The sequence below is a fragment of the Metabacillus sp. Hm71 genome, from assembly GCF_051842955.2.
Lineage (GTDB): Bacteria > Bacillota > Bacilli > Bacillales > Bacillaceae > Metabacillus.
Genome location: NZ_CM200278.1, coordinates 5,994,136 through 6,051,806, shown reverse-complemented (window position 1 = coordinate 6,051,806; position 57,671 = coordinate 5,994,136). Strand labels below are relative to the sequence as shown.

Annotated in this window: 49 protein-coding genes (2 of these 49 only partly in view); 33 read left to right on the top strand and 16 right to left on the bottom strand. The window is 38.8% G+C overall.

Annotated elements, in window-relative coordinates; genetic code table 11:
- The 3 genes from ACSVDH_RS29395 to yxzF all read left to right on the top strand — a co-directional run.
- Positions 1–199 carry the final stretch of an ABC transporter ATP-binding protein gene (locus tag ACSVDH_RS29395; protein WP_439252415.1) on the top strand. 1,550 nt of this gene lie to the left of the window's left edge, so only the last 199 of its 1,749 coding nucleotides appear in the window; its start codon lies beyond the left edge, outside the window; its stop codon occupies positions 197–199.
- A gap of 1 nt (position 200) precedes the next feature.
- The gene (locus ACSVDH_RS29390) at positions 201–2,234 is read left to right on the top strand and encodes an ABC transporter ATP-binding protein (protein WP_439252416.1); all 2,034 of its coding nucleotides are present in this window, start codon (positions 201–203) and stop codon (positions 2,232–2,234) included.
- Between the two features lie 92 nt (positions 2,235–2,326).
- Positions 2,327–2,422, top strand: coding sequence for a small protein YxzF (yxzF, locus tag ACSVDH_RS29385; protein WP_518617452.1), 96 nt, complete (start codon positions 2,327–2,329; stop codon positions 2,420–2,422).
- A gap of 157 nt (positions 2,423–2,579) precedes the next feature.
- Here yxzF and ACSVDH_RS29380 read toward each other — a convergent pair whose 3' ends face one another.
- Together ACSVDH_RS29380 and ACSVDH_RS29375 are read right to left on the bottom strand one after the other, a co-directional pair.
- Positions 2,580–3,866, bottom strand: a complete 1,287-nt coding sequence (locus tag ACSVDH_RS29380) for an MFS transporter (protein WP_439252417.1) — start codon at positions 3,864–3,866, stop codon at positions 2,580–2,582.
- A gap of 83 nt (positions 3,867–3,949) precedes the next feature.
- Positions 3,950–4,453, bottom strand: a complete 504-nt coding sequence (locus ACSVDH_RS29375) for a GNAT family N-acetyltransferase (protein WP_439252418.1) — start codon at positions 4,451–4,453, stop codon at positions 3,950–3,952.
- Between the two features lie 475 nt (positions 4,454–4,928).
- Here ACSVDH_RS29375 and ACSVDH_RS29370 point away from each other — a divergent pair, with 475 nt between their 5' ends.
- The 12 genes from ACSVDH_RS29370 (at position 4,929) to ACSVDH_RS29315 (ending at position 19,782) form a co-directional block, all read left to right on the top strand.
- Positions 4,929–5,222, top strand: a complete 294-nt coding sequence (locus tag ACSVDH_RS29370; RefSeq protein ID WP_299091303.1) for a WXG100 family type VII secretion target — start codon at positions 4,929–4,931, stop codon at positions 5,220–5,222.
- A 65-nt stretch (positions 5,223–5,287) separates the two neighbouring features.
- A complete protein-coding gene (gene yukD, locus ACSVDH_RS29365; RefSeq protein ID WP_299091301.1) occupies positions 5,288–5,527 on the top strand; it encodes an ESX secretion system protein YukD in 240 nt (79 codons plus the stop codon).
- Positions 5,528–5,541: 14 nt separating this feature from the next.
- A complete protein-coding gene (gene essB / locus ACSVDH_RS29360; protein ID WP_439252419.1) occupies positions 5,542–6,876 on the top strand; it encodes a type VII secretion protein EssB in 1,335 nt (444 codons plus the stop codon).
- Positions 6,877–6,945: 69 nt separating this feature from the next.
- A complete protein-coding gene (gene essC, locus ACSVDH_RS29355) occupies positions 6,946–11,421 on the top strand; it encodes a type VII secretion protein EssC (protein WP_439252420.1) in 4,476 nt (1,491 codons plus the stop codon).
- Positions 11,418–14,474, top strand: coding sequence for a type VII secretion protein EsaA (gene esaA, locus ACSVDH_RS29350; protein WP_439252421.1), 3,057 nt, complete (start codon positions 11,418–11,420; stop codon positions 14,472–14,474). The genes essC and esaA overlap by 4 nt, the downstream gene beginning before the upstream one ends.
- A complete protein-coding gene (essA, locus tag ACSVDH_RS29345; protein WP_439252422.1) occupies positions 14,464–14,982 on the top strand; it encodes a type VII secretion protein EssA in 519 nt (172 codons plus the stop codon). Before esaA ends, essA begins: the two co-directional genes overlap by 11 nt.
- Positions 14,983–14,987: 5 nt before the next feature.
- The gene (locus tag ACSVDH_RS29340) at positions 14,988–15,416 is read left to right on the top strand and encodes a YwqH-like family protein (RefSeq protein WP_439252423.1); all 429 of its coding nucleotides are present in this window, start codon (positions 14,988–14,990) and stop codon (positions 15,414–15,416) included.
- Complete coding sequence (locus ACSVDH_RS29335) at positions 15,416–15,682, top strand: YwqI/YxiC family protein (protein WP_439252424.1); 267 nt, start codon at positions 15,416–15,418, stop codon at positions 15,680–15,682. Before ACSVDH_RS29340 ends, ACSVDH_RS29335 begins: the two co-directional genes overlap by 1 nt.
- Before the next feature lie 133 nt (positions 15,683–15,815).
- Positions 15,816–17,966 (top strand): ribonuclease YeeF family protein, encoded by a 2,151-nt coding sequence (locus ACSVDH_RS29330; protein WP_439252425.1) that lies wholly within the window; start codon positions 15,816–15,818, stop codon positions 17,964–17,966.
- A gap of 21 nt (positions 17,967–17,987) precedes the next feature.
- Positions 17,988–18,374 (top strand): UCP033725 family protein, encoded by a 387-nt coding sequence (locus ACSVDH_RS29325; RefSeq protein ID WP_439252426.1) that lies wholly within the window; start codon positions 17,988–17,990, stop codon positions 18,372–18,374.
- A 385-nt stretch (positions 18,375–18,759) separates the two neighbouring features.
- Positions 18,760–19,146 carry a UCP033725 family protein gene (locus ACSVDH_RS29320; protein ID WP_439252427.1) on the top strand — a complete coding sequence of 129 codons (387 nt, stop codon included), beginning with the start codon at positions 18,760–18,762 and terminating at the stop codon, positions 19,144–19,146.
- 174 nt (positions 19,147–19,320) lie between these two features.
- Positions 19,321–19,782, top strand: coding sequence for a hypothetical protein (locus tag ACSVDH_RS29315; protein WP_439252428.1), 462 nt, complete (start codon positions 19,321–19,323; stop codon positions 19,780–19,782).
- A 214-nt stretch (positions 19,783–19,996) separates the two neighbouring features.
- On the opposite strand, the gene ACSVDH_RS29310 is transcribed toward ACSVDH_RS29315, so the two are convergent.
- Both ACSVDH_RS29310 and ACSVDH_RS29305 read right to left on the bottom strand, forming a co-directional pair.
- Positions 19,997–21,535 (bottom strand): sodium:solute symporter family protein, encoded by a 1,539-nt coding sequence (locus tag ACSVDH_RS29310; protein WP_439252429.1) that lies wholly within the window; start codon positions 21,533–21,535, stop codon positions 19,997–19,999.
- 118 nt (positions 21,536–21,653) lie between these two features.
- On the bottom strand, positions 21,654–22,523 hold the full coding sequence (locus ACSVDH_RS29305) for an N-acetylneuraminate lyase (RefSeq protein ID WP_439252430.1): 870 nt from the start codon (positions 22,521–22,523) through the stop codon (positions 21,654–21,656).
- A 179-nt stretch (positions 22,524–22,702) separates the two neighbouring features.
- On the opposite strand from ACSVDH_RS29305, the gene ACSVDH_RS29300 reads away from it, so the two are divergent.
- From ACSVDH_RS29300 to ACSVDH_RS29285, 4 genes are read left to right on the top strand one after another with little or no spacing between them, the layout of a single operon-like run.
- The gene (locus ACSVDH_RS29300) at positions 22,703–23,395 is read left to right on the top strand and encodes a FadR/GntR family transcriptional regulator (RefSeq protein ID WP_439252431.1); all 693 of its coding nucleotides are present in this window, start codon (positions 22,703–22,705) and stop codon (positions 23,393–23,395) included.
- A 1-nt stretch (position 23,396) separates the two neighbouring features.
- Positions 23,397–24,068, top strand: coding sequence for a FadR/GntR family transcriptional regulator (locus ACSVDH_RS29295; protein ID WP_439252432.1), 672 nt, complete (start codon positions 23,397–23,399; stop codon positions 24,066–24,068).
- Between the two features lie 9 nt (positions 24,069–24,077).
- Positions 24,078–24,950: an ROK family protein gene (locus ACSVDH_RS29290; protein ID WP_439252433.1), complete on the top strand. Its 873-nt coding sequence runs from the start codon at positions 24,078–24,080 to the stop codon at positions 24,948–24,950.
- A 3-nt stretch (positions 24,951–24,953) separates the two neighbouring features.
- Complete coding sequence (locus tag ACSVDH_RS29285) at positions 24,954–25,643, top strand: N-acetylmannosamine-6-phosphate 2-epimerase (RefSeq protein WP_439252434.1); 690 nt, start codon at positions 24,954–24,956, stop codon at positions 25,641–25,643.
- Positions 25,644–25,791: 148 nt separating this feature from the next.
- On the opposite strand, the gene pepT is transcribed toward ACSVDH_RS29285, so the two are convergent.
- The 5 genes from pepT to treP form a co-directional block, all read right to left on the bottom strand.
- Entirely contained in the window at positions 25,792–27,030 is a 1,239-nt protein-coding gene (gene pepT, locus ACSVDH_RS29280; RefSeq protein WP_439252435.1) for a peptidase T, read from the bottom strand.
- Between the two features lie 226 nt (positions 27,031–27,256).
- The gene (locus ACSVDH_RS29275) at positions 27,257–27,826 is read right to left on the bottom strand and encodes a CBO0543 family protein (RefSeq protein ID WP_439252436.1); all 570 of its coding nucleotides are present in this window, start codon (positions 27,824–27,826) and stop codon (positions 27,257–27,259) included.
- Positions 27,827–28,051: 225 nt separating this feature from the next.
- Entirely contained in the window at positions 28,052–28,768 is a 717-nt protein-coding gene (gene treR, locus ACSVDH_RS29270) for a trehalose operon repressor (protein WP_439252437.1), read from the bottom strand.
- Between the two features lie 59 nt (positions 28,769–28,827).
- Positions 28,828–30,516, bottom strand: a complete 1,689-nt coding sequence (gene treC, locus ACSVDH_RS29265; protein WP_439252438.1) for an alpha,alpha-phosphotrehalase — start codon at positions 30,514–30,516, stop codon at positions 28,828–28,830.
- Between the two features lie 147 nt (positions 30,517–30,663).
- Positions 30,664–32,070: a PTS system trehalose-specific EIIBC component gene (gene treP, locus ACSVDH_RS29260; RefSeq protein ID WP_439252439.1), complete on the bottom strand. Its 1,407-nt coding sequence runs from the start codon at positions 32,068–32,070 to the stop codon at positions 30,664–30,666.
- A gap of 327 nt (positions 32,071–32,397) precedes the next feature.
- On the opposite strand from treP, the gene ACSVDH_RS29255 reads away from it, so the two are divergent.
- The gene (locus ACSVDH_RS29255; protein WP_439252440.1) at positions 32,398–33,534 is read left to right on the top strand and encodes a YecA family protein; all 1,137 of its coding nucleotides are present in this window, start codon (positions 32,398–32,400) and stop codon (positions 33,532–33,534) included.
- A gap of 232 nt (positions 33,535–33,766) precedes the next feature.
- Here ACSVDH_RS29255 and ade read toward each other — a convergent pair whose 3' ends face one another.
- Positions 33,767–35,491 carry an adenine deaminase gene (ade, locus tag ACSVDH_RS29250; RefSeq protein WP_439252441.1) on the bottom strand — a complete coding sequence of 575 codons (1,725 nt, stop codon included), beginning with the start codon at positions 35,489–35,491 and terminating at the stop codon, positions 33,767–33,769.
- A gap of 151 nt (positions 35,492–35,642) precedes the next feature.
- The gene (locus ACSVDH_RS29245) at positions 35,643–36,578 is read right to left on the bottom strand and encodes a DMT family transporter (RefSeq protein WP_439252442.1); all 936 of its coding nucleotides are present in this window, start codon (positions 36,576–36,578) and stop codon (positions 35,643–35,645) included.
- Between the two features lie 214 nt (positions 36,579–36,792).
- Here ACSVDH_RS29245 and ACSVDH_RS29240 point away from each other — a divergent pair, with 214 nt between their 5' ends.
- From ACSVDH_RS29240 to ACSVDH_RS29220, 5 genes are all read left to right on the top strand, one after another.
- Positions 36,793–37,548: a threonine/serine exporter family protein gene (locus ACSVDH_RS29240; protein WP_439252443.1), complete on the top strand. Its 756-nt coding sequence runs from the start codon at positions 36,793–36,795 to the stop codon at positions 37,546–37,548.
- Positions 37,549–37,590: 42 nt separating this feature from the next.
- Entirely contained in the window at positions 37,591–38,046 is a 456-nt protein-coding gene (locus tag ACSVDH_RS29235; RefSeq protein WP_299091254.1) for a threonine/serine exporter family protein, read from the top strand.
- 49 nt (positions 38,047–38,095) lie between these two features.
- Positions 38,096–38,995, top strand: coding sequence for a formyltetrahydrofolate deformylase (gene purU, locus ACSVDH_RS29230; RefSeq protein WP_439252444.1), 900 nt, complete (start codon positions 38,096–38,098; stop codon positions 38,993–38,995).
- Between the two features lie 161 nt (positions 38,996–39,156).
- Positions 39,157–39,981 carry a uroporphyrinogen-III synthase gene (locus ACSVDH_RS29225; protein ID WP_439252445.1) on the top strand — a complete coding sequence of 275 codons (825 nt, stop codon included), beginning with the start codon at positions 39,157–39,159 and terminating at the stop codon, positions 39,979–39,981.
- A 292-nt stretch (positions 39,982–40,273) separates the two neighbouring features.
- Positions 40,274–41,257, top strand: coding sequence for an aldo/keto reductase (locus tag ACSVDH_RS29220; protein WP_439252446.1), 984 nt, complete (start codon positions 40,274–40,276; stop codon positions 41,255–41,257).
- Positions 41,258–41,483: 226 nt separating this feature from the next.
- Here ACSVDH_RS29220 and ACSVDH_RS29215 read toward each other — a convergent pair whose 3' ends face one another.
- The 3 genes from ACSVDH_RS29215 to ACSVDH_RS29205 all read right to left on the bottom strand — a co-directional run bounded on the left by ACSVDH_RS29215 (position 41,484) and on the right by ACSVDH_RS29205 (position 44,582).
- The gene (locus ACSVDH_RS29215) at positions 41,484–42,683 is read right to left on the bottom strand and encodes an MFS transporter (protein WP_439252447.1); all 1,200 of its coding nucleotides are present in this window, start codon (positions 42,681–42,683) and stop codon (positions 41,484–41,486) included.
- Between the two features lie 6 nt (positions 42,684–42,689).
- On the bottom strand, positions 42,690–43,067 hold the full coding sequence (locus ACSVDH_RS29210; RefSeq protein WP_299091316.1) for a MarR family winged helix-turn-helix transcriptional regulator: 378 nt from the start codon (positions 43,065–43,067) through the stop codon (positions 42,690–42,692).
- Between the two features lie 309 nt (positions 43,068–43,376).
- Complete coding sequence (locus tag ACSVDH_RS29205; protein WP_439252448.1) at positions 43,377–44,582, bottom strand: nitrate/nitrite transporter; 1,206 nt, start codon at positions 44,580–44,582, stop codon at positions 43,377–43,379.
- Between the two features lie 279 nt (positions 44,583–44,861).
- Here ACSVDH_RS29205 and nirB (ACSVDH_RS29200) point away from each other — a divergent pair, with 279 nt between their 5' ends.
- From nirB (ACSVDH_RS29200) to cobA, 5 genes are all read left to right on the top strand, one after another.
- A complete protein-coding gene (gene nirB / locus ACSVDH_RS29200; protein ID WP_439252449.1) occupies positions 44,862–47,207 on the top strand; it encodes a nitrite reductase large subunit NirB in 2,346 nt (781 codons plus the stop codon).
- Between the two features lie 45 nt (positions 47,208–47,252).
- The gene (nasC, locus tag ACSVDH_RS29195) at positions 47,253–49,385 is read left to right on the top strand and encodes an assimilatory nitrate reductase catalytic subunit NasC (protein ID WP_439252450.1); all 2,133 of its coding nucleotides are present in this window, start codon (positions 47,253–47,255) and stop codon (positions 49,383–49,385) included.
- A 184-nt stretch (positions 49,386–49,569) separates the two neighbouring features.
- The gene (gene nirB / locus ACSVDH_RS29190) at positions 49,570–51,981 is read left to right on the top strand and encodes a nitrite reductase large subunit NirB (RefSeq protein ID WP_299091242.1); all 2,412 of its coding nucleotides are present in this window, start codon (positions 49,570–49,572) and stop codon (positions 51,979–51,981) included.
- A gap of 87 nt (positions 51,982–52,068) precedes the next feature.
- On the top strand, positions 52,069–52,392 hold the full coding sequence (gene nirD / locus ACSVDH_RS29185; protein ID WP_439252451.1) for a nitrite reductase small subunit NirD: 324 nt from the start codon (positions 52,069–52,071) through the stop codon (positions 52,390–52,392).
- Between the two features lie 288 nt (positions 52,393–52,680).
- Positions 52,681–54,159, top strand: a complete 1,479-nt coding sequence (cobA, locus tag ACSVDH_RS29180) for a uroporphyrinogen-III C-methyltransferase (protein WP_439252452.1) — start codon at positions 52,681–52,683, stop codon at positions 54,157–54,159.
- Between the two features lie 155 nt (positions 54,160–54,314).
- Here the strand turns inward: cobA and ACSVDH_RS29175 are convergent, their stop codons facing one another.
- Both ACSVDH_RS29175 and ACSVDH_RS29170 read right to left on the bottom strand, forming a co-directional pair.
- Positions 54,315–54,464 (bottom strand): hypothetical protein, encoded by a 150-nt coding sequence (locus tag ACSVDH_RS29175; RefSeq protein WP_439252453.1) that lies wholly within the window; start codon positions 54,462–54,464, stop codon positions 54,315–54,317.
- A gap of 180 nt (positions 54,465–54,644) precedes the next feature.
- A complete protein-coding gene (locus ACSVDH_RS29170; protein WP_439252454.1) occupies positions 54,645–55,292 on the bottom strand; it encodes a GntR family transcriptional regulator in 648 nt (215 codons plus the stop codon).
- Between the two features lie 281 nt (positions 55,293–55,573).
- Here ACSVDH_RS29170 and ACSVDH_RS29165 point away from each other — a divergent pair, with 281 nt between their 5' ends.
- The 3 genes from ACSVDH_RS29165 to ACSVDH_RS29155 form a co-directional block, all read left to right on the top strand.
- The gene (locus ACSVDH_RS29165; RefSeq protein ID WP_439252455.1) at positions 55,574–56,554 is read left to right on the top strand and encodes a metallophosphoesterase family protein; all 981 of its coding nucleotides are present in this window, start codon (positions 55,574–55,576) and stop codon (positions 56,552–56,554) included.
- Positions 56,555–56,559: 5 nt separating this feature from the next.
- Positions 56,560–57,348, top strand: a complete 789-nt coding sequence (locus ACSVDH_RS29160; RefSeq protein ID WP_439252456.1) for a tyrosine-protein phosphatase — start codon at positions 56,560–56,562, stop codon at positions 57,346–57,348.
- A gap of 76 nt (positions 57,349–57,424) precedes the next feature.
- On the top strand, positions 57,425–57,671 hold the 5' end (the start) of the coding sequence (locus ACSVDH_RS29155) for a metallophosphoesterase family protein (RefSeq protein ID WP_439252457.1). It continues 575 nt past the right edge of the window; 247 of the gene's 822 nt are visible here — the first part of the coding sequence; its start codon is at positions 57,425–57,427; its stop codon lies off the right edge, out of view.

Genomic DNA, 57,671 nt, shown 5'->3' with positions numbered 1-57,671 from the left:
TCGTAAAGAGAGAGCTGGAAAAACAACCTTTATTAGTGCACACCGTTTATCAGCCGTTCAGCATGCTGATTGGATTATTGTCATGGATGAAGGGAGAATCGTGGAAGAGGGCACACATGAACAGCTCCTTAAGCAAGGGAAATGGTATAAAGAGCAATTTGATCGGCAACAGGCTGATTCCTATGGAGAGGTGAGTTAAAATGAAACAAAAAACAACAGGAAGACGCCTTTTCAACTACGCCCTTCTTTACAAAAAAACAATTTTGATTGCATTGGCGATGTTGGCTCTAGCTGTTACAGCCGAGCTAACAGGACCATTTATCGCAAAAAGAGTGATCGATCACCACATGATGGGAATTGAAAGCCCATGGGTGGAAGTAAAAGAAAAGGATGAACAAACCGTTCTTTATCATGAGCGGTATTACAAAAGAAGCAGCAATATAACCGATGAAACGGCTGTAGGCGATGCCAAGCTGCAGATTGTTCAAGTCGGCAGGTCCTTCTATGTTACGGAAGAGCATCTTAGCTTTGATGGAGAAAGGTCAATAAATGGCAATGAATTAACCATCGTTAAAGGTAATGAGCAAGCCAGCTATGAAGTGGACAGATTAAGCCAGCAAGAATTAATGGCTTTCTATCAACCAGAAATTCGTCCGATTATTCTGTTGCTTGGCTTTTATGTCGGTCTGCTTTTGGTTGCAGCATTTTTCCAATATGGAAAATCGTTAATGCTCCAAAAAGCTGCAAATCGCATTATCCAGAAGATGAGAACAGATGTATTTGAGCATATTCAGCGAGTGCCCATCAACTATTTTGATAATAGGCCCGCTGGGAAAATTGTTTCACGTGTAACAAATGATACCGAAGCAATTAGGGAGCTTTATGTAAAAGTACTTGCGACTTTTTTCACTAGCGGCATTTATTTGACAGGTATTTTTATTGCGTTGTTTTTCCTTGATACAAAGCTTGCCCTCATCACTTTGCTATTGGTACCGATTATTTTCGTTTGGACGCTGCTCTATCGAAAGGTAGCTTCTAAATATAATCACTTAATTCGAACAAGAATCAGTGATATAAATGGAATCATCAATGAATCGATTCAAGGAATGCCAATTATTCGAGCATTTCGACGCAAAGAACAAACGACAAAGGAATTTGAACAATTAAACGAGGAGCATTTTGTTTATCAAAATAAATTGCTCAGTTTAAATGCATTAACTTCGCATAATTTAGTTAATGTTCTTAGAAATGCCACCTTTGTTGTGCTCATTTGGTATTTCGGAGGGCAATCGATTAGCGCAGCAGGAATTGTATCAATTGGTATGCTTTATGCCTTTGTTGACTATCTTAATCGTTTATTCCAGCCGGTAACGGATATTGTTAATCAGCTGGCACAGCTAGAGCAAGCGAGGGTTGCGGCTGAGCGAGTATTTGAGCTTTTAGATGAAAAAGGTGTCCCTGTTGATGAGGGGAAACTTCCAAGATATGAAGGAAATGTTCGATTTGATCAGGTATCCTTTTCCTATGATGGTGAGCATGATGTTTTGAAAAATATCACCTTTGCGGCGAAAAAGGGTGAAACGGTTGCTTTAGTAGGGCATACCGGTTCAGGAAAAAGCTCTATTATTAACCTGTTATTTCGTTATTATGATATTGATCGCGGAACGATTACGATTGATGGTAAAGATACGAGTAAACTGCCGCGTCAGCAGCTTAGAAAGCATATGGGGATTGTGCTTCAAGATCCGTTCTTGTTTACAGGGACCATTGCTTCAAATGTAAGCTTGGATAATCCTGAAATTGCTAAAGAACAGGTCATAAAGGCGCTTAAGGATGTAGGAGCTGACCGGTTTATTGAAAAGCTTCCGAACAAATATGATGAGCCTGTACTTGAAAAAGGCAGCACCTTATCAGCCGGAGAGCGGCAGCTTATTTCCTTTGCGCGGGCGTTAGCATATGACCCGGCTATTCTCATTTTAGATGAAGCAACAGCCAATATTGATACCGAAACAGAAGCTTTGATTCAAGAGGCCTTGAAGATTGTCAAAGAGGGCAGAACAACGTTTATTATTGCCCACCGTCTTTCAACGATTCGCAGTGCAGATCAAATCCTTGTATTAGATCACGGTGAAATTGTTGAAAGAGGACGTCATGAGGAGCTGCTGAATCAAAGAGGAAAATACTATCAAATGTATCAGCTGCAGAAAGGGAAAGAAGTTTCAAGGGTTGGATGATTAAGATAGAGTCGTGATAAATAAACCGTTCAATAATGTTTACCTTCCAGCAAATTCGGGAAAGTTTATTAAAAAAGCGGGAGGTAACGTTTATGAAAAGAGCGTTTAAAAATGTCATGAAATGGGCTCCTATCATTTATCCAATTGTCAAAAAGTTTATAAACAAACGGAAGGCTAAACGAATTTAAATTTTCGTGCGGAAAGATAAGTAAAGTTATGATGCCGAAAGGAGCCAGGTAAAAGTGAACTGGCTCCTTCATTATTAAAAGGAATGTATAAAATTTTAAGCTAGTTTTAGTGTCTAGCTCCAGGCGTCTTGCGCTTTTCTTATGAAAGCTTCAAGATTCATGACTTATAAGGTGTTTCTTCAATCGAAATAGGCAAGGCTGTCTGTGGTTCAGGTACACGAGAGAGAATAAGAAAACCAATAATAAATAAAATTACTAAACTGAATACACCGCTATTTGTATCTCCAGTAAGCTGTGCAGTTATCCCTACTAAAAGCGGCCCCATAATTGATGCAAATTTGCCAAAGATTGTATAAAAGCCAAAGAATTCGTTTGCATTTTCCTTTGGAACCAGCTTTGCGAAATAAGATCTGCTCAATGCTTGGATTCCTCCTTGAGAGGTGGCTACCAGCATAGCTAAAATCCAAAAGTCTAAAGTTGTCTTCAGAAAATACGCATATATGCAAACGATCATATAGATGATAATGCCAACATACAGCATTTTCTTCCCTGTGAATTTCTCAGCCAGCCGGCCATAAAGAATAGAAAATGGTGCGGCAACAACCTGTGTAACGAATAATATGATCAATAGATTTGTAGAGCTGATTCCCAAATCCGAACCATAAGCTGTGGACATCGTAATAATCGTTCCAACTCCATCAATATAGAAAAAATAAGACAGCAGGAATAAAAATAGTGCCCGATATTTGCGAATTTCGGTGAACGTTTTTCCTAAACGTCGGAAGCTGTTTGCAATTGGGCTTGGCTCACGTGCAATAAAATATCGTTGATGGACATTTTTTAATAGAGGGATGGTAAATCCTGCCCACCATAGAGCCGTTATGATGAAGGCGATTTCACTTGCAGTAGTAGTAGAAACAGGAATGACCTTGCTTTGCGCCAATATAATAATCGCAATGCTTATTATAAACGGAATCGTGCTGCCGATATACCCAAAGCTGAAGCCGCGAGCTGACACACGGTTCATTCGTTCATCTGAGGCAACATCAACTAAAAATGCGTCATAAAACACATTGGCACCAGCTGAACCAATTGCTGCGATTGTATAACAGATAAGCAAAAGCAACCACTGGTTACTTGGAATAAAGGCCAATAAACCCGTAAAGATCACACCTAAAGCCACGAAGAATGTAAAAAATCGCTTCTTAAATCCTTGATAATCGGCAATGGTACCTAAAATTGGACCAAGCATCGCTAAAATAAAAGTTGCGATGGCAATCGTATAGCCTAAATAGGCGGTAGAATCTGCAGAACTGATCCCTGCATTTGTCGCCGCTGCTTTATAAAATAATGGAAATACGGCTGTTGTAATAATAATCGAATAGGCAGAGCTTGCCCAATCATAAAAAATCCAGCTATTTTCCTCCTTCGTGAAACGCCTCATTCATAACCCCTCCTAAAGTCACCGGTTCCTTATATTTTACAAGAAAAATAGCCTATATGACCGAAAATTAAAAAAATTAACACTTAGTTTACATTATTACTATTCCATTCTTCATATACACGGTCTTCCACATTTTTTTCTTCTACTAATTCCATTTCCATCACCGTTGAAACGTCACGAAAGCCAAATTGTTCATATAAACGTTTTGCAGGATTGCCGCTAAAAACATTTAGGAGGATTTTTTTATAATCTTGACCTCTTAAGTCATCAAGGGCTGCTTGCATAAGCTTTTTGCCAATTCCTAATTGTCTAAACGGGGGAAAAACATAAAGAGATGCAATTGATCCAGTCTTAACAGTATTTAATGGATTAAAGTCAGGACCTATTAGAATCCAGCCTAAAAGCATTTTATCTTTAAGTGCAACAAGGTAATAAGAGCCGTTATTTAAAAGTGGAATAAAGGCGTGAAAGCCATTTTCGCTGTTTTGCACAAAGCCCATTGAACTTTCATTCATCACATTTACTGTTAATTTTAATAGTTCGTTTGACTCCATCACGGTTGCCTTTCTAATGATCGATCTAGACAATTTCATCACCTTTTCGAAGGATTTTAGCATTATAAACATATTGTATGGAGCAATTAGGTAAAACGTGTAAGGTGCTACTTATCGGCATTAATATGAACGGGTTTGTATAGCAAAGGAGAACTTGGGTTTATATACCTACTTTTTTAAAACTCCTTCTGATTTTTAGGGTTCAAACGACTCATAAACATTTCTTGATAATTATGCAATTTTTCCTGTGTACAAATCTATTAGATAGGGAAAAAGTTCCCTTTTTCGTGACAATTTTTGTTTTATTCTATATTTATTTGGGTAAATATGTTATTGGTATAATATAGGAAAAAGTGAATGTTTTGAATTAATTTCCAATTATTATGTAGAGGAGATTTTCATTTGGTCACTCGCTATTAAGATCGTTTAATAGAGAGAAAACATGTAAAGGGTACTCACAATTAATATAGATGAATACCAAATAACAAAATGATAGGGAGAGAATGAAATGTCTGGAATTATTCGCGTTACCCCAGCAGAGCTAGTTAGTATGTCCAACCGCTATTCAAGTGAAAGCAGCCAAGTAGGAGAGCAAATTTCTCGTCTTGATACAATGATTAGAGAACTAGAAGGCATGTGGGAAGGTGAATCAAGCAGAGCATTCAGCGAGCAATATCAATCATTAAGACCTTCTTTCATTCAAATGCAGCAATTGCTTGATGATATTTCTACTCAATTGAACAGCACTGCTAAAGCACTTGAAGATGCTGATCAACAAATCGCAAGCCAAATCAGAGGATAATCAGTTAAGAGATAAGGGAGCGCTCTTTTACATAGGTGGCGCTCCTTCCTTATGAGGTGAATGAGGTGTACATAGAAGTTACAGTTGATTTAAAAAACTACCAAAAGGATAGCTTTGATTTGCGATTATCAAACTATCATACTGTCAAAAAAATGGTCGATATCGTATGGCAGGCAAAGAAAGTAAACGAGCAGCCGAAAGAAGGTTCTTGGATACGAATCATTAATAAGCATAAAATCGTTCAAGGAAATGAACGGTTAATAGATGTTGGCATTACAACTGGAGATCGAATTGAAATACTATGAAGGAGTTAGTAGGAATGTCATCACAAAACGATCGCTCATACTTAGAAGAAAAATTAGAAGCTAGTATAAAATTTGATAAGCAAACCATCGCGTTTACCTTTCAAATTGAAAGAATTAAATTGGATAATCCTGCAGAAATTTCCTTTTTAAAAGAGATCAACCCGAAGATTAAAAAGGAAATTAACATGATGGATGATGAATTATCCATTCTTCATACAATCCCTAACACATTCACCCTTCTTCCTCGTATGGAGCAAGCAGAGGAGAGAGATCGCCTGATGATTTCATATAAAATTGTTCAACAGGCTGAGCTCCATTCCTTAACAAGAATTCATCTCATTGTATGTCCTGACAATATTGTCCTTGACCAAGGGCTTAATCCATACTTTCTTCATTTTGGGGTAAAAGAAAGTCTTCCACCATATGAAAAAAATTCTAAAAATCTATTAAAAGAGGTAAAAGCAACGGTTGCGGCAATTGCTGATAAACAATTTTCCTTTCAACAATACGTAAACCACTATGAAACACTTAAACTTTCCGATTTTATAAAACGCGTATTCGCAGCACAAAGCTTTGCTGAATTATTGGGAACCATTGAAGAGCGGATTCAGCAGCTAAATGAAGAGAAGTCTCTTTTAATGACAGTGAATAAAAAAACATGGAAACTAAATCGCTATGTTCTTTATGGTGTCACTTTATGCTTAATCCCGGCACTGATTTATTCCTTTTATTCATTATTTTTCCTCCAGCCAAAGCAAGAAAGCTTTATTTATGCACAGGAGAAATTCTTAAATAATGAATTTAGTGAAGTTGTAACAGCTCTTCAACCATATGAGATTGATGAAATGCCTAAAGTCACACAATATGAATTATCTTTGTCCTATATTATCAATGAATCGCTAGCAGAAAATCAAAAAGAGGTTATACGAAATACTGTGTCGTTACAGTCTGATCCGCTCTATTTTGAATATTGGATCCATATCGGACGTGGTAATGCCGAGGAAGCAGTTGATATTGCACGGTTTTTTGAAGACCGGGATTTGATATTGTACGGGCTTGTAAAATATAAAGAACAAGTGAAAGCAGATGATGAGTTAAATACGGATGAAAGACAGCAGCTATTAGCTGAAATTGACGGGGAAATAGAAGAGTATGAAGCAGAAAAAGAAGAGGAAGGACTAACTAGCACAGAGGAAGAGCAAGAGACAACTTCTGAGCAGGTTCAAGAAAAGCCGCAGGAGCAAACGGAGAAAGCAAGTGCGCCAGCTAATACTGATGCTCAAAAGGCTGCGACTCAAGCTAAGCAAACAACGACAACAAATGGACAGGGAGAAAAATCTCCACAATAAAAGAGCTTTATGTGCCTTTAAATGAAGGCTGACGTAAGGCTAAATTGAACGAGTGCAGGTGGTGATACTATGCCAATTTTATGGGTTTTCCATCGAGATTCTTACCAATACATGACATTGAAAACAAATCCAAAGCAGGAGGTGACCATTGGAGGTGATTGGCAGCATACCATCACTATTCAACAGGCATCTTCTACGCAAAAACCACTAAAAGTGAAATATAGCAATGACTCCTATTGGCTTTACCTAGCGGAGGATCATGCTGAACAACTTTTATGGAATAAACAATACAAGTGCAGTTGTGGCAAAGAGCCGGTCACGTTGATGGTCACTGAAGCGTTTTTGCCAGCAAAAACGTATTATATTGGAAATAAAAGTGAGGTCGCTTTTTCAATAACAAAGGAAAACGCAGCCTTTCAAAAGGCTTCTGAAGCATCATGGAAGCAAGACTCTTTTATGCTGTACAAGGAAGAAGATCGCTGGGAAATCATTGCTGATGAATCGGAAACACTTTATCGAAATGGCCGGAGAATGGAGGAAGCAACACAATTAGAAATTGGCGACCAGCTGTTTTGGCCAACCATGGTCATTACATTGATAGAAGAGGATCTCATTCAGATTGAAAGCCTGCTAGAATACAAGACAGACCTTTTGGAAACGATGAAGCCCCAGTCAGAAATGCAAAAGAAATACCCTGTGTATCGTCGAACGCCAAGAATGGTCTATGAACTTCCTGATGAGAAGGTACAGTTCTCCTTTCCGTCTCAGGATTCAGAAGGCTCTAACCGCAGCCTATGGCTGATTATCATGCCGCCACTTATTATGCTCATTGTCATGGGGCTTGTGGCGATTCTGGTTCCAAGAGGAATATTTATTATTGTCTCATTAGTGATGTTTATGACAACATTGGTCACCTCTACGGTTCAATACTTTAAAGATCGCGGCCAGCAAAAGAAATCAAAGGAACGGCGCAAACGTATATATACGCAATATTTAGATGCGAAAAGACAGGAGCTTCAGACGCTTGCCGATAAACAACGGGAGGTTTTGACCTTTCACTATCCATCCTTTGAGAGAATGAAGTATTTAACAGCTGAGCTATCTGACCGACTTTGGGAAAGAACCCTTGAAAGTCCGGATTTTCTTCAATTTCGGCTTGGACTTGGAACAGTTCGGGCAAGCTATACGATTTCTTCCTCCTCTTCCGATATGTCAAATAGGGAAATGGATGAGCTGCTTGAAGAATCCCAAAAGCTTGAAAAAGCCTATAAGTATTTGAAAAACCTCCCGATAACAGCCAATCTTTCAGAAGGTGCCATCGGGCTTATTGGAAAAGACGCTGTGTTGAAAAATGAATTACACCAACTAATTGGTCAGCTTGCGTTTTTCCATAGCTACCATGATTTGCGGTTTGTGTTTATCTTTGATGAGCATGAGTACAAGGGTTGGGAATGGATGAAGTGGCTTCCGCATTTTCAATTGCCAAATTCCTTTGCAAAAGGGTTCATCTACAATGAAAAAACAAGGGACCAATTGCTTTACTCCCTTTATGAAATGATCAGGGAACGTGATCAGGAGGAAGACAAAGAAAAACTGCGTTTTACACCCCATTATGTCTTTGTCATCACAAACCAACATTTGATCTCAGACCATGTCATTTTGGAATATTTAGAGGGTGACCATAAACATCTTGGCATCTCAGTTATTTTTGCTGCAGAAGCGAAGGAAAGTTTATCAGATAATATTCATACCCTTGTCCGCTATATCAATGACGGTCAAGGTGATATTTTAATACAGCAGAAAAAGGCGGTTCAAATCCCGTTTCAGCTTGATTTACATAGCAGGGACACAAATGAGAATTACGCCCGCATGCTCAGGACACTTGATCATCAAATTGGGATGACAAATTCGATTCCTGAAGCTGTATCATTTCTTGAAATGATGAATGTAAAGAGTGTAGATGAGCTTCCAATTAAGCAGAACTGGCTGACAAGAGAGTCAGCAAAATCACTGGCAGTGCCAATCGGGTTAAAAGGAAAGGAAGAAACGGTTGAACTGAATTTGCATGAAAAGGCCCATGGTCCACATGGCTTATTGGCAGGAACGACAGGGTCAGGGAAAAGTGAATTTTTACAAACTTATATTCTATCCCTTGCTGTTCATTTTCACCCGCATGAGGTTGCGTTTTTATTAATTGATTATAAGGGTGGAGGCATGGCACAGCCCTTTAAAAACATGCCCCATTTATTAGGGACGATCACCAATATCGAAGGAAGCAAAAATTTCAGCCTGCGCGCATTAGCTTCGATCAAAAGTGAGTTGAAACGGCGCCAGCGCTTGTTTGACCATTATAGCGTTACACATATTAATGACTATACGAAGCTATTTAAGCAAGGAAAAGCAGAGGACCCTCTGCCGCATTTATTCCTTATTTCTGACGAGTTTGCGGAGCTTAAGACCGAAGAACCTGATTTTATTCGCGAGTTAGTTAGTGCGGCCCGTATCGGTCGAAGCCTTGGGGTACACCTCATTCTTGCAACGCAAAAGCCTGGAGGCGTCATTGATAACCAAATTTGGAGCAATGCCCGTTTCCGTGTCGCATTGAAGGTGCAAAACACAGAGGACAGCCGGGAAATCTTAAAAAATGGTGATGCTGCCTCGATCATGGTCACTGGGCGAGGGTATTTACAGGTTGGAAACAACGAGGTCTATGAGCTGTTCCAATCCGCATGGAGCGGTGCCCCATATCATGAAGAAGATAACTATGACATGGAGGACGAAGTAGCGATTGTAACAGACTTAGGGTTAATTCCTTTATCAGAAGTGTCTGCATTAGATCAAAAGCAGAAGGATCATGAAAGTGAAATTGACGTGATTGTTGATAAAATTGAACAGCTTCAGCGTGATCTGGAGATTGAGAAGCTTTCAAGCCCATGGCTGCCGCCGCTTCCAGGACGTCTCTATCGCGATGGAATGGATCTTGTTCAAAGAGATCAATCAAGCATTGTCTTTGCAATGATTGATGAACCAGAACAGCAAAGTCAATCACCATATTCATATGAGGTGATCGAGGATGGAAATATTGGAATCTTTGGTTCCTCCGGCTATGGAAAAACACAAACCATCCTTACTCTTTTGTTAGGAATGGCAAAGCAATTTTCTCCAGAGGATGTTCACTATTATTTAATGGACTTTGGAAATGGCGGATTGCTGCCGCTTAAGCAGCTTCCACATACCGCTGATTATTTCTTGCTTGATCAAGAGCGGAAAATTGAAAAATTTATGGGGATTTTACGTGATGAAGTAGCAAGAAGGAAGCAGCTTTTCCAAAAGCAAGAGGTAAGCTCCATTAAGATGTACAATGCATTAAGTGAAGAGCCGCTGCCGTTAGTGTTTGTTGTCATAGATAATTTTGACCTTGTTAAAGAGGAGATGCTTGACCTTGAGCAGCAGCTGAACCAGTTTGCCCGCGATGGTCAGTCTCTAGGAATTTACATGATCTTAACGGCTACGCGAATCAATTCGGTTCGCCAATCGTTAATGAACAATTTAAAAACAAAGATTGTACACTATTTAATGGATTCTTCAGAGGCTTATACGATACTCGGAAGACTGCCGTTTGCACCTGAGGCTATGCCGGGAAGGGCGATTATCAAAAAGGATGCCGCCCACTTTGCCCAAGTTTACCTGCCAACAGAAGGAAAAGATGACTTTGAGCAAATGACTAGCCTGAAAGAAGAAGTACAGAATTTGAAGGAAATATATGCAACGGCGAAAAAGCCGGCTCCGGTTCCAATGCTGCCTACAGAGCTTACGCTTAGCAATTTTGCTGCTTATATTGAGAAGCGGAATGGTATGCTGCCGATTGGGCTTGATGAAGAACATGTCACACCAGTTTATATAAACTTCTTAAAGACAAAGCATTGCATGGTGCTTGGACAAGCTCAAAAAGGCAAAACAAACTCGCTTAAGGTGCTGATTCAAACAGCGCTTGAACAGGATATCGAGCATATCGCGATTTTTGATTCGATTGATCGAGGATTATCATCATTTATCGGAGAAGAGAATTTGGTCTACCTTGAAGGAAAGGATCATGTCATTTCCTGGTTGGATCAATTGGAAACACTCTTTATTCAACGGGAGGAAGCCTATCATCAGCAAATCCAGAGAGGCGAACAATTGCCGCAATTTTCTCCGGTTCTGTTTATCGTTGATGGCTATTCCCGCTTCCTGCAAAGCTTAGATAATCTGACCCAAGATCGGATCGTCCGCTACATGAAAAGCTATAGCCATCTTGGATTTAATATGGTCGTATCCGGCAGCAATAATGAATTAACAAAGGGCTATGACCCATTAACAACTGAAATTAAGCAAATCAGACAGGCGGTTATTTTAATGAAAAAATCTGAACAAACCTTATTTACTCTTACCTATGATCGTAAGGAAGCAGAGATCCAGCCGGGCTTTGGTTATTATGTGGAAAATGGAAAAGAGCAAAAAATTCAGATCCCGCTTGCAAATGTTGAAAGGAAGGTACGAATATGACAGAAAAAGCAAGCATATTTAAGCTTATCCTCGTCATTATTATGATTGTCATCACACCCCTTCTTTTCTTCCGATCAATCGGAGACAGCCCGTTGCAAGTCGTGAAACCAGAAAATGCAACAAAATCCATTGCCATTATCAATGAGGATATTGGAACACAGGAAGGCGATGAGGAGATTCAATTTGGCCAGGATGTTGCGGCAATCCTGGCTGAAAACTCTTCCTATGAATGGACGGTTGTCGGCAGAAGTGCAGGGGAAAATGGCCTGAGCAATTTAAAATACGACGCCATTGTTTATTTACCATCAGACTTTTCGCAAAACATCATGACGTATGATGAGGAAAATCCAGTAAAAACGAATCTCCAATATAAAGTGCAGAGCCAATTGAATGCAGTGAATAAAGAAAAAGTATTAGTTGAGCTCGAAAAAGCGACAAAACGAATCAACCGAAAGATTTCATCCCTATATTGGAATTATGTATCAGCCGATATGGAGCATATTCGCCAGGAATTTGATGAAATTCTTGAAAAGGAAGTTGCCTTTCAAGAAACAATGACAGCTTTTTATAAGCCAAGCTCAAAAAATTTAGCGGGGCAAATTGATGATCAAAAAGCCATGCTCACAAGCCTGCAAGAGTCGATTGAGCAAATTGGCGAAAGAGCCCCGGATCAAAAGGCAACGATGGAAGCCTATGCGCAAGACTTAACAACCTTTGTTGAGTATGTGAAGCAATATAAGGAATACCAAGAAAAGCAACAAACCCTTTTAGCTGAGATACAGGCACAGTCCATCGAGACGGTGAATCAGGCAACTGAAAATCAAAAGCCAATGTTTGTGAAATCACAAAGTCTTTTTGATGAAGAGGGCGAGAAGTTTTTAGAGAGCATGTCTCAGTTGGACCAGCGAATGGCCAGCAATCAACAGGTATTTAATCAATTAGAAGACCAAAGGTACAGCCAGGTAGCAAAACAAGTAAATGAATTCTACTCCCTGCAAAAAAAGATTCTTGAGTTTTATCAGCAGTTAAAGGATACAAACCTGCTAAATGATGTAGAAGGTCAGCTTGCTGTCTATAGTGACAAGCTTAGTGTAGGCGAGGAACCGGAAGAGCCTGCTGAAGATGGCGAGGAAAAGCCTGGTAAACCAGATGATCAGGTTATTGTTTCAAATACCGAGGAAAAAAAGGAAGAAACCAATAATAATGGTGCAGAAACTTCAAACGAGGGGAACAAAGGAGAAGATAATGGAAACCCCAATAATCCTGAAGATCCGAAAGAACCATTTGTAGACTTAACATCTGAAAGAGAAGAGCTTAAAAAGATCTCAACTGAAATGAATAGAATAAAAGATTCACTAAATGTTGAGGAACTGCCGCCTGAGGCAGTCGTTAAGGCAGTAGAAGATATAACTAGTCTTGATCATCGTGTTCTTGAGGTTGAAAAGGCATTGGGAGAAAAACAACCAGGAAAAAACCCATTAGAAGATGATGTCAAGCAATTACAGAAGGATATTGATAATTTAATTAAAGCAAAATCAGATCTTGAAACAGAGCTAAACAAAAAAATAGACGAAATTACTAAACTAGAAGAAGAGAAAGCACAATTAGAAACGGCTATTAATCAATTAGAAGAAACGAATAAAAAACTTGATACCGAACTAAGCTTATACAAAGACTATGAAGCAAACATCAAAGATGAGATCGAGAAAATGGAACAATCAATCCTTGCTTCTGAAGCACTTTCTGCAACAAGAAAAGACGTTTTAACAGGCATCTTTTCCAAGGAAATAAAAAGCAAGGATCTTCTCGATATGATGTATTACTTCTCTTACTTAGGCCGCTATCAGGAAACATTGGACAGCATGCTGGCTGAAAACACGGCAATGAACGCTGTTCTTGGGAATGAAGAGTTTAAGGAAGAAGCAAATAAAATTGTCGAAATTACAAGTGAAGAGGAATCGGGCTGGAAACAATTGGGTAAAGATATGCCAACGACCCAGGATGCACTTAACACCATGGAAGATAGCTTTACTGTATTTATGGCAAATTACCGAAAAACCGTTGATGAGCAGCAAGCAAAACTGCTTGAAAGCTTGAACGGCATTCTGCAGGAAGCAACAATGGTACTTGATCAAATTCAACAGCCTCAGCAGATGCTTACAGTTGTAGAGCCGACAGCACCTATTGAAGGTCAGGAAATGGTTTCAGGTACAGAAAAAATTAGCGAGCAATTGGCTTCCATTCATACATGGATGGATTCTATTAGTGAAAGTCAAAACAGTATCATAGAATATACGGGTGAGCTTCAAGTTAGAGTAAATGATGTTCAGGTTGATGCAGATAAACTAAACAACAAATGGGCATCAAATGTTGCTTCAACAGAGCTGATTCGTGATGATGTATTTAGTGTTCTAGGTAATACATTTGTTGATGGTCAACAAAATGGATATGTCTATGATTTCTTAACAAATCCATTAAAGGTGAGCGGCGATATTCCTGAGGAAACCGAAAGTGAGACGGTGAAAAATATACCGCCAGTAGTTGTGTTATTCATCGTGCTTATATCAAGCCTGCTGATCGGTTATACAAGTTATTATTTCCAACAGCCGCCGTTATGGGTTCAAGCCATTCTATTTGTCCTATTAAACCTTATTGTCGGCTTTGTCATTAGTCTGTTTGGACTGGATATTTATCCATTACGAGAAGAAAGTGCGGTTGAATGGACCGTCTATACGATCCTGCTTCTAGCAGCTGGTTCAGCCTTAGTACGAGTTGCATTTTCTGCCCATCATTTAATTGGGCTGTTTGTAACGGTAGGATTGGTAATTTTTTATGTTACACCTTTACTTGCCTTAACAACACCAAACTTTAGTTTTACTGACCCGATGTCAAATGTGTATATGTCGATTCAATATGGTACAGAGTCATTATTCACACAAGCAGTAGTGGTTCTAAGCTTGATTTTAGCAGTGCTCATTGGACTCCAGTACTTCATTGGTAAATCAAGATTAAATATTGATAAGAAGAAGGGATCGGAAACCCATGCAGCATAAGCAAGGTTTGCTGGTTTCATTGCTTTTGCTAATCATAACTGGTTACCACCTTTTAGCTGCAAATCCTGTCCATGCGGATTCGGCGAAAATTGATGAGCTTGTTCCAAATGATTATCAAGAAAATCAATTTAAAAAAAATAATGAATTGCTTCATGATGAATCATTAACGAACCAACGCACAAATATACCTGAAGAGGTAAAGGATCTAACCTTTGAACGGGAAAAACAGTCTCAGGATGACATCATGAAATCAACCTTGTTTTTAAGTGAGACAAGTGACAACAATACGATCAAAGCGAAAGCACTTGAAATGCAGTTGTTTACAAATGTAGAAGATAAAGCTTTGAATCTGGCGGAAGAGGATGAACCATCTTCTTCTAATTTATCCTTAACGATTTTTATTTGGACATTAGTTGGTGTTTGTAGTTTGTTGTTAATTGTTGTCTTGTTTGTATGGGGGAGCTCCCAGAACAAAACAAAAAAATCCTCAAAATTAGTAGAGGGGTGAAGATGATGAGTTTATCAGACATGTTGTATTCGATTCAAAGGAGCATTTCATCACAGTCGAATGATCTTGAAGAAAAAATTCAAAGATTGACCCAAGCCAAAAATGATATTAACAGTGAGCAAGATTTATTGCTCCAAGAAATAAAAAAGATAAAACAGCCTGATTTAGGAAAAGAATGGACAGGAGTAAGAGCTGACAATTTTGACCGTGAGCGCGAGGATGCCTATACGATCATGCAGAGAATTGGACAGATTGATTATTCAAGCTATCAACGATTAATAGAAAGCAAGATTAATAGTTTAGAAATAGAACAAAGTGTTTTAAATGTCACAAAAGCTCTTGCTTATGAAGCAGGTCAGCTCATTGACAAGGGCGAAGACGCTGTTGATGAGCTTGCAAGCAGAATTAGCGATCTGAAAAGGCGGTTATTATAATGGTGACGATTAAACTTAATTACGAAGCAGTTATGAGGGAATTAGATGAGGTCAAGTCTGCATTAGCCAATGTAAAGATTGCACCGCCAGAAGCTGGCAGCCTAGGGCAAAACCGGCTGGATTTTACCACCTATTGGCTTGAACGTGAGGCAAGAATTCATCAGCTCATCAATGAGTATGTTGAGGTTGTTGAGAAAAATGTTGAAGATACAAAAGCAAATGTCCGCTCGTTAAAAGAGCAGGATGAAGCGATAACTAGACAGTAGGGCTGTTTTTGCCATTTACGCTACTACCAAAACTATACCTAATATGAGGCTGTCTCAAATTAAGGGTGACCCTTTGGAGGCAGCCCTTTTTCAAATAGCGTAAAAGAAGCTAAACTAAAGGAAAGGGCAGACGGTGACCGTGAAAGTATATGAAGCGAAATCATTAGTAGATTCAATGGAAGCAAGGGCCAAAAGCTATACAGACTTGCGGGAAAAGCTAGAGGAAGTTAAAAACCAATTCAATGACATCGTCAACCTGAACGATCAACTGCAAGGAAAGGGAGCTGATGCGATTAAAGGCTTCTACCAGGCTCAAATCGATGTAGTCGATGCCTGGCTTCGCCTGATTGACCGGAACATCGCCTTTTTCAACGGCATCGCAGGCACAACAGAGGATGCGGAGCTGTCAGGTGATACGATTGTCCATGTCCCGTTTTTAGAGGATGAACTGACCCATCATGCAAGAACACATAAAGAAATGGTCTCAAGCCAACAGGATGAGCTAAAAAGGATTTTCAACCGAATCGATGACCTCATTTCTCTCGATGTTTTTTCAAAAGAGCGATTTGAAGACCATATGGAGAAAGCGGAAAAAGACCGAAAAGACACCGTTGATGCAGTTGAAAAGCTGGACATTGACTTGAAATCAGAATACATCCTATCAGAGGGTGATGAACAGTATGTAGTAGCACTCTTCGGCCAGCTTATGGAAGCATCCCGCCAAGGCAGCACCATCCAACCGATCCATTTCAACGCAGAAGCCTACAAAGCAAGTGAAGTCTACCAGCTTAAAGAACAAGCTGAAAAACAAACAAGTGAATACCTCTCTTTTAAAGAAGAACAGGAAAAATGGCGAGAAGAGCTTAAACGCCAGGAGGAGCTCGAAAATCGCCCATGGTACGAAAAAACATGGGATGGAATCAAAACCTTCACAGGCGAAATCACAGGCTACTACGATTACATACGAGCTTCAGAAGGGGTTGACCCTGTCACCGGCGAAAAACTAACAGCAGGCCAACGCGTGGCAGCGGGCGCCATGGCAGCCGCCGGCTTCATCCCAATCGTCGGCTGGGCAGGACGCATCGCCAAAGGCGGAACAGCCATCTACCGAACAGCCAAAGGCATGCACGCCGCAGACCAGGCACTTGACATATATAGAACCGCCAACACCTTCTCCACCCTTGAAAAAGCGGAAATGGGCATCTATGGACTTGTATCTGCCAACGGGTTCAGTGAGTACCTCACAGGTAAAGATATGTTTGGAAATGAGCTAACCGAAGAGCAAAAGCAGAATAGCCTTTACCAGGCGTTAGGAATTCTGGCTATTGGCGGAATGGCTTATGCACCACAGCTTGTCCGGAATGGAAGAGTGATAGGAGAACAGACAGTTAATAGGGCACATGAGCTAGCGTTAAAAACGAAAGCTGGGGCTTATAGTTTCATTGATGATGTTAAAAATGGGGCAAAAGCTGCTTTTAATCCTAATGTTAATTATAAAATGGCTAGTGATGTTTCGGATGTGCCGGTGAATGCGATGAGTAGTCCGTCGGTCAACAAGGAATTGGATGGGGTATCTGGTGGCACAACTCGTCATATTGAGGAAAATGTACAGGTAAACACAAAAGCTGGAACATATAATTCTGAGAATTTATCTTCATTAAGAGGGTTTGATTCTACATTAGATAACGTTCTAGACAACATTGGTTTAACAAGAGAACAATTTAATGAGCTAAAACTAAAACCTTCAAGTTCTTTAAGTGAGCAGGAAGTAGAAAAATTAAAGGCAATTCGAGATTCTGTAATACCGATTACAAAGGATACTCTAATTCAAAAAACAATACCTGTTCAAGATATACAAAAATATTTAGAAGGGCAATATACACAAATTGGTGGTTATGTTGCAAAGGCTGAAGATGTTTATGATATAAAAGATTATGATGACTTTATTGAAAGTCTTCGACTAGATTATAAAGATTGGGAAGGAAATAGACCTTTCCCTGATGGCGGAGATTCATATGGAGTAATTAGGTTTAAAACAGAGAGAACTGAAGAAATAACAATTCCGTATGGAGAAAGATTTGGTGGAGAGAACACTGATGGTCCACCTTGTACGCAAAATGGGTTCACAGGATCGAGAAATGAGAAGACAGTTCCTGAATGGAAGTTTAATGGTTACTTTGATCCAAACGAAGGAGCAGAGATTTATAGAGTGGTTAACGGAGAAGAACAATTAGTAGGATTGTATGACAGTGATCTAAAAAGATTTATTAGAATCGAACAATAAGTATATAAGGAGATCATGAACATGATAAGAAAAGGTGACTACGCTGTAGTTCAAGGTAAAGAATATCGATTGGGAAAACACGGAGATGAATGGGTTAACATAATAAGTGATGACCAAAATGATTTAAATAATGGCTTCCAACCACATCCGTTAGATAAGACAGTCTTACTAAAAAGGGTACTAAAGAATGAATTAGAACAGGTATATTATGTTGATACTTACGCTGTTTATAAAGATACAAAATTAAGCGTAGGAAACGTAAAAGATGATAAAGTCCTTTTAGGGACGAGTGATTCCAAAATTGCTAAACAATTAGATTTTGATAGAACGGACAAATATTTTTATGAAAAATGGGTTAATATAAGTGAATTAGAATTATTTGAAGAGAAAAAAAGTATAACTATATAATTGATTTAAATGAGTTATATGAAAAAATATTGAATATTTACTATGCCTCTTTGTAGGGAATAAAGTTTTATCTAATTATATGAATCACTTATTAATCTAAAGACTTTATAATTCATTATATAATGAATTAATAAAGTCTTTTTTATTAATCTTTCTACAGGAACCTAATAATAGAAGCATATCTCGCCAAGGCAACACCATCCAACCGATCCATTTAACGCAGAAGGGAAGTTCGGATTATACCAGAGTTCATATTTAATGGAAGGCATCTTACTGAGATGGAGCAGAATTATACAAAGTAGTTAACGTAAAAGAAAAACTTGTTGGTGTGTTTGACGAGAAATTTGGTTCGTTTATACCTATAAAGTAAAGGGAGATTAACAGGATGATAAGAAAAGGAAAGTACGTCTTATATAATGGTGAAGAATATAAATTTACTAACTTAAATTCACATTTAAATTCTATAGAGTTAGTAAGTAATAAACCGAACGACCTAAATAAAGGTTTCAATTTATATGCAGAAAATGTTTTTGTTAAGACAGTCTCGTTAAATGATATTGAGAAGTTATTTTATGTATATCTATATGTAAGGTATAAAGGTAAAGAATTTCCAGCATCTGATGGTAAAGATGGTACTATTTTATTAGATACCTCTGATGCAGAAATAGCAAAAGAATTGGATTTTGAACAAACTGATAAATATCAGTATTCAAAATATGTCCCTTTCCAAGAGGTTGATATATTTGAAAAAATAGAACCATATAATATTTAAGTGGTATAATAAGGTAAAATGTAGACCCTTTATTAGGAAAAAAATTTGTTCTCTGACCTAGCATGTTTGTTTGCTAGGTCATTCTTATATTATCTGTTTTACTTATTATGGTAAAATAAGTGAGCAGTTTATTATTGTTTAACTGGAAGAAAGTTTAAAAGGAAGGAGCAACCAATGGCGATTGAAATTGTATACGCTGAAACGATTATTGTAGGTGTTCTCTATAAGAATAATTGGTATTGGTATGTTACAGATAAAGAAATTTGGTTTCTAGACTTAAAAAAGCTTGAAAAGGCATTTATCGATGCTGGATATGAGATAAACATTGAAGGTGATTATTCCGATCGCTTTAATATTCCAATCGTTAATAGACAAACAGCAGAAGAGTTTATTAATCACTTAGAGGAATATAAAGTAACAACAAATCAACTGAGAAAAATGATGTTAGAAGAGCTTAGTGTGGATGAATTAGATAAATATCATCCAGCATTATTTGTTAACTTTGATACAGAAACTCTTATATCTAATTTCCCTGAACCCGCCTCGTTTGAGGCTTATGTTCCTGAAAATTGGAAGGGTTTATATAGGGACTTTATAGAGGATGTACCAATGAATGAAAGGTATTGGGGGAAGTAAAAAGATTTCAAGGTAAAACGAGGGTATTATGGATATTAAACAGGAATTAATTGAACAAATAAAAAAGGTTTTAAATATTCTTGAATTAGATTATTGGGACGGAGTATGCAATAACTAAAATGGCAAAGCCAATTTTTTGAAGATGTCAGAAAACCCTCTTGTCCATTTTAACAAGAGGGTCTCATATAAATATTAATTAGTGACTTTGTACCAATTAAAGTGAGTTCACATTAGAATGCTGAGTAGTCTCTACAGCAGGCTTCACATATTCTTCATTTTTCGTAAATATCGTAAGACCGGTTGTGTTCTTTTTGGCGTTCGGGAATAGGAAACTTGCTAAATAGCCATAAGCAAATGACGAAAAGAATGATACAATACTAACAGTAAACGGCGTTAAATCTGTTTGTTGGACAAAATAGGCTGTAAATGCACTTAAGAATAATCCGATTAAAACGCCAGGTGTATTGGCACGTTTCGTAAAGATACCAAGGGCAAATATACCAGCGATTGGAACACCGAATAATCCTGTAATAGCCAGGAATAAATTCCATGTTTCAGCCTGATTTGTTGAAATTAGATATAATGCGGCAGCCATGCCTAGTACTCCGGCAACAATAATGGCGATTCTTGCTAAGAATACATCGGTTTTATCGTTTTTGCCAAAAAATCTTTGCTTAAAGTCAACGGTTATACAAGCTGAAATACTATTCAAGCTAGATGAAATGGTAGATTGACAGGCTGCAAAAATCGCGGCAATGATTAAGCCGGCGACACCCGCTGGCATGCTTGATACGATGAAATAAGGAACAATCGCCGAGGTATTAAATCCTTCTGGGAGTGTTTCCACATTCGTATAATAACTATAAAGGACAGTACCTAATCCAAAAAAGACAGGGATGGTGATAAGTGCCAAAATACCGTTCGTCCATAAAGATTTATTGGTTTCTTTAATCGAACTAGTTGTTTGATAGCGTTGGACAACGTCTTGACTTGCGGTATACTGATGCAAATTATTAAAAATCGAGCCTAAAAAGATGATAGGAATGGCGGCAGTCGCGGCACCGAATTGAAAATGATCGGCTGTGATAAACTTGTCGTTATTTACCGCATCAGTTATAACGGTAGATAATCCGCCATCGATTGAACTGATTCCAAGAATAACAAGTAAAATGGCACCACCTAATAGAATAATCCCTTGAATCACATCACTCCAAATGACACCTTCCATCCCACCTAAGAAGGTATAAATAATACATAATCCCCCAACTGCAAGAGCAATTAAAATTGGGTTAATATCGGAAACAAGGGTAATGGCCAGTGTTGGCAAATAGACAACAATCGCTATACGCCCAATATGAAAAAGAGTAAATAATAAGCTTCCGAGAACACGTAGGGAAACACCAAATCGTTCTTCTAAATATTCATAGGCTGTGGTTACTTTTAATTTTCGAAAGAAAGGAATATAAAAATAGATTAAAATTGGTATAATGGCAAAAATAGCGAGATTACCAGCTGAATAAGCCCAATCCGTTAAAAAGGCTTGCTCTGGTGTTGACATATAGGTAATCGCGCTTAAAGTCGTGGCATAAATGCTAAAGCCTGCGGCCCAAGCGGGAATTTTACCACCTGCGGTAAAGAATGCATCCGTGTTTTCGCCTGATTTCTTTGTAAAATATACTCCTACAGCCAACATGGCCAGAAGATAAATGATCAATACAGCCCAGTTGGCCATTCCGAAACTAATTTTTTCCATCCCATATCACCCTTTCAATATCGTTATCCAGAATTTAATGAAGCGCTTTCTTATTATTGGCAGAAAAGCCAGCGTCTCTATCACCTTTAAGAGAGCATGGCTGGTTTTATATCATTCATCATAAGTTAAATTCATTTACAAGTTGTTTGATTTCTTCCTTTTTACTCGGATCAAGCGGTGCCATAGGCTTTTTAACAGTGCCAGCCTGTATCCCTTTTATGTTTAAAATTTCTTTCAGTGTTTGGTATAATCCAAGATCCAGCACTTTTTCAATCAGATCATTGGTTATATGCTGAACTTCATAAGCTTCAATAAACTTTCCCTCTCTACATAAGTCCATAATTTGTTTAGCGCGCTTACCATTCACATTGTAAGTGCTGCCAATTGCGCCATCAACTCCGGAGATCATACCATGAATAAGCATTTCATCAAATCCTGAATAAATAAGTTTATTAGGAAATCTATTTCGAAGACGTTCCAATAAGTAGAAGTTCCCGTCTGTGTATTTTACCCCGATAACTTTCTCATTTTGTAAGAGCTGATCAAATTGAGACATTGTCATGGCTACACCTGTTAAAAATGGAATAGCATAAATGATCATATTATTCCCGGTTTTTTCAATGATGGTTTCATAATAGCTTTTGATCTCTTCAAAAGAAAACTTATAGTAAAATGGCGTAACAGCAGACAGGCTGTCATAGCCAAGCTCTGTTGCATATTTCCCTAATTCAACGGCTTCTTCCAAGTTGATTGAACCTACTTGGGCAATTAATTTGATCTCTCCTTTATTTTCCTCACTAACAATTTTGAAGATTTGCTTTTTCTGTTCCGTGGACAGCATAAAGTTTTCGCCAGAGCTGCCATTGACATACAGTCCATCCACCTTTTGAACGTCAATATTTTGTCTTACAATCTCACGTAAACCATGTTCGATAATCGCTCCATTTTCATCAAATGGTACGAGTAAAGCTGAAAATAAGCCTCTCATAGCTACTCCTCCTCAATGTTTGCTAAAATTGAATAACCAAGATATAATATTGTCAGACCAATTTTATTTGCAACTTCATCTTAAAAGGCTTTCAAGGAAAAGTCAACACATTTTCGTAAGGGTTTTCATTCGCTTGTTTCAAATTATGATATGATAGACACGAATAAAGAGGTGATGAAATGGCCATACAAAAGACTTCATTAGTCGAAATCGCGATTGAACGAATAAAGAGCTATATTCTAGAAAATAATTTGAAACCGAATGATAAATTTTTTACTGAGAAGGAATTGGTTGAGCAACTTCAGGTAAGCCGAACTGTTATACGAGAAGCGCTAATTTCCCTTCAAACCGTGGGTATTTTACATGTGAAGCCGGGTGGAGGAGTTTACATAGCAGAGCCTACGCTTGATTCAATTAGTACGATCTTAAAGCATCACTATGACACATATGGTGTGAAAATTAAAGAATTATTGGAAACTCGGGAAATTATCGAGCTTGGAGCATTGCGCTTAATCATTGAAAAACAAGTAGATGTCGACATCGATTCGCTCATCAATATCAATGAATCGTACTACCAAACGATCATCGAAAAACAAGATACAAAGGAATTTGACCGGATTTTCCATCAATCTTTAATTAAAGCAACTAAAAATGAGACGTATTATCACTTTAGTGAAATCATCCATGAATATTTTAAGCTAGTAAAAATCGATTTAGTTGAAAAAGAGACTGCACTTATACAAGCCTATAAACAGCATCTTGAGATTATTGAGGCAATCAAAACTAAGAATTTGCAAATTGCTCAAAACATCATGAAGGAACACTTTATACCAATTTACAGTTTTATTAACCAGGTGGAGGAAAAAGCGTAAAATGGAACCCATTCAAGCTGATGAAAGAAAACCGCTTAAGAAAACCGTTATTCAGGAAATTAAACAATACATGATTGACCATCAATTAAAAGCAGGGGATAAACTTCCGACTGAGAGAAAGTTCACGGAAATGTTTGGCGTGAGCAGATCGGTAGTGAGAGAAGCCTTGAGTTACCTTGAAAATACGGAAGTGATTCGAATTAGACAGGGTCAAGGTGCTTTTTTAAATGAATCAAATATCGAAAATTTATTGGACAACTTCTTTTTCTTATGGCAAATGAACGGGGGGAAAATCCAGGATATTTTAGGATTGAGAATCTTATTTGAATCAAGTGCAATTGATGAGATTGTAAAAAATCATAAATCAGAAAAATTGACGCTTTTAAAACAGGTTGTTGAAGAAAGTGAAAAGGCAGTGACTCCTGATGAGTATAGGGATGCTGATATTCTATTCCATAAACAGCTTCTTCAAGCAACAGATCATGATTTGTTTATTCAAATGACGAATATGATTACAAGTTATTTCTTTCAGGTTCAGCATATCAAATTAACACCAGAAGAATATAAAGTCCTTATTAATGAGCATCAAACGATTGTCGAAGCATTAGAGCATGGTGATGCAGAAAAGGCGAAATTACTGCTTACAAAACACATTAAGAATACAAAAGTTTAGGAGGCTATGATGGCTGACTATTTAGCTATTGATATTGGCGGTACGTTTATTAAATACGCCCTTTTAAACGACCAAATGCAGTTGCATGGTCATCGCCAAATAGAAACAAAAGAGAATATCAATCAAGCGATCCTTAAGCAAGTGGAAAGCATCATTTCCCATGTAGCGGACGAGGTCAACATTAGCGGTGTAGGCATAAGCACAGCGGGAATTGTCGACAGGGAAAAAGGCGAAATCCTCTATGCCGGACCAACGATAAAGAACTATAAGGGTACGGCATTTAAGGCATATCTATCTAGAAAATTCCATTTTCCTGTCCATGTTGAAAATGATGTGAATGCCGCGTTAATGGGTGAACTTTGGTTAGGTGCTGCTCGAAATGAAAAGGATGTTTTTTGTATAACATTAGGGACAGGAATAGGCGGTGCCTATTTTCATCAAGAAATCATGGATGGATGTCATCATCAGGCGAACTCGGTCGGGTATATGTTGTACGATCCTGTGACAAAAACAAATTATGAAGCAAGGGCATCAACTGCTGCGTTAAATATGATCATTGAAAAAGAACTAGGAAAAGGGCTGTCGGCGAAGGATGTCTTTGACAGAGCAAGGCTTGGTGAAGGCAGATGTATGTCCATTATTGAGTCATGGTGTAAAGAAGTAGCACGGGGGCTTGCGCAAATTATCCTGTTAATTGATCCTGAGAGCATTCTTATTGGAGGAGGCATTTCTCGCCAAGGAGAGTTTTTATTAACTAAAATTCAAACACAAGTAGAGCAATTTTTACCAGATCATTTTTTGAAAACAGAAATAAAAATTGCCCAATTATACAATGATGCCGCATTATACGGGGCAGTCTATCCATTTTTTAAGGAGGATTAACCTATGTTGCAAAGGGTGAAAGGCGGTTTAATCGTTTCTTGTCAAGCATTGCCGGACGAACCATTGCATAGTTCATTTATTATGTCCAAGATGGCATTGGCCGCTGCCCAAGGTGGTGCCAAAGGGATAAGAGCAAACACAAAAGAGGATATTATAGAAATCAAAAAAGAAGTTGATTTGCCTGTTATTGGAATTGTTAAACGAGATTATGATGATAGTAAGGTGTTTATAACAGCCACCTTAAAGGAAATCAATGAATTGCTAGAAAGCGGTTGTGAAATGATCGCAATGGATGCGACAACTAGAAAGAGGCCAAATCAGATCATTTTAAGAGATTTAGTAGAGTATGTAAGAAAACAAAATCCCCACGTTCAGCTGATGGCAGATATCTCAACAGTAGAGGAAGCCGCACAGGCTGAAAAAATAGGATTTGATTGTATTTCGACAACATTACATGGCTATACAGAAGAAACCTCAGGGCAAAAACTATACGATAACGATTTTGAATTTTTAAAAATGATTCTAAATCATGTACACCTTCCTGTAATCGCAGAAGGGAATGTCATGACTCCTGAAATGTATAAAAGATGCATGGAGCTAGGAGCATATGCGAGTGTGGTTGGGGGAGCAATCACGCGTCCAAAGGAGATTACGCAGCGCTTTGTCAGCGAAATCAAGCATAACATTCTATGAAAATATGAAAGCCATTCAAATTTAGAGCCGCTGCAATGATAGCGGCTCTTTTGCGCCTTTATTTCTAATTAGACTTATACCGATCTGCTAAAATTTGCAATTGCAACGGCGGATGTCTTTATGAAAAAGGGTAAATTTTAAAAGATAGTTACCTTCCTGCTCTTTCCTCAAACAGTTTAATAATTTCGATTATTGTATTGGTTGCCTTGATCATATTTTCAACTGAGATAAATTCAAATTTCCCATGGAAGTTTTCTCCGCCGGTAAAAATATTTGGAGTCGGCAATCCCATATAGGACAGTTGCGATCCGTCTGTTCCGCCGCGTATCGGCTCGACAATCGGCTCAATCCCTAGGTTCTCCATCGCTTGGTGGGCAATGTCGACAATATATTTCACAGGCTCTATCTTATCACGCATGTTGTAGTATTGATCATTTAACTCCAGAATGATGGTATCTGGACCATACACGCTTTTGAATTCATCAACAAGATCAACGACCGTCTTTTTTCTCGCTTCGAATTTCTGTTTATCATGATCGCGGATGATATAGTGAAGCTTTGTTTCCTCTACATCGCCTGTGAACGAAAGTAAATGGTAGAAGCCTTCATAGCCCTCCGTAAATTCAGGTGCTTCCATTGCAGGCAGCTTGCTGTTAAATGCCATCGCAATTTTAGCCGAGTTAATCATTTTTCCTTTTGCGGTGCCAGGGTGGACATTGTTTCCTTTAAACGTAATTTTGGCAGCGGCAGCGTTAAAGCTTTCATATTGAAGCTCGCCAAGCGGGCCGCCATCAACTGTATAAGCAAAATCTGCGTTAAATGACGTAACATCAAATTTATGCGGTCCTCTGCCAATTTCCTCATCAGGTGTAAAGGCGACTCTGATTTTTCCGTGCTTAATTTCCGGATGCTTAATTAAATACGCCATCGCTGTCATAATTTCAGCAATACCAGCTTTGTTATCGGCACCTAAAAGTGTTGTGCCATCGGTTGTGATCAATGTATGTCCTTTATAATTAGCAAGATTCGGATAATGTGTCGGGGAAAGGACAATATGTAAGGATTGATTTAGGGTGATGTCATTTCCATCATAGTTTTCGACAAGCTGTGGCTTCACATTGGCACCTGTAAAATCGGTTGCTGTGTCCACATGAGCTAAAAATCCAATTGTTGGGACTTGTTTTTCTGTGTTGGACGGAAGGGTTGCCATCACGTATCCGTTTTCATCAAGGGTCACATCTTTCATGCCAATTTCCTTTAATTCGTTGACAAGCATATTGGCAAGTGTTAGTTGACCAGGGGTAGATGGACAGGAATCATTGTTTTCATTTGATTGTGTATCTACTTTTACATAGCTTGTAAAGCGTTCAATGATTTCGTTTTTCATAGAAACTCCCTTTCTTATCGCAGGATAGTTTTATCATATCATGAAAAAGGAGATTCACAGTTAACTTATAAGAAGAGAAATCGATCATGATGAAAGATTTTATTACAGATCTAATCAGGTAAGGTAACTTTTTAAATAAAAATGAGCTGGTGAAAAACTAAGTTCCTAAAATTTCTATTATTACTTTGACCAAATGTTCCATCATAACTTATTCTTCAGGAAATAATTATGAAGCATCCTCTGTTAACTTTTTAAAGCTATCCATGTTATTTATCCAATATCCCATAAAAAACAGAAATAAAAAAATAATAAAGTCATAATATGTAGGCCAGCCTTTCGAATTGTAAAAACCGAGCATTTCAAAAAGGTTCATTCCGACAAATGCTGCAATAGCAGAAAAGATAATTCCTTTTATTAATGGATTAGCTCTAGGTTTAATTTGAAGAGTAACCATAATAGCAACTGGTGCTAGAGAAAAATGATAAGGGAGAAATAATTGTGGGGCAATGGGCAAAAATTTCACAGGATATGACCATAAGCCTAAAGAAATCGCAATAAGATCGATCATGAGTGATAAAATAATTGTTGTAAAACCGGCGAATAATAACCTGCCTGTACTATTCTTTTTTCTAAACATAAACCAAAAAAACCATGGGAAAATAATTAAGGCCATTCCCAACCACCATTGCCATGTAAATAAAAAGGCGTGAAAAACTGCATCCGTCATCATCGAATGGGTTTCCGTTATTTGATTGTAGGCTCTTTCAGTTTGTTTTATTCCTTCTTCAAATGTCATTCTTTTTCCCAGCTCCTTAACGTTAGTTGCTAATTTGACAAGGTAGGATAAATTAGTACAGATAAAAAATGTACATATGGTTGCTTTTGAATAATTCCTATAGGGTAACTTTTGCATTTTCTTCAAGATATATGTATTAACAAAACATAAAAATGGTAAAAAAACACATTGGTTCTGCAAGGACCAATGTGTTTTACTAAATTAAAGTCGGAATAGACAGATTACTTAAACCCCGCGACGTGCAAAGTCAACAAACCGGAATTTATCAAGGCGGTGGCGAGATTCCGTGTATTGGAACAGGCTTGCATTATCTAAATAAACATAGTTTTTCACGACAACAATGTGGGAAAAACCCTCCAAGTCGAGATACCCGCGATCCTCCTCGGTGCAATCCTCGACAACAATTTCCTTTTTGGCAAAGCTGATGTTAAGCTGTAGTTCTTTTTCCAGGTACTCATAAATGGAGCCCTCACAAATCTGCTTTGATAAGGTTGGAACAAATTTTTTTAAGAAAAAGTCCTTGTCCAAAATAATGTTTTCACCGCCGATTGCTCTTGAACGGATGACCTTCCAAATTTCGTCCTTGCTTGACGCATTTAATTGCTGCTTGATAAATGGATCAGGCTTGATCAGGCCAAAATCATGAACTGTTGTGATCGGCTCAGCTGTGAAGTTTTTTGAAATTTCCTTAAAGCTGACTAATCCTGAAATCGGAAAGCTCATTTTTTGGACATCAATGACGATCGAGCCTTTGCCCTTGATTTTTTGAATAAAGCCATTTTGAGATAAGAGGTTTAACGCTTTACGGATCGTTTCTCTGCTCGTATTATAGGCTTCGGCTAACTCATTTTCAGATGGAAGAGCTTCACCGGCTTTGATTTCGCCGGTTTTTATTTTATCAGTCCATTCTTTGTAAATGGCATGATATTTATTTTTTCTCATGTCATATCACCATTCTTATCTTACCATGAACAAGCGTGACCATGCATACAGACTAAGGTTTAGCCTTTTCTTAAATAATAAACAACCGATTCATATGGACGAAGCTCCATGTTCTCAAAGGAATCAACTGAATCCGGGTAGTTTGAAATAAGCTGTTTACTTGAATAGCCGTCTACCTGTACATGTTCAGGTAATTTAAAGGTTGTCTTAGCTTCATAAAAATTATTGACTACTAATAGCTTTTCGTTTTCAGTTTTACGAACATAGGCAAATAGCTGCGGATCATCCTGTAAAAGCAGCTCGTAATCACCGTCTGTAATAATGTCATATTCTTTTCGCAAAGATATAAGCTTTTTGTAATGATAAAAGATCGAATTTGGATCATTTAAAGCATTTTCTGCATTTATGTCTTTATAATTTTCGGCTACATCAATCCATGGAGTGCCAGTTGTAAATCCGGCTTGCTCGGTATTGTCCCATTGAACAGGGGTACGTGAATTGTCACGTGATTTCCTTTGTAATATTTCGAGGATTTCCTTTTCAGGCATTCCTTTTTCTTTTAAAATCGAATACATATTTAAAGACTCAACATCACGATATTGGTCGATGGAAGTGAATTTTGGGTCTGTCATGCCAAATTCTTCGCCCTGATATATATATGGTGTTCCTTGCATCATATGAATCGTTGTCGCAAGCATTTTTGCTGATTCACGGTGGTACTCGCTATCATTTCCATAACGGGAAACAATCCTTGGCTGATCATGGTTGCACCAAAACAGGGCATTCCAGCCGCCGCCTTCATTCATCCCTGTTTGCCAAGTGGATAAAATTCTTTTCAGTGCTTGGAAATCCATTTCTCCAATTGCCCATTTTTCGCCATTTGGATAGTCAACCTTTAAATGATGAAAGTTAAACGTCATGCTTAATTCTTTACGCTCAGGATTCGAATACTTAATGCAATGATCAATGGTTGTTGACGACATTTCACCAACGGTCATGCTATCATGCTTTGAAAACACTTCTTTGTTCATTTCGTGAATAAATTCATGAACACGCGGACCATCTGTATAGAACTTTCGGCCGTCACCCGGTGGGGTAGAACCGTCATCATCAGGGAAGTCCTGGTCTTTGGAAATTAAGTTGATCACATCAAGGCGGAAACCATCTACCCCTTTTTTGAACCAAAAATCCATCATCTTGTAGACCTCGTCTCGAAGGGATTCATTTTCCCAGTTTAGATCAGCTTGTGTGACATCAAAGAGATGAAGATAGTATTGGCCGGTTTTTTCGTCAAATTCCCATGCAGGACCTCCAAACTTAGAAGCCCAGTTTGTCGGCACAGAGCCATCTTCTTTTGGATCCTTCCAAATGTAAAAATCCCTGTATGGATTATCCTTTGAGGAAGCGGCCTGCTTAAACCACTCATGCTCTGTTGAAGTATGATTGACAACTATATCCATAATGATTTTAATCCCGCGTTGATGGGCTTCCTCTACTAAACGATCGAAATCCTCCATCGTTCCGTACTCTTCATGAATATTGTAATAATCACTAATATCATACCCATTGTCACGCTGCGGCGATTTGTAAATGGGGGTAAGCCAAACAACGTCGACACCCAAATTTTTTAAATAATCCAGCTTTTCTATAATGCCAGGCAAGTCCCCAACACCATTGCCCTGTGTATCGTTAAAGCTTTTCGGATAAATTTGATATACAACTGCCTTTTTCCACCAAGGTTGTTCCATGTTTTTCCACCACCAAATGTAATTTAAGATCTTAAAGTTTTGATATTCATTCGTAAAAAGCAAGATACGATACCATGATGAACAAGCTTTTGGCTTTTATGTTCCATGGTATCGTTCAAAATGTTTTTAAGGTTTCAAGTATAACTTTCAGCTTGTTTTTTCTTTACGCATTTTTCCAAACACAAGTGTTAAGACAAATGGTACAACTAATACGATCGCCATTCCAATAAAGAATGAACCCCAGTTTTCAGGGAAGATGGATAAAAATCCAGGCAGACCGCCAACGCCAATTGATGGGGCTTTAACACCTTGCAAGGAAATGAATGCACCTGCAATTGCAGATCCGATAATTGCTGAGATAAAGGCAAAACGGAATCGTAAGTTTACCCCGAACATAGCAGGTTCTGTAATACCAAGGTAAGCAGAAACCGCAGATGTTAAAGAGAGACTCTTAAGCTTTTCATCTTTTAGAACAAGCATCATCGCTAATGCAGCAGTACCTTGCGCAATATTAGATAATGCAACCATCGGCCATAAGAAGGTGCCGCCAGTGCTGCCGATTAATTGGAAGTCTACGGCTAAGAATGTATGGTGCATTCCCGTAATAACAAGTGGCGCATAAAGACCGCCGTAAATTAATCCTCCAAGAATTGGAGCTACCTCAAAAATTCCGACAACGATATCTGTGATGACATTACCGATAGCAAATGTAATAGGGCCAATCGCGATAAAAGAAATGAGTCCTGTTAACAATAAAGCAATTGGTGCCACAAGCAGAAGCTGGAATGCATCGGGAATACGTTTTCTTAAGAAAATTTCAAGCTTTGCTAACACATAGGAAGCAAGTAAAACAGGTAATACCTGACCTTGGTAGCCAACCTTCTGTACTTCCAAGCCAAATAGGTTCCATACTGGAATTTCTTCAGCAGAACCATAACCCCAAGCATTTAAAAGATCAGGGTGAACAAGCATTAAACCAAGAACAATCCCTAATAATGGACTGCCGCCGAATCGATTGACAGCTGACCAGCCGATTAAGCCTGGCAGAAATACAAATGCAGTATTTGCAATTAAGTTAATGATGCTGGCCACATCAGCCCACTGGGGATATACCTCGATAAGTGCCTTTTCAAAGAAAATTCCCGGTCCAGTTAAGATGTTGTTAATCCCCATTAATAAACCGGCTGTTACGATGGCTGGCAGGATTGGAATGAAGATGTCAGCCAATGTTTTAATAGCACGTTGCAAAGGATTTAAATGTTGTTCAGAAGCTTTTTTTACATCGTCTTTTGATGCTTCCCCAACTCCTGTTTGCTGGACGAGCTCTTTGTACACTTTATCAACTGTCCCTTGGCCAATGACAACCTGGAATTGGCCGTTTGTCGAAAATGATCCTTTTACAAGATCAATAGATTCAAGTGCATCTTTATCGACCTTTCCTTCATCTACTAAGGCAAAACGTAAGCGTGTAACACAATGTGTTGCAGCTGATATATTCTCTTTACCACCTATTGCGTCAACAATTTGACTAACTTGTTTTTGATCGACACTCATGGTTCTCCCTCCCGGTTTATCATTTTCGTAATCTATAACGTTACATATTTGAACAAGCTCTAGAAGCGTTTTCATAAACTAGTCAGCTTGTCGAAATATGTATATACAAGTCATACCATTATCTTAAATCTGTATATACATGTTGTCAATAAAAATAAATGCGTTTTCAGAAAAAGATGTTAGTAAATGATTTCCACCTTTTTTAAAAGATCAAACTAGTTCAAAAAATTCTTTTTAAATAGTAGTGCATCATTGTGCCAAAAAGATACACATGGTAAAACATAAGTAGAACTTTATGACAGAAACATTAGAAAGAGATGGATCAAAATGAATTTTAAAGAAAGAATTGAGCCCTTTTTGAGAACGGAAGATGCTTTGCTTCAAGATTTTGTTGGATATGCTTTGCATGATTACCCGAATGTGGATAGAAGCTGGACTGAGGAGCTTATAAACAAGGCTGTGAAAAACAGAGGGGCAGCAGCTTTATTGTCGATCGACCCAGAGCATGAAGAAATCGTGGGCTCCTTAGTTGAGGGTGTCAAAAATATCCCCTATGACAAAGTAGGCGGGTATTATACTATGATTAGTGATTTATCCCCTGAGATTGCTTTGAAATATCGTCAGGACCTCGCACCATATCTCTCGAAGGATATGTGGGTTCTATATGAATTACTAGTTCATGGCCCGAAGGAAGAGGTTTTAGAAGAATACGAAATCATTTTAGACAAGCTCGAAGCTGAAAAATATATCCACTCGGGTTTTTATAAAATGGCTAAGAAAATCGCTTATACTCTTGTGAAAAAGCAATGGGTTACAGATGCCCTGCTAGAAAAAGATTTGCAGGATAATTTAAAAGAAGAATGGTTTAATTATCGTGGGATCCTCACCGTTTATATGATTGGTCTTTTAGAGAAGGATAAGTATATTCAGGATTTAGCTCCATTGCTTGTCCGAGATGAAGATATTCTCTTGGAGGAGGTGTCTGCAGCGTTAATCGCCTTTCAAACGGATGAGGTTGTAGAAGCGGTGGCTCCTTATCTTTTAAAACCAGAATCGTCGATTTTTGCAGCGTCGATAGTTGAGAATATTAAGTCTGATTATGCAGTTGAGGTGCTGAAAGATGCTTATCATCAGGTCGAGAATGAGGATAGTCAAGTCATGATCGTTGAGGCGCTTGCCCACCAATTAAGTCCAGCTGCTGAACCGGAAATCAATGAGTTTGTAAGCAAAAGACCCTTCTCCTATTTAATTGATGTCGATCTAATGGCATATGGCTATTATAAAATAATGGGGATCGATCATCCGCTTCTAGGTGAGTGGGAAATGAAAGTGAAAAATAGCGAAAATGAAAGATTATTAAGACAAAAAGAACTAGAAAGCATGTCAAAAAACGTGAAAAAGGTTGGAAGAAACGACCCTTGTCCATGTGGAAGCGGGAAAAAATATAAAAAATGCTGCTTGTAGAGAGTAAGGCTGCTTCAGGAGAGAAAAACCGGGTAAAGAGTGGGGAAAATCCTATAGAAAGCTTCAAAAGGACAAAAATTGGAAAGAGAAACAGGGAAAAGTCCACATACAGCATAGGAAGAACAAATCTTAATAAGCAATTTTGGAATTTAAAAAACTTGCAAATGAGCAGATCACCTTTTATTTTTATCAAGAGAACCCCTTACCATTATAGGCAGGGGGCTTAATCAATTTAATCGATAATATTGATATGCTTAAATTCCTTCACCTGAAATAGTCCGAGATCAGTAAGCTTTAGCTCTGGAATAACAGGTAAAGCTAAGAAGGATAAAGTTAAAAACGGATTGAAATCCCCAGTAAAGCCAATTTCTGTTAAAGCATGATCTATCTGCTTTAATCCTTCATTCACATGGTCAAACTGATTGGCTGTCATTAATCCGGCAATTTCTAATGGTAAAGAAGCTAACACTTCTCCATCTTTAATAACAACCATTCCTCCACCCATCGTAGCCATCATGTTTACAGCTTTGATTAAGTCTTGGTCATTCGTCCCAACCGCAACGACATTGTGTGAATCATGGGCAATCGTTGTGGCAACCGCTCCTGAAGAAAGTCCGAAGCCTTTTACAATTCCAAGCCCGATATTTCCGGTGTTACGATGCCGTTCAAAAACAGCTAGTTTTAGATGATCCTTTTCAATTGAGGGCTGAAAGACTCCAGTCCTTTCTTCGATTTTCTCAACAATATGCCGCGTAACAATTTTGTTTGGAATTATCTCGATGATGTTAGCTACAGCATGGTTTGGGCATTTTATTTGAATGTCTTCAAGGGTAAATTCTTTTAAATGGACCGTGTTTGTTAATGCATCAGGAACAAGCAGACTTGTGGATGTATTCAGGCAATTACCTTTTTCGGCAATGAGTTCCCCCTTGATGAATACCTGATCGATGTCAACTGTTTCTAACTCATTTAATAGGACAAAATCCGCATCATATCCTGGTGCGATCGCTCCTTTAGTTAACAGGCCAAAGCATTCAGCAGCATTGATTGTTGCCATTTGATAAGCTAGCATCGGATCAAGTCCATTAGCAATGGAGAGTGCCACACAGTAATCAATGCTTCCTTCAGCGATTAGATCGTCCAAATGCTTATCATCTGTGACAAATAGACAGCGGCGGGCATTTCTTTCGGTCACGACAGGAAGCAGGGATACAAGATCCTTGGCAGCAGATCCTTCTCTTAGCATGACATACATTCCCCGTTTTAAGCGATCATATGCCTCTTCAGGGGTTATGCACTCATGATCGGTTTTAATTCCCGCTGCTAAATAAACATTCAGAGGGTCACCTGAAATACCCGCTGCATGGCCATCTATTTTTTTCTTTAATTGATTGGTATTTGTGAGTTTCTCCATCATGGCTGGGTCCTGATGAAAGACTGACGGGAAGTCCATCACTTCGCCTAACCCAATCACGTTTTCATTCTCATAAAAAGGCCGTAAATCTTCTGCAGACAATCTTGCCCCTGCGTTTTCAAAAGGTGTCGCTGGAACACATGATGGCAGCATGAAATAAATGTTTAATGGCACATCCTTAGCCGTATCTATCATAAATTGAATCCCTTCAGAGCCGCTAACATTTGCAATTTCATGAGGATCGGCAATAACAGTAGTGACACCATGCGGCACAACAAGCTGTGAAAATTGTGCTGGTGTCACCATGGCTGATTCGATATGAACATGCCCGTCAATGAAGCCTGGAGAGATAAACTTTCCTTTAGCATCAATTGTTTTTACTCCTTCATAGTCGCCAATTCCAACAATGACTCCGTCGGTAATGGCAATCGTTTCTTCTATTATGTCTCCGTTGAATACGTCAATGATTCGCCCGTTTTTTATCACGAGATCGGCTTTCGTTTTTTTGGCGGCAGCTGCTAGTCTTCTGCTATATGAATCCATAAAGGGAAACTCCTTTCGATTGAAAAAACCGCATGAAAAAAGTGTTCACATCCTTCTTTCTGCGGCTTCTTTGTCTATGCTTTAATGAATCTTACAACAATAAAGGACTAATAATCAAATTTGTTGGTATAAAAAGTAACATGGCTTTCGATTATTTTGAAATAACCATTCCCCTTTTGGTTTTCTGATGCCGTAAAAGCTCGTCGAATCCCCCGGCACCAAGGACAACGCCAAAGATAATAAAAATAAACCCGATTACCTGAGTGAACGTGATCACTTCATTTAAAAACAGGGCAGCCCCAACCAATGCGAAGAATGGATTTAAATTAATAAAAATCGCCGACTCGGCCGCACCAACTTTCCCAATTGCATAATTATAGGTCATATGTCCAACAGACGTAGCTAAAATGGCTGAAGCAAAAAAGATGACCCAGATTGAAAGCGAACCTCCAGCCATGCTTTTCAATCCATTCGGTTCAACAACTAAACTAATCATGAATAAGAAAACAGAGCCAATGACAAGCATATATCCTGTCATCAGGCGCGGGTCTAGAGTCGAGGAAACCTTTTTAATGATGATAAAGCTGATACATTGTAAAAAGATCGATAAAAATACTTGAACATCCCCTAGAGTAATAGCTTGGAAGTCATCCCCGCCTTTAAAAACTATAAAGGAAATCCCGATAAAGCCAAACATAATGCCAATGAAGCGAAGTAATGTCACTTTATTATTAAGAAAAAAGATTGCTAGAATTGTAGTTAAAATCGGCCCCATCCCTAAAATAAGCCCGCCATTAGAGGCTGAGGTACCTTTAAGCCCAACCGATAAGAAATAATGGTGGCCAACAACATTAAATAATGAACAAATCAGGATCCAAAGGAATTCTTTTTTAGAGGGTTTTCTAAGCAGTCTCAAGCCGAATAAAATAATGAATACGCCAATACCTGCAGTGAAGATTCGCAGAGCCGTCATTGTGACAGGCATGAAGTTTGCCACAAGCAGTTTGGTTGCAATGACATTAAATCCCCAAGTAATCATGACGAAAAATAACGAAATGTATATTTGATATTTGCTTTTGTTGCTCAAGGTTTTTTCCTTCTTCCTTTTTTACCATTTTCGTAATTGTAATATGCTTCATCCATGATATAGCAAAACAACTTCATCTGTCTAATAATGAAATTTAAATTTTTTGTTGGGCGTTTTCATAATTTAATAGTACATTCCTATATAAAGTATTATTTGCTTTCATATTGCTTCTTCATTAAACTCTAGATAGAATCTGATATGGAGTGATGGCAAGTTGGATCACAAACAAACGAAAAGCTATGAGGTTATTGAGGTATGTTTACTCGCAGGGAAGATTATGCTTCGCAGCGGTGCTGAGACGTACCGCGTAGAGGATACAATGATGCGAATCGCTGCAGCATATGGAATCATGCACTCCCATAGCTATGTAACTCCTACGGGAATTATTTTTTCGATTGATAGTCACCATCCTACACAGTTAGTGAGAATTGTTGATCGTTCAACAGATCTTCAAAAGGTTGCAAAGGTAAACAGCGTGTCAAGGATGATCAGCAGCGGAGACCTTACGATAAAAGAGGCATATGAGCATCTAAAGATCATTGAACAGGATGCCCATGCCTATCCGATATGGGTGCAAATCGCTGCAGCTTCAATTGCTAGCGGGTGTTTTTTGATCATGTTTCAAGGCGGTTGGACAGATTTCCTCCCTGCTTTATTTACAGGAGGTATTGGCTATTCCTGCCTGATCTATATTCATCGGTTAATTGAAATTAAGTTTTTTGCAGAATTTTTAGCTGCTTTTATTATTGGATTGTTATCAGTTATATTTGTTACGCTAAATCTTGGAACCGAGCTTGATAAAATCATTATTGCTTCTGTTATGCCGCTGGTACCTGGCTTATTAATTACAAACGCTGTAAGGGATTTAATGGCAGGTCATTTAGTTTCCGGCATTTCAAAGGGAGCAGAGGCGTTTCTGACGGCATTTGCGATTGGAGCAGGTGTTGCTGTTGTTTTTTCCTTTTATTAACCAAGTCAATCGGACAAGCTAGGATGGATAGGCTTTTTTTAAATGGGGGGATATAGATTGATCGAACAATTCATTACGAGTTTTATTGCTTCCTCTGCATTTGGGATTATTTTTAATGCGCCTGCGAAATCATTATTTAAATGCGGCTTCATTGGCATGGTTGGATGGATGATTTATTTTGGTCTTTATGAATCGACAAATGATAGTGTATTTTCATCGATTATCGCATCCTTTTTTATCGCAATCATTAGTCAATTTTTTGCTAAAGCTTATAAAACACCAGTTATTATTTATAATGTATCAGGTATTATTCCGTTAGTACCTGGAGGGCTGGCCTATGATGCAATGAGACAGGTCGTGGAAAATAATTATAATGAGGCGATTCCTCTTGCTGCCAAGGCCTTTATGATTTCCGGTGCAATTGCGATTGGATTGGTTCTATCAGAAGTGATTAACCAAATTATTCGAAAGGTGAATCTTCGAAAGACTACATTTTAAACATATGCTATTGTATAATGTTTTCATTACTTATAGAGAGGTTTTAACAATGAATGCAACTATTAAACATCAACTTGAACTTTTTCAAGAACGAAATAAAAATCGCGGCCGTCTTTTAGTGAGCTGTCCGGATCAACCTGGTATTGTCTCTGCGATTTCAAAATTTTTGTTTTCACATAATGCAAATATTATCGAGTCTAGCCAGTATTCTACAAACCCTGAGGGTGGGACATTTTTCATTCGCATCGAATTTGAATGCCCTGGTTTAAAAGACAAAGCAAATGAAATGGAGCGGCAATTCACTCAAATCGCTGATGAATTTTCGATGGATTGGAACTTCACACATGTGTACAATGTGAAAAAAACAGCGATCTTTGTTTCTAAAGAACTGCACTGCTTACTTGAGCTTTTATGGGAATGGCAAAGCGGTGATTTAATGACAGATATCGCTCTCGTCATCAGCAACCATGAAGAAGCGAGAGATGTAGTTGAAGGTCTCAATATACCCTTCTATTATATTCCTGCAAATAAGGAGATTCGAAAACAGGTTGAAGAAAAACAGCTGCAGCTGCTTAAAGATTATGATATTGATTTAATTATCCTAGCACGCTACATGCAAATCTTAACACCAACATTTGTTGCGGCAAATCCAAATAAAATTATCAATATCCATCATTCCTTTTTACCTGCATTTATCGGAGCAAGACCATATGAACGAGCATATGGCCGCGGTGTTAAACTAATTGGTGCAACCTCACACTATGTTACAAACGATCTTGACGAAGGCCCGATTATTGAACAGGATATTAGCCGTGTTGATCACCGCGATGATGTTGATAACCTAAAAAAAATTGGCCGTTCAATTGAACGAAGCGTCTTGGCCAGAGCTGTAAAATGGCATTTGGAAGATCGAATTATTGTTCATCAAAATAAAACTATTGTCTTTTAAGGTGAATCCCTTTCCTGAGGGGTTTCTAAAACTGTTAAACATGTTAAACGAACCGTTTGGTGCTGAAAACATTAAGTGGTACATGTTATAGAAAGCACCTTCAGTGGATTAGTCTATATGGGGAACAATGGCAGATTTATCGCATATTGGGAGGGATTGTCGTGAAGAGATTACAGGGAAAAACGATTGCACTTGCTGGACAAAGAAAGTCAGAGGAATTAAGTAAGCTTGTTGAGAATTTAGGCGGGGTTGCTTTAGTGCGTCCGGCACAGGGGACCGTTTTTTTGGATGATTCAAATGTAGAAAAAGAGATTCAAGCATTAGTAGATGGCAATTTTGATTGGCTTATTTTCACGACAGGCATAGGAACAGACAAGCTTTACCAGACCGCGATTAACATGGGCTTAGAAGATGCATTTATTGCAGCCTTAAAGAGTGCAAAGGTGGCGGCAAGAGGCTATAAAACAGTCAATGTGTTAAAAAAGCTTGGGATACAGCCTGTTGTAAGGGATGATGATGGCAGTACAGCCGGGTTAGTGAGAGAGCTAAATGCCCATCGTTTAACTGGCTGCCGTGTTGCCCTTCAGCTTCATGGCGATCCTGCCCCTGTTCTAATTGACTGGCTAGAGAAACAAGGTGCTGATTATCGCGAAATTTTGCCTTATAAGCATATTCCGCCGAAACAAGAGGTAATGGAGCAGCTTGTCGGGGAAATTTTAAATGGCGAGGTCGATGCCGTCAATTTTACAAGTACGCCGCAAGCCCGCTTTTTAATGGCTTACGCGAAAGAAAAAGGGTTAGAAGAAAAACTGCTAACGGCTTTTTCAACAAATGTTGTCGCTGTAGCAGTTGGCAAGGTAACAGCTCAAGCATTACGCGAAGTTGGGATTACAAGAATTGTTATCCCGGAAGAAGAACGGATGGGCAGTGCAATAATTGCGCTTGTTCACTATTACCAGAAGCAAGAGGCGAACGGAATAAAATAAAGAGTTGAATCAGGAATAGAGGAGAAAAACCTTCTATTCCTGATTCTTTATGGGGGAGGAGCGCCTGTTCAAATATTAAATTGTAAAAAATACAATTACTACCTTGCAATGTTCAATAGTAAGTGGAAAAGAGTGCTTTGTGTGCTCTTTTTCAACGTTATATGGAATTATTTAAAGGAGATGAGTAGGACTTAAGTAAGTCTAAATACTTTTGTTAGCGCTTTAAACCTACTATAATAAATTTATTGTGTTAGCTTATTTAAGAGACTACATAAAAGGGATGATGGAGAGCATGAAATATCGTCAATTAGGAAATACAGAGCTTAAGATAAGTGAGTTAAGCTTTGGAACATGGGCAATTGGCGGCTCATGGGGAAAATCGGATGATCAGGAAGCGTTACAGGGATTAGAGCGAGCAATGGATGCTGGTGTCAATTTCTTTGATACAGCTGATGTATATGGCAACGGCCATAGTGAAGAATTGCTGGCAAAGGCAACAAAGGGAAAAGAGGATAAAATTCATATTGCCACGAAGTTTTGTCGAGCAGGAGATATCCATGGTCTGGAGACGTATTCCGAAAAAACGGTGACAGCCTATTGTGAGGATAGCTTAAAGAGGTTGCAGCGTGAAGCGATTGATCTTTACCAGATTCATTGTCCTCCAATGGAAATTCTTAAGGATGGACGAGTCTTTGAGGTGCTGGATAAGCTGCAGCAGCAAGGGAAAATTCGCTATTATGGTGTAAGTGTAGAAACCGTGGAGGAAGGATTATTTTGCTTGGAGCAAGCAAATGTGAAGGCGTTACAGGTTATCTTTAATATCTTCCGGCAAAAGCCTGTTTCAGAATTACTCCCACAAGCAAAGGAAAAGGGTGTCGGATTATTAGCGCGTGTCCCATTAGCAAGCGGACTATTAACAGGTAAGTTTACGAAACAAGCAACCTTTGAAGCAGATGATCACCGAAGCTTCAATAAAAATGGCGAGCAGTTTAACGTAGGCGAAACCTTTGCAGGGGTAGAATTTTCAAAGGGTGTTGAGTTAAGCGAACAGCTAGGTTGGATCGCTGAAGGGCGAGGAAACATGACAAGAGCAGCCCTGCGTTGGATTCTTGACCATGAGGAAATCACCACAGTGATTCCAGGATTTAAAACAGTGAAACAGGTTGAAGACAATTTGCAAGCGACAGAGGTTCCGGCGTTCAGTGAAGCAGAATTGAAAAAACTGACTGACTTTTATCATCTGGAAATCCATCCAAATATTCGCGGAGCATATTAAGGTAAAGGAAGAGGACTGTCTCAAAAATGAGGCAGTCCTCTTTTAAATGTATAAGAAACTTTTTGCACTTTGTTTTTGTGTCTAGCTCCAGGTCATAAGTCAAATAGGAATTAAAGGTAAAGAACACCTTCTATTCTTATTCGCCTTATGCTTGTCGCCGAATGCTTAGCACCTTGCGCTTTTCTTAATGTAAAGGGCAGCAATGTGACATGCCAAATCATTTGATTTATCCATTTGATTGTTTCAGTTGTAAAGCAGGCGCTTCTTTTTTTCGATGTAACACCAATTTATAAACGGCAATAACGACAAGCATAAAGATCGCGGTATAAAAGTATAAATGACCGTATCCAAGCTGTGTAGCAATCATGCCTAAAATATAAGAGCCGGCGGCAATTCCTGAATCAAAGAGAGTGAAAAATGTTGCTGTTGCATGACCGCTTCTGCTGCGGTCAGCAGCTTGAACAGCAAGTGTTTGCATAGAAGGGACTACTGTTCCATAGCCCAGCCCGATAAAGGCTCCTGATAAAAGAAGCATGAAGGATGTCTCAGTAATACTTAATAAAATTAATCCTATCATAAATAAAACCAATGCTGGATAGATGATAATATGAGGTCCTTTTAAATCAAATAAACGGCCGCTAAATGGACGAGCCACTAGCATAACAACAGCAAAGACTACGAAGAAAAAGCTTGCCGCATCTAATAAATCAAGCTGTTGTGCATAAATAGATAAATAAGAAAGGACACTTGAATATGCGATCGCGACTAAGCTTCCAACTAAAGCAATGGGAAGTGCTTTTTGATCGATTAAATCTGAAGCCTGCAGTCGTTTCCTAGCTGTCTTAACATGGTTTTCATCAATTTTGCTTGTCGCTGTAAAGATAACACCTACTGTAATTAGTAAGGCAAATACAAGAAAGAGTATGGTAAAGGAAGCGGTTTGTATTAACGTAAGGGCAATCATTTGGCCAAAAACAACCGCAAGATTCGTTGACATGACAAAATAGCCAAGTCCTTCACCGCGTCTTTTGATTGGCACTAGATCTGCGGCAATCGACCCTGTTGCTGTTGTGGCAATACTAAACCAAATTCCTTGGAAGAAACGCAATACCAGTAATAAAAAGTATTGATCAATCCATAAGTATAAAAACGAGCATAGTGTAAAGAAAATAAGGCTGATCATTAACATTTTCTTTTTGCCAAAGTCATCGAGAAGCTTCCCTGAAAATGGGCGAACAATAATGGCAGATAAAAGGAATATGGTGACAATCAGTCCTGCGTCTACCTCAGAACGATGAAGTTCGTCGACGACATAGATAGGCAGAGATGTTAGTAAGCCATAAAAGGCAATAAAGATAAAAAAGTTGCTTAAAGATGTACTAATAAAGTTCCTTGTCCAAATCGGTTCTTTTTTTCCTTCAGTCATTTGGACTCATTCCCCCTTTTCAATTGTTAACGTTCCTAATTTGTTTAATATGTTGAAAAAATAATCTTGCTCTTCATCTGTTAAATGCTTTATCATCTTTTGCTCAAAAGTTTTGACTTCTTGCTCAATAATCGGCAGCATGTTTTTCGCCTTTTCTGTCAATGATACAAGCCGTTCTCGTTTATCATTTCCTTGTGTCCGCATTACCCAGCCGCTTTCCTCAAGCTTCACAAGCGTTCTTGTGATCGTGGGTGCTTCAACAAGCAAGTAACGCCAAATATCACTTTGGGTCATCGGCCCATTATTTTTTAAACAATAGAGGATCGTCCACTGCGAACTATATAAGTCATGTTTTTGTAAATGCTCATTCAGCTCTTTCGTCATTAAACGAGTCTTTTGATAAAGAAGATGAAATAACTTGTTTGTGTTTTCCAATTTGTTCACCTCAATTTATTTACCTAGGTAAATATATCAGACTTATTTATGATAACAGAATATAGAAATTTGTAAAGTAAATGGATAAGTAAAACCGCTCTTTCAATAAATTTTGATAAAACTACATCAGAAAAGCTCCAGCGCTTAGTCCCTCAAGGTCATGGGGGGCTAGGCGCTGGAGTTAGACATAAAAACTAAGTATAAAAATAAAAAACCCTTGGCCTATTCGACCAAGGGATGGAAGCGTCTCATACACGTTTAAATTTTTACAGCATCGCTTTTTAACTTCCATGATTTTTTCCAAGAATAGCTTGCTAATAACAAGATTCCAAAGGCTATTAATGCAATTGCAGCAAAGGTAATAAATCCTGAAGCGTAAGAACCAGTCACTTCCTTTAAAGTCCCTAAAATATTTGGTAAAAAGAAACCGCCAATACCGCCGGCAGCACCTACGATTCCAGTGACCATTCCAATTTCCTTTTGGAAACGTTGTGGAACTAATTGGAAAACAGCGCCATTTCCCATGCCAAGGCACATCATACCAACAAATAAAAGGGCGGTTATCGCGAATAATGGCGGCAGCTGACTAACACCAATCATACATAGCGCTGCACCGATAAATAAGAAGGATAAAACTTTTACACCGCCAATTCGGTCAGAAATAAATCCGCCTACCGGTCTGAAAAAGCTCCCAGCGGCCACACAAAGTGTCACAAAATCTCCTGCTTGGACATTGGTTAAATTGTATTCATCAACAAAAAACATGCTCAAAAAGCTCGATAATCCAACAAATCCCCCAAATGTAACGCTATAAAGCAAACAGAAAAACCATGTATCGCGATAAGCGAAAACTTTAAAATAATTGGCCAGCGGCTGTGGTGCCGGCTGTGTTGGCGCATCCTTTGCAAGCAGGATGAAAACGACAAATGTGATAAGCAAAGGAATTAGAGCCATTCCCATTGTGACATGCCAGCCAAAATTTTCAGCTAATCGGGGACCGAATAAAGTAGCGAGTAAGGTACCGCTGTTTCCTGCCCCGGCAATCCCCATGGCTAAACCTTGAAGATGAGGCGGATACCATCTGCTTGCCATTGGTAAAGCGACAGCAAAGCTTGCTCCGGCAACCCCTAATAGAATACCGATCATAAAGAGCTCAGACATTGTATTACCTGCCAAAAATCCCCATAGAAGCGGAATCGTTGTAATGATCATGCCTAGAATAGCTGTTTTCTTTGGTCCCATTCGGTCCGTTAAGATTCCCATTACAATTCGAAAGAAAGACCCTGCAAGGATTGGAACCGCCACAACCAATCCTTTTTGTGATGGCGATAAACCAAAATCCTGGGTGATAAAAGCACCAAGGGCGCCAAGAATAACCCAAATCATAAAGCTCACATCAAAATACAAAAAGGAAGAAAAAAGTGTCTTCGGGTGACCGCTAGTTTTTAAATCGGATAGTTTCATACCATTACTCCTTTCGATACGACAAAATTTGTTATAATTTTCAGTTTTTTCAACATAGCCACATTATAAGTGGTGGATTTTTAATCGAAAAGTTACCTGTCAGGAAATATGACGCAGAAAATTAGTTAATATGACACGAAGGGAAGGGAGTTCTTTAAGTGGATTCATTCCAGAATATTCTGTGTTAGGAAATGTGACAACAATAAGTTAATAGTAGAAAGAATATGAAATAATGAAATCATTGGATAAGGTCAGACCATTGATGCTGGAGGGTTTTAAATGAAGCGAAAACTGGTTGTAATCGGGAATGGTATGGCGGGTGTCCGCTGTGTCGAAGAAATCATAAAGCATAATTTAGAAGCATTTGACATTTCAATCATAGGGAGTGAGCCGCACCTGAACTATAACCGAATCTTGCTATCATCGGTTTTGCAGGGCGAGGCATCAATTGAGGATATTACGATTAATGGGCAGGATTGGTATGAGCAAAACAACATCACGCTCTATTCCGGTGAGACGGCGATCAAAATTGATCCTGATAACAATGTGATCTTAACAGATCAAGACCGGATTGTACCATTTGACCTGCTGATCATAGCAACAGGGTCATTGCCTTTTGTGCTGCCAATCCCTGGCGTTGAAAAGGAAGGGGTCATCAACTTTCGGACGATAGAGGATTGCAAAACCATTATAAACACCTCAAAGCAACATAAAAAAGCTGTTGTGATTGGCGGCGGTGTGCTGGGGCTTGAGGCAGCGAGGGGTTTGTTGAATTTAGGAGTCGATGTAACGGTCATTCACAATATGGATTATTTGATGCAGCGCCAGCTTGATGAAACATCATCGAGAATGCTGCAAAGGAAATTGGAACAGCAAGGGATTGAGTTCCTTCTAGGGAAGGTCACGAAAGAAATTGCTGGTGATAATAAAGTCGAAAGACTCTATTTTACAGATGGGACTGATATAGAGGCAGATTTTGTTGTCATGGCAGTTGGTGTCATTCCGAATATCTCGCTTGCAAAAAGCAGCGGAATACAGACAAATCGGGGAATTATCGTCAATGATTTCATGCAGACAAATTATCCAAATATTTATGCTGTCGGTGAATGTGTAGAGCATAAAGGTGTGATCTATGGCTTGGTCAAACCGTTGTATGAGCAAGGGCAGGTGCTTGCTAAGCATATATGTGATCTGGAAGTAGAAGGATATAAGGGTTCTGTTTTATCAACAAGCTTAAAGGTACCGGGAATCGATCTGTTTTCTGTTGGGGAATTTGGTGAAGATACAGCAACGAAATCGTTAACGATGCTCAATGAAATGGAAGAGGTTTATAAAAAAATGGTTTTTCGCGGAGATATCATTGTCGGTGCAGTGTTATTTGGGGAGACGGCAGATCAATCCAAACTACTAGACATGATCGTGAAAAGAAAGCATGTAAACGACGAGGAGAAACGCAATCTTCTCCATTCAGCTGGTAATAACACCTCACTTGTAAAGGCGATGAAGGTAAGCGAAATTGTTTGTAATTGCAACGGAGTTTCAAAAGGAGCGATTATCGAGGCTGTTCAGCAGAAGGGTTTAACAACGGTTGAACAAGTGAAGCAATGTACAAAAGCTTCAGGGTCCTGCGGCGGGTGTAAGCCGCTGGTAACGAATCTGCTTGCCTATATTCACAGCGATGAATGTGATGAGGTAATTGAGAAAAAGTCCTTATGCGGTTGTACTGCATTAACGGAGGACGAGGTTGTCGTACAGATTCAGCAACGAAACCTTAAGTCACTCCGGGAGGTATTTTTAGAGCTTAACTGGAAAGAAAGGGACGGCTGTTCAAACTGTGTTCCTGCCATCAATTATTATTTAGCGATGATTTATCCAGACAATGAAGGCTTGAATGAACCATTCTATATGAATGGAAGTGCAGCGGCTCAGCTGCAAAAGGATGGTACGTATTCGATCATCCCACAAATGTATGGAGCGTTATTAAATGCTGCGGAGCTTAGCCGGATTTCTAGTATTATGAAAAAATACCAAATAACAGATGTGGGGATTACCCCTGAACAAAAGATCCAATTAAAAGGAATCAAAAAAGAATATGTTCAAGCTGTGTGTTCAGAATTGAATGTACGAATGAGCCCTGCACATGGCAATACGATCCAGCATGTAAACACGTTTTTTGGTGACCCTGTTTGCCATTGTCATAAGGAGCAAGCCTTGCAACTCGCGATTGAGCTGGAAAAGGACATGGAATTTTTGCTGACACCTCATCGCGTTGTATTAGGTGTATCAGCTTGTAAGCATAGAGAGACGGAAATGATCACAAAGGATATCAGCATCATCGGTGATAAGCGGGGCTGGGAGATTTACGTAGGCGGAAGCCAAAGTCCTGCCTTGAAAAAAGGAGAATTATTTACGGTGGCGAGTGACCCGGAAGAAGCAAAAACATTGATTTGCGGTTTTGTTCAATATTACCGGGAAACGGCCAATTATCTTGAACAAATTAGTGATTGGATCGAGAGGGTCGGTCTTATTCATATAAGAGAAGTTTTATTTGAAGTACACTTGCGGGATCAGCTCATTAGCAGAATGGAAGCGGAATTGCTTCCATATGTACAGAAGACCGTTTAGAAATGATGAAGGAACGTAGATTGCGAGAGTAAGGGGGGAATTGTCTTGACCGAATTATTATTGAAATATTTCCGGACAAAGCAGCAAGAGGTTCAATCAGAAAAGGTGTATGATACGCAATGTCCGTTTTGTAGTATGCAATGCAAAATGCAATTAATTGAGCAGTCGGTTGTGACAAGGAAAAAGTACACGACAGTGGGCAAAGACAATCCTACATCAGAAGGAAGGCTATGTATAAAAGGTCTGAATGCCCATCAGCATCCCTTCCATCAGGATCGGATTTTGCACCCATTATTAAAGGTGAATGGCGAGTTTGTGAGGATTTCGTGGGAACAAGCCATTGCACATATAAAAGAACAGTTTACGAGGATTCAAGCTGAGGATGGCTTAAATGCTTTATCGGTATACGGCAGTGCTTCTATTACAAATGAAGAAGCGTATTTACTAGGCAAGTTTGCCAGGGTAGCACTAAAAACACGTTATATCGATTATAATGGCCGCCTATGCATGTCCGCTGCAGCAACTGCAGCAAACCAAACCTTTGGCTTAGACCGCGGTTTAACCAATGCGCTATCAGAGGTGCCGCATACAAGAGTGATTATTTTAGCTGGCACAAATATCGCAGAATGTCAGCCGACGATTATGCCATATTTTGAGAAAGCGAAGGAAAACGGAGCCTATATTATTGCGATTGACCCTCGTGAAACAGGCACAACTGAGATTGCTGATTTGCATTTAAAGGTCAAGCCAGGAATGGATGCAGCCTTGGCAAATGGAATGCTAAAGGTGATTATTGAGGAAAATCTCCATAATGAAGCGTTCATTAATGAAAGAGCAATAGGATTTGAAGATGTTAAAGAGTATGTCACATCTTTATCACTAGAGGAAATTTCTGAGATGACTGGTGTTTCTGTGGAGCATATTCGGCTTGCAGCCACTAAATTCGCCAGTGAAGAATCTGGGATGATTTTTACAGCAAGGGGAGTAGAACAGCAAATAGACGGAACCACTGCTGTGAGGAATTTACTGAATATTCTTATCTCTACAGGAAAAATTGGTAAGCCGTACTCTGGTTATGGTGCCATTACTGGGCAAGGAAATGGGCAAGGTGCCCGTGAGCACGGGCAAAAAGCTGATCAGCTGCCGGGCTACAGATTAATCGAGAATGAAGAGCATCGTGCCTATATTGCCAAAGTATGGGGTGTGGATAAGGATGAGCTGCCTGGAAAAGGTGTTTCCGCATTTGAGATGTTCAAAAAAATTGAAGAAGGCGAAATTACGGGAATGCTTCTCATGTGTTCAAATCCAGTTGTATCCAATCCAAATGCAAACTTTGTAAAAGCGGCGTTAAAAAAGCTCAAGTTCTTAGTCGCTGTCGATTTGTTTGTATCAGAAACGGCCAAATTAGCAGATCTCATTTTGCCGGCATCTTCTTATCTTGAGGATGAAGGAACCATGACCAATCTTGAAGGCAGAGTTACCCTTAGGGAAGCTAGTCGTCCTTGTCCAGGAGAAGTAAAACATGATTGGCAAATCCTTTGTGAAATTGCAAAAGCACTTGGGAAAGAGAAGTATTTTTCCTATACAAAGGCTGAGGACATCTTTAATGAATTAAGAATCGCAAGCCGGGGCGGAATCGCTGATTATTATGGCATTACCTATGAGAGAATTAGAAAAGAACAAGGAATTCTTTGGCCGTGTCCAGATCTGGAGCATAAAGGAACAGAACGATTATTTGAACAATCATTTGCCCACCCGGATGGGAAAGCGAAAATGATTGCTGTCCCAAATACTCCAGAAGTGCCAAAGGAAAAACCAAATGAAGAGTATCCGCTCTATTTAACAACGGGCAGAGTGATGTCACATTATTTAACAGGAGTGCAAACGAGAAAGAGTGCGGCTTTGGCAGCAAGGAATTTTGAGTCCTATCTTGAGATCCATCCAGAGACTGCTAGGAAATATAATATTGAGAATCATCGTTTAGTAATGGTTTCTTCAAAGAGAGGCAGCATTGTTGTTAGAAGCAGATGGTCGGAAAAAATCAGACAAGATACCGTTTTTGTACCATTCCACTGGGCGGATAGCCAAAATGTTAACTTACTAGTCGGCGAGGAACTTGACCCTTATTGCCGCATGCCTGGATTTAAAGTAAGTGCTGTTAAAATAAAACCTGTTTAATAGGCTGAATACAAATAGATTGCTAGTTTTCGAGGTGCGAATCGTGCCTCTTTTTTACACTAGGTAAGTTTAGGGAGCCTATAAGTTAGAAAATAAAACCATGTTAGAAAACCTAACATGTATGTAAAATAATTAATTTTACCGTGCTATAGTAGAAGAAACTTTCCAAGGGGAGGAAAATCAGGTGGAAAAAAAGAAGCTTGTTTTAATAGGAAACGGAATGGCCGGCGTAAGAGCAATCGAAGAAATCCTAAAGATTTCAAACGACTTATTTGAAATAACAATCTTTGGGAGTGAGCCGCATCCAAACTATAATCGAATCCTATTATCGAAGGTGCTGCAGGGTGACACCGAGGTAAAGGATATCACGTTAAATGACTGGGATTGGTATGAAGAAAATAATATAACGCTTTATACGGGAGAAACCGTCACAAAAATCAATCCGGATAAGATGGTGGTTGAGTCCGATAAAGGCCGAATTTTACCATATGATGAACTAATTATCGCAACGGGATCTGTACCCTTTATCCTTCCGATTCCAGGTGCTGATAAAGAAGGTGTTACAGCTTTCCGTGATATTAAGGACACTGACATTATGCTTGAAGCATCTAAAAAATATAAAAAGGCTGCCGTTATTGGCGGAGGCTTGCTTGGATTAGAAGCAGCCCGCGGCCTATTAAATTTAGGAATGGATGTTAATGTTGTTCATTTAGCACCAACATTAATGGAACGCCAGCTTGATGAAACAGCGGGAAGACTTTTGCAAAAAGAGCTTGAAAATCAAGGGATGAAATTTTTATTAGAAAAAGCAACAGTAGAGATTTATGGAGAAGATCGTGTTGAGGGATTAAAGTTTAAGGATGGCACCCATCTTGAAGCAGACTTAGTGGTAATGGCTGTAGGTATTAAGCCGAATATCGAGCTAGCTAAGAATAGCGGTATCGCAGTAAATAGAGGGATTGTCGTTAATGATTATCTGCAAACAGATCTGCCGCATGTTTATTCTGTTGGTGAATGTGCTGAACATAATGGCATTCCATATGGCCTTGTTGCTCCATTATATGAGCAAGCAAAGGTACTGGCATCCCACATCTGCGGAAAAGAAACAGAGGGGTATAAAGGATCTGTATTATCTACGCAATTAAAGGTTTCAGGTGTGGAAGTATTCTCAGCTGGTGATTTTATGGAAGGCGATGACAAAAAATCGCTGAAAATCTTTGATGAGCAGGATGGTATCTATAAAAAGATTGTCTTAAGAGGAAACAAAATCGTTGGGGCTGTTTTATTCGGAGACAGTAAAGAAGGAAATCGCCTTTTCTCTATGATTAAAAAGGAAGCGGATATTTCAGATACAGAAAAGGTCAGCATTCTCCAGCCAATCGGCGGCGAAACAGGGGAGAGCCTTGTTGCTTCAATGAGTGCGGATGAAATTATCTGCGGTTGTAATGGGGTATCAAAGGGTGCCATTGTTCAAGCGATTCAAGAGAAGGGCTGTACATCAGTTGATGCCATTAAGGCTTGCACAAGTGCTTCCCGTTCATGTGGTGGCTGTAAACCTTTAGTTGCTGATGTTCTTCAGCTGACACTTGGATCTGAATTCGATGCTTCCTCGCAGAAAGAAGCGATTTGCGGTTGTACAACACTTTCTAGAGATGAAGTAGTCGAAGAAATTAAAGCGAAAGGCTTAACACATGTTAGAGAAGTAATGAATGTCCTAGATTGGGGAACAGCAGAAGGCTGCTCAAAATGTCGACCAGCTTTAAACTATTATTTAGGCATGGTGAATCCGACGAAATATCAGGATGAAAGAGAATCACGTTTTGTCAATGAGCGTATGCACGCAAATATTCAGAAGGATGGAACATACTCAGTTGTACCAAGAATGTACGGCGGTGTGACAAATGCAGAAGAATTGCGCAAAATTGCAGATGTTGTGGACAAATATGAAATTCCTTTAGTAAAAGTAACGGGCGGACAGCGTATTGACCTATTTGGCGTGAAAAAGGATGATCTTCCAAAGGTATGGGAGGATCTAGATATGAATTCTGGTTATGCGTATGGAAAATCGCTGCGGACAGTCAAAACATGTGTTGGTGAAACATTCTGCCGCTTCGGTACACAAGATTCTATGGGCTTAGGGATCAGACTAGAGAAGAAATTTGAAGGCTTGCAAACTCCTCATAAAGTAAAAATGGCTGTATCGGCATGTCCGAGAAGCTGTGCCGAGTCTGGCTTTAAAGATATTGGGTTTATCGGAATCGATGGCGGATGGGAAATCTACATTGGCGGAAATGGCGGTACCCATGTTCGCGGAGGCGACTTGTTATACAAAGTAAAAACAGATGATGAAGCAATGGAGATTACAGGTGCTTACCTCCAATATTACCGTGAAACGGCAAATTATTTAGAGCGTACATCGGCATGGGTCGAACGTGTTGGCTTAGACCATGTAAGATCAGTGCTTGATGACAAAAACAAGCGTCAGGAGTTAAATGCACGCATGGATGAAACATTATCTGTTTACAGAGATCCATGGAAAGAAATTATTGAAGATAAGAAGACCACAAAAGAACTATTTGAAACGGTTGGCATTTAATTGTTTGAACGAAAACAATAAGCAGTTCTTTTAACAACGTATAGCAACAAATGACAGAATATTTTGTAAAGAGGGAGGAAGTTGGACATGAAGGAAATGACAAAAACGAAGGTGTATGTTGGTCCCTTTTTGGAACTGCCAGAGCGTGTCGGGAAAACCGTTCAACTGGAAAAGGACAAAGAAGTGGCTGTCTTTAAGCTTTCAAATGGTACGATTAAAGCCGTTGAAAATAAATGCCCTCATAAAGGCGGAGTATTAAGTGAAGGAATCGTTAGCGGTGAGCATGTATTCTGTCCGATGCATGACTGGAAAATTTGCCTTGAGGATGGAAAGGTACAAGAGCCGGATTTTGGCTGTGTCAAAACCTATGAAACGATTATTGAAGAGGGAGAAGTTTTTCTCTTAATTTGATCAGCATAATATAAGTGGCTTTTTTCTAAAATATTGTTGCTTTTTAGATAGATAAGAATGTTGAAATGAGGCAATCGGTGATTATCCGATTGCTTCAAATTTCATCTCTAACCTCTCTCTTCAAGAGGCGCAATTATTTTGAAATGATAACTTTATCCATAAAGCAACAAAGTTTATGAATACAGCCTAAAACAAAAAGTAAGGTTAGCATAGAATCGCTATGCATATAGAGAGAGCGCACTTCCCTTACTTTAAAAAGGAAATAGAAGCTAAGGGAGGAAGAAGAAAATGGGAAAAGGAAAGGTATATTTAGTTGGTGCTGGTCCAGGGGATCGTGAGCTAATTACCCTAAAGGGAATCAAGGCCATTAAACAAGCGGATGTAATCCTGTACGATCGTTTAGTGAACCCAAATCTCCTTGAATATGCACCAACAAATTGTGAACTTATTTATTGCGGCAAGCTTCCTAACCGCCACTTTATGAGGCAGGATGAAATCAATAAAACACTTATTGAAAAAGCGTTGGCCGGCTATACAGTTGTCAGACTGAAGGGCGGAGATCCAAGTGTTTTTGGCAGAGTTGGTGAAGAAGCTGAGACTCTTGCGGATAAACAAATACCCTATGAAATTGTACCTGGGATCACCTCAGGTATTGCCGCTCCTCTTTATGCAGGTATTCCTGTTACACATCGGGATTTCGCAGGATCATTTGCTATGGTCACGGCACACGATAAGTCAAAGAACGGTAAGCCTGATATCGATTGGGAAGGACTTGCAAGAGGTGTCAAAACGATTGCCTTTTATATGGGAGTATCCAACTTAGAGCATATTTGTGACAACCTTATTCGTCACGGTAAAGCGGCGGATACACCGGTCATCGTGATTCGCTGGGGGACATGGAGCAGGCAGAAAAGTGTCGTAGGTACGCTTTCTACCATTGTAGAAAAGGTCAGGGAAGAAAACATTGAAAACCCGGCGATTACCTTAGTCGGTGATATTGTTGCAACAAGAGAAAAAGGCAAATGGTTTGAGAAAAAGCCATTATTTGGACAGCAAATCCTTTATGTTCGTGGAAGTGCCGAAGAGGAAAGCATGGCAAATGGGTTTGCTGATCAAGGTGCTGATGTCATTGAATTTCCTAAGTGGAAAATCGATGAAGGAACCTTGGAGATCACGATTAGAAAAAAGCTGGCAACCTATAAACGAATGCTGTTCACTACTACAGAGGCAGTGACTCATTTTTTCAGCCTTTTAAGGAAGTACAGAATCGACATTCGCCAACTACAAGCAAAACTGTTTGTTAAACAGCCATCATCCCTTGTTCTGCTGGAAAACTTCGGACTGTTCGCAAGCTTTGTAGAAGAGATGGATCATGACGGAAGCTTATTGATCCTTGGCGCAAATGAAAATAGTGAACAAAGGTGGAAGCTTGAGAAATATGGTGAACATGATTATGCAGGTGTGTATCAAACGTCAATTGACGAGAAGTATGAAACCATCATTCGCAGGTCAATTGAGGATGCGTCGATTACATCGATTGTTTTTCCAACAAGCGATGCAGTTCATACATTTATGAAGCAAGCGGCATTATACGGTATCTCGAACCAGTCAATTGACCCAACAATCAATATCACTTGTTTAAGTAAACCGGCATGGCTGGCGGCTGCAAATAATGGTCTTAATCCTGGAATCTATAGCAGCCATAATGAACGACCATCAAAAGAAGTTTTGAAAAAAAGCGCTGATTTAGTTGTAACAAATATATAAAGGAAGAGGCTGTAATCAATAGACCCCATTTTGCTAAGGGTAAATCTTATTGATTCAGCCTTTTTGTTTGGCGAACTTTCCAACGTAACAGCACTTTTACCATAAAAAATTATAATAATAGCTATAATGAATGGCATCATCGGTTGTACATATGATTAATATTCGATATCCTCATAATCCTTTGGCTGGGGTACCGGTTGCTCGGGGAGGGTGAGATTGTATTCTGAAAGTGCTTCTGATTTTCTTTGATAAATTTTCCCTTCGTAGGAATTCGCAGATTGTTTATTTTGATTTCTCTTATTCATACTAAAGCATCTCCTTTTATCAATGTTATTTTTAGTTTGTCCATAATGGGTGTTAACATGATAAAGTAGGAGCTTATTTTTATTGTTAAAAATAAACAGCAAAAAGAGGGACAGCCCTCCGAAATTTTAAGGGGCTGTTCCCTATTCGTTGCGTTTTTATCTGAACATTTCTTCTAAAATCTAAAATGAGCCATTCATTACGACGCGTTCACGAGTTTTTTGTCGAAACTCGTATATTTTTTGTCTAGCCTGATCATAATTTTCATTCAATATCGCCTCATAGATTGCCCCGTTATATTTAGCACCTGAGAAATATCTTTGTTGTGGATACAGCTTGTAATTTGCAACAGCACTCATCACAATTTTATCTCGATGATCATCCATAATTTGCAACATTACATTATTTTTTGCCGTTGCAATAAAACATCGAATGAATGAAAGCGAATAATTGGAATAGTTAAAGTAGTTATCTTGTTCCTTTTCTTTTAATTGTTGATCTAAAATGGACTTTAATTCTTTAAGGTCGAACGTGAAATGTTCGAAATGTTCGACCAATTCTAATACATACATTTGATGGGCAAAAATGATTTCAAACATATCGATGATTTCTTTAGTCGAAATTTCTTTTACCATGACTCCTCGATTTTTTAATGCTACGACAAGACCTTCTAATTCCAAGCGTGCAATCGCATTGGAAATCGGAGTCCTACTCATTTCCAGTTCTTCTGCCAACTTATATATGGATAACAGACTTCCTGGCATATATTCACAAGATAGAATTTTTTGTCGGATGGTTGTATAAGCAGTATCAATTAAAGATGTAGACATATTTCAATTTCCTTTCAACTATAGCTATAAAAAATATAGGGATTTTACAAGTATTTTCCTATCAAATTATGTAATTCGCCATGGAAGATAAAAAGCTTATCATTCAATTATACCTATTTGACAGCTTTTAATTAAGACAAACCACAAAATTTTACAAACTTCTTTATGTTTAAACAATTATTAATATTTGCAAAATGATAATTAACATCCCTTTAACATTCTATTAACATGCTACTGATATACTGGCAAAAGATTGATTGATATTGAAAAGGAGAATACAAATGTATACGTTAACTGATCAAAAAAAAGCGGTAGAGATTTATTTCGAAAATGTTTCTACTGATAAGCGCCCATGGTTTAGTGATTTGAAGCCCACAAAGACAGGGGATTATTCGTTTGCAGTAGTTGGTGACCGTTGCGGGATTACAACTCCAGGTGTCTTTGAAAAAGGGCTTGAGCTTGTTCAAGTGTTAAAGCCGGATTTCGTATTATCTGTGGGAGATTTAATTGAAGGCTATTGGAATAATGAAGCAGAAGCACATGAAGAGTGGGATTATGTTGATCATTTGTTAACAAAACTTGACCTGCCATTTTTCCACGTTGTTGGAAATCATGATTATGGAAATGAAACGATGGTAAAGGTTTGGCGGGAACGTAAAGGTTTTGAATATTATGCGTTCCGCTATCATGATGCATTATTTTTATTTGTTAATACGGAAGAGTCGCCAGAGGGAATGTCAGGAGACTTTCTCGAGGTATTTCGAAAGGTGACTGAAGATGTTAAACGTGAGCCGGAAAAATCAAAGGAGCACGTTCAAGAATTTTTCAATCAAATGATGAGTAAGGCTTCAAAGGAAGATCTTGAAAAAGGGAATCATCCCAATATTAGTGATAAACAACTTGCCTTTTTTGAAAATGTACTTAAAGAAAACCAAGATGTAAACCAAACTTTTGTATTAATGCATAAGCCGGCATGGAAAACAAAAGACACTCAGTTTCAACGTCTTGAGGAAATGCTCAAAGACAGAAAATACACGATGTTTGCAGGACATCTTCATCAGTTAGAAGTTATGAAAAGAAATGGCCGCGATCATATTCAAATGGGAAGAACAGGTGCATGTTGGCACGGTGAAGCGGTGGGGTCCATTGATCATATTCTCTGGGTAACAGTTAGAAATGGGGAAACGAACTTTCATGTCATTGATCTGAATGGAGCTTCGACATTAGAAAAATTTACCGTTAATGAAAAATCAAAGAGGTGATCTAAATGACAGAAGAAACGATGGAGCTGCAGTGTTTATTGCCTCTGAAAGGTGTTGTCAATTTTCGTGATATGGGTGGCTTAGCAACATTAGATGGGAGGAGGATAAAAAAGGGAATTTTGTTCCGAGCAGCGGAATTAACAGGATTAACGGAAGAAGATAAAACATATTTAGAAACATTAAATCTAAAGTATGTATTTGATTATCGTGACAATGCTGAAGCAGATAGAAAGCCGGATCCGATGATCGGACAAGCCAAAAACGAGCGAATTCCAGCTCATACTGAGGATCAGATTTCAGCACAAGCATCTTCGGAAGAAATGGTTAAAAGGGAGTATTACAAGCTATTCACGAAAGAGATGTTCATAAATTTGTATGCGAAATTGCCGATTCAAAATGCGTCTTACAAAAGGCTTATGACACTTCTCAAAAATCCAGAAGAGAATTTGCCTCTTGTTCATCATTGTACGGGTGGACGAGACCGCACAGGAGTAGGTGCGATGCTTATCCTTTTAACTCTTGGTGTCCCATATGAAACGGTCGTCGAGGATTTCCTTCTATCTAACCATGCGTTAGAAGATTTTCATAACAAAATGTTTGATGAAGCGGGGATGCATGTTTCCGAAGAAGGACTTGCCCGATTTAGAGATGCACTGCTACTGCAAGAAGATTATCTAAAAGCGGCGATCGATTCGATCGTTAGTACATACGGAGATTTCGAAACATATCTTTCAGAGGAATTAGGCATAACACAAGTAATACGTGAAAGAATTAGAGATTATTGTCTTGATTAAATCGCCGTTATATTGCAAGTAAGAACAAAATAAATGAGCCATTTATCTTTATCTAATAAAACTGGAGGAATATAAAATGAATAAACTTACTTTTCTTCATCTAACAGATACACATATTTTGCAAAGCTATAAAGGCAGTTTACTAGAAAAAGTCGATGGGCCGAATGGTAATCCAACTGATTTTTTCATAAAAATTTTAGATCATATTAAATCTTTTACGCAAAAGCCTGATTTCATTTTAATTAGCGGAGATTTGGTACATGAGGGTAATGCAAGTGATTATGCATACTTTAAACGAATCATCGAGGACCATGTGGAAGATA

Bases quoted from the DNA above. Each gene is read 5' to 3' on its own strand.
- ACSVDH_RS29390 (WP_439252416.1), top strand. From the start codon at position 201: ATGAAACAAAAAACAACAGGAAGACGCCTTTTCAACTACGCCCTTCTT.
- yxzF (WP_518617452.1), top strand. From the start codon at position 2,327: ATGAAAAGAGCGTTTAAAAATGTCATGAAATGGGCTCCTATCATTTAT.
- ACSVDH_RS29380 (WP_439252417.1), bottom strand. From the start codon at position 3,866: ATGAGGCGTTTCACGAAGGAGGAAAATAGCTGGATTTTTTATGATTGG.
- ACSVDH_RS29370 (WP_299091303.1), top strand. From the start codon at position 4,929: ATGTCTGGAATTATTCGCGTTACCCCAGCAGAGCTAGTTAGTATGTCC.
- essB (WP_439252419.1), top strand. From the start codon at position 5,542: ATGTCATCACAAAACGATCGCTCATACTTAGAAGAAAAATTAGAAGCT.
- essC (WP_439252420.1), top strand. From the start codon at position 6,946: ATGCCAATTTTATGGGTTTTCCATCGAGATTCTTACCAATACATGACA.
- esaA (WP_439252421.1), top strand. From the start codon at position 11,418: ATGACAGAAAAAGCAAGCATATTTAAGCTTATCCTCGTCATTATTATG.
- essA (WP_439252422.1), top strand. From the start codon at position 14,464: ATGCAGCATAAGCAAGGTTTGCTGGTTTCATTGCTTTTGCTAATCATA.
- ACSVDH_RS29340 (WP_439252423.1), top strand. From the start codon at position 14,988: ATGAGTTTATCAGACATGTTGTATTCGATTCAAAGGAGCATTTCATCA.
- ACSVDH_RS29335 (WP_439252424.1), top strand. From the start codon at position 15,416: ATGGTGACGATTAAACTTAATTACGAAGCAGTTATGAGGGAATTAGAT.
- ACSVDH_RS29325 (WP_439252426.1), top strand. From the start codon at position 17,988: ATGATAAGAAAAGGTGACTACGCTGTAGTTCAAGGTAAAGAATATCGA.
- ACSVDH_RS29320 (WP_439252427.1), top strand. From the start codon at position 18,760: ATGATAAGAAAAGGAAAGTACGTCTTATATAATGGTGAAGAATATAAA.
- ACSVDH_RS29315 (WP_439252428.1), top strand. From the start codon at position 19,321: ATGGCGATTGAAATTGTATACGCTGAAACGATTATTGTAGGTGTTCTC.
- ACSVDH_RS29310 (WP_439252429.1), bottom strand. From the start codon at position 21,535: ATGGAAAAAATTAGTTTCGGAATGGCCAACTGGGCTGTATTGATCATT.
- ACSVDH_RS29305 (WP_439252430.1), bottom strand. From the start codon at position 22,523: ATGAGAGGCTTATTTTCAGCTTTACTCGTACCATTTGATGAAAATGGA.
- ACSVDH_RS29300 (WP_439252431.1), top strand. From the start codon at position 22,703: ATGGCCATACAAAAGACTTCATTAGTCGAAATCGCGATTGAACGAATA.
- ACSVDH_RS29295 (WP_439252432.1), top strand. From the start codon at position 23,397: ATGGAACCCATTCAAGCTGATGAAAGAAAACCGCTTAAGAAAACCGTT.
- ACSVDH_RS29290 (WP_439252433.1), top strand. From the start codon at position 24,078: ATGGCTGACTATTTAGCTATTGATATTGGCGGTACGTTTATTAAATAC.
- ACSVDH_RS29285 (WP_439252434.1), top strand. From the start codon at position 24,954: ATGTTGCAAAGGGTGAAAGGCGGTTTAATCGTTTCTTGTCAAGCATTG.
- pepT (WP_439252435.1), bottom strand. From the start codon at position 27,030: ATGAAAAACGAAATCATTGAACGCTTTACAAGCTATGTAAAAGTAGAT.
- ACSVDH_RS29275 (WP_439252436.1), bottom strand. From the start codon at position 27,826: ATGACATTTGAAGAAGGAATAAAACAAACTGAAAGAGCCTACAATCAA.
- treR (WP_439252437.1), bottom strand. From the start codon at position 28,768: ATGAGAAAAAATAAATATCATGCCATTTACAAAGAATGGACTGATAAA.
- treC (WP_439252438.1), bottom strand. From the start codon at position 30,516: ATGGAACAACCTTGGTGGAAAAAGGCAGTTGTATATCAAATTTATCCG.
- treP (WP_439252439.1), bottom strand. From the start codon at position 32,070: ATGAGTGTCGATCAAAAACAAGTTAGTCAAATTGTTGACGCAATAGGT.
- ACSVDH_RS29255 (WP_439252440.1), top strand. From the start codon at position 32,398: ATGAATTTTAAAGAAAGAATTGAGCCCTTTTTGAGAACGGAAGATGCT.
- ade (WP_439252441.1), bottom strand. From the start codon at position 35,491: ATGGATTCATATAGCAGAAGACTAGCAGCTGCCGCCAAAAAAACGAAA.
- ACSVDH_RS29235 (WP_299091254.1), top strand. From the start codon at position 37,591: ATGGGGGGATATAGATTGATCGAACAATTCATTACGAGTTTTATTGCT.
- purU (WP_439252444.1), top strand. From the start codon at position 38,096: ATGAATGCAACTATTAAACATCAACTTGAACTTTTTCAAGAACGAAAT.
- ACSVDH_RS29220 (WP_439252446.1), top strand. From the start codon at position 40,274: ATGAAATATCGTCAATTAGGAAATACAGAGCTTAAGATAAGTGAGTTA.
- ACSVDH_RS29215 (WP_439252447.1), bottom strand. From the start codon at position 42,683: ATGACTGAAGGAAAAAAAGAACCGATTTGGACAAGGAACTTTATTAGT.
- ACSVDH_RS29210 (WP_299091316.1), bottom strand. From the start codon at position 43,067: ATGACGAAAGAGCTGAATGAGCATTTACAAAAACATGACTTATATAGT.
- ACSVDH_RS29205 (WP_439252448.1), bottom strand. From the start codon at position 44,582: ATGAAACTATCCGATTTAAAAACTAGCGGTCACCCGAAGACACTTTTT.
- nirB (WP_439252449.1), top strand. From the start codon at position 44,862: ATGAAGCGAAAACTGGTTGTAATCGGGAATGGTATGGCGGGTGTCCGC.
- nirD (WP_439252451.1), top strand. From the start codon at position 52,069: ATGAAGGAAATGACAAAAACGAAGGTGTATGTTGGTCCCTTTTTGGAA.
- cobA (WP_439252452.1), top strand. From the start codon at position 52,681: ATGGGAAAAGGAAAGGTATATTTAGTTGGTGCTGGTCCAGGGGATCGT.
- ACSVDH_RS29175 (WP_439252453.1), bottom strand. From the start codon at position 54,464: ATGAATAAGAGAAATCAAAATAAACAATCTGCGAATTCCTACGAAGGG.
- ACSVDH_RS29170 (WP_439252454.1), bottom strand. From the start codon at position 55,292: ATGTCTACATCTTTAATTGATACTGCTTATACAACCATCCGACAAAAA.
- ACSVDH_RS29165 (WP_439252455.1), top strand. From the start codon at position 55,574: ATGTATACGTTAACTGATCAAAAAAAAGCGGTAGAGATTTATTTCGAA.
- ACSVDH_RS29160 (WP_439252456.1), top strand. From the start codon at position 56,560: ATGACAGAAGAAACGATGGAGCTGCAGTGTTTATTGCCTCTGAAAGGT.